Raw genomic sequence first — 57000 nt, 5'->3', positions numbered from 1 at the left:
AGAAAGCCTGGTGCGGGCGGGGTTCGCGGACGTGACGTGGGTGGCGCTGCACGTGTCCCCGGAGGGGCTGCGGGAGCACGGCGCGGAGTTCTGGGCGGACTTCCTGGCCAACCCTCCGCTGGTCATGCTGCACTGCACGGCCGTCTGACGGGACGCGTCACGAGAGCCTCGCCCGGTTTGCCGTACCGGGCGAGGCTCTCTGCGTGCCGCCGGGGTGTCCGGCGACGGCGGGCGCGGACGGGGGAACGGACACGCGCGCCGTACGCCGGGGCGGTCCCCGGCGGCACGTCCCGGCCGGGCTGCGACCCGGCCGGGATCCTGTGTCACCCGGCGGTGGCCGGGGCCCGCAGGCGGCGGGCGAGGAGCAGGCCGAACAGGGCGAGCAGGGCGGTGAGGCCGAACAGGGAGCCGAGGGCGACCCGGGTGCCGGCGTCGTAGTGCTCGCTGATGGCGAGGGCCGCGCCGCCGAGACCCGCGATGACGCCGGTGGCGAGGGTCTGCGCGAGCTGGAGGGCCCCGCTCAGCTCGCCCTGGCGCTCGGCCGGGGTCTGTTCCATCGTGTCGGTGGTGGAGGCGTTGAACGCCACGCCCATGCCGATACCGCCGATCGCCCAGCCCAGGACCGCGATCCAGCCCGGGACGGCGTCGGTGAGGATCGCCAGGGTGATCACGCCGACGCCGGCCAGCAGGACGGCGAAGCCGAGGGCGACGCTGGTGGCCCGCCCGCCGGGGGTGGCGTCCCGTTTGGCCTGCCAGGCCGAGCCGAGCACCCAGGTGATGGCGCCCGCGGACAGCCCGAGCCCCGCCTCCCAGGCGCTCTGTCCCCGCAGTTCCTGGAGGCCCAGCGGGAGGTACGCCTCGCTGCCGAAGTACACCCCGCACAGCAGCCCGCGGATGACGACGCCGGCGCCGAGGCCGGGGCGTGCGGTGAGGGTGCCTTCGGGGGTGACGCGGCGCAGGGCGGGCAGGGCGATGGCGCAGCCGGCGACCGCGAGGACGCCGAGCAGGACCAGGTTCTCCAGCAGGAGGGCCTGGAGCAGGATGCCGGTGCCGACGGTCAGCAGGACGGAGTTGGCCAGGGGGCCCTTCCACCAAGGGTCGGCGGGGGTCGCCGTGCGGTCGGCCCGCGGGCGTTCCAGGCGGCGCAGCGCGGGCAGGCTGAGGAACGCGGCGACGGCCACGATCGGCAGCATGAGCAGGAACACCGCGCGCCAGGTGGTGCTGTCGGCGAGGGTGCCCGCGAGGACCGGGCCGACCAGGGAGGGGATCGTCCAGGCCGAGGAGAGCAGGGCGAACATGCGGGCCCGCAGATGCTCCGGGTAGGCGAGGCCGATCACCGTGTAGGCCATGGCCATGACGGCTCCGACGCCGAGGCCCTGGAGGAAGCGCCCGGCCAGGAACAGGGGCCAGGAGCCCGCGACGCCGGCCAGGGCGCAGCCGAGGGCGAACACGGTCATGCCGATGGCGGCGGGGGCCCACGGTCCGTGCAGGTCGGCGGTGCGGCCGGCGAGGACGGTGCCGATGATGTTGGCGAGCATCAGCGCGGACAGGCCCCAGCCGTAGGCGCCGAGGCCGTCGAGGTCGCGGGCGATGTCGGGCAGGACCGTGGCGACGCCGAGGGATTCGAAGGCGACCATGCCCACGGACAGGATGACGCCGAGGCTGAGTGCCCGGTAGGGGCCGGAGAAGACGCTCTCCGCCCGGTTCGGCGTGTCCTTCGGCTCGGGCGCGGGTCCGCCGATGCCTTCTGGTAACTCGTCGACATGCTGGGACATGACGTCACCTCGTGTGAGAGAATTACTTTCCGATGCGGAACGGAATCATAAACGTAAGGGATCGCCGGTGAACACACCACAGGGCGCGGACAGCTCCGCCGCACTCACGGCACAGCGTTCGAGAGGCCGCCCGCGCGACGAGCGCATCGACACCGCCGTCCGGAAAGCGGTGATGGAGATCCTCAACGAGGTCGGCTACGGCCGGCTGACCATGGAGGCGGTCGCCGCCCGGGCCGGGACGACCAAGCCGACGCTGCGCCGGCGCTGGCGCTCCCGGCAGCATCTGGTGGTCAGCGCGCTCGTGCAGACGATGGGGTCCTCCCCCACACCCGACACGGGCTGCACGCACTGCGACCTGATCGTCGGCATCCGCACCCTGAGCCACGCCTTCACCACCACGATCGGGCGCCGGGCGCTGCCCGCGCTGATCGCGGACCTCGCCGACGACCCGGAGCTGGAGTCGGAGTTCCTCGGCGAGCTGTTCCATCCGCGCCGGGCCGCCACCGCGGCCGCCCTGCGCCGGGGCATCAGGCGCGGCGACATCCGGGCCGACGCCGACATCGACCTGCTGCTCGACATGCTGGCCTCCACCGCCTACTACCGGGTGCTGTTCGGCCACCTGCCGCTCACCCCGACCCTCGCCGAGGACGTGGTGGAGGTCGTCCTCAAGGGGGTGGCCACCCCGCAGTGGCACGTCAGCCACGGGAGCGTCCACACCCTGTGAGGCGGGGGCACGCGGGGCTCGGGAGCCGCCGCACGTTCGCAAGGCAACGGGACGAGAAAGGGATTCGTGTGCTCAGCCGCGACTGTGAGATGTCCGATGTGCAGAAGACCCTGGCCTCCGCCGCGTCCGGCGCGGGGGCCAGTCTGCTGATCGAAGGGGGGATCGGGTCCGGGAAGTCGTACCTGCTGCGGGCCGCGGTCAGGACCGCCCGCGCCCACGGGTTCGAGTCGATACCCGTGCGGGCCCGTTCCTCCTCCTGCGTGGTGCACGACGTGCTGTGCCACCTGGACCCCGCAGCGGGGTCGGACGCCGGGAACGCCGAGGAGACGGAGGCCCGTTTCGAACGGTTCGCGTTCTCGTTCGGCCGACGAGGGCCGCTGCTGCTCGCGGTGGACGACCTGCACTGGGCCGACCCGCGCTCGCTCCAGTGGCTCGACCGGCTGACGGCCCGCCTCGAAGGGCTGCCCGTCGCCCTGATCGCCACGCTCACCCCGGGGCTGGCCGCGCCCCAGGAGGAGTCCGCGAAGGAGGGTCTGGGCACGCTCGCGCGGGTCGTCTCCGACTTCCACCAGCGCACCGTGCTGTCCGGCCTCGACCCGGACGCGGTGGGCTATCTGCTGACCTCGTGCTTCGACCGCCCCGTGACGGAGGCCGTGGTGCACGCCTGCCACCGGGCGACCGGCGGCAACCCGCTCCTGGTCCACGCCCTGCTGCGCGAGCTGCGCCGGGCCGGCACCGGCCGCGAACCCAGCGCCGAGCAGATCGCCGTCCTCGGCTCGGTGGACGTCGCCGAGACCGTCGTCGCCCGGTTCGAGGAGCGCTCCCCCGGGATCGGCCGGGTCCTGGACGCGATCGCCGTCACCGGCCGTACCGCGACGCCCGCCCTGGTCGCGTCCCTCGTCGGGATCCCCGTCGCCGAGGCCGCCGACATGCTGCACGTCCTGACCCGCTGCGGCGTCCTGCACGGCGGGCCCGAGGGCGGGGTCTTCGCCCAGTCGCTGGTGCGCACCTCCCTGCTGGCCGCGCTGCCGCCGAGCGAGCAGGTCCGGCTGCACGCGGCGGCGGCCCGCGCCCTGCACTCCCTGGGCGCCCCCGCGCACGAGGTCGTCCACCACCTGCGCCGCGCCCCCCGCATCGGCGAACGCTGGGCGTACACGCTGCTGTTCGACTCCGCCCGCGCCGCGCTGGCCCGCAACGACGTGGCCGAGGCGCGCGTCCTTCAGGAGCGGTGCGCGCTGGAGGACGGGCCCGGCGACCCGGCCGACCTGCTGCGGCGCCTGGGCCGGGTCGAGCTCGTCGCCGACGCGCCCGCCGTCGCGGCCGGCCGGCTGCGCGCGCTGGCCGGTCCCGAGGCCGGGGATGCCGGAGACGACACGGCCGCCGTCTCCCTCGTCGACCTCGCCCTGGCCACCACCCTCGCCGGGGACCTCACCGGCGCCCGGCACGTGCTGCGCACCGGGCTCGCCGCCCGCGGCCCCCTGGACCCCGCCAGTGAGCCGCTCGCCGGGGCCTACGCGGTCCTCGGGGTGCTCGCCCTGTTCGGCGGCGAGGAGCGGCCGGCCCCGCCCCTGCTGCCCGCCCCCGTCGCCGCCCGCACGCCGTGGGTGCGCTGCGCCCAGACGACGCTGGCCGCGCTCCACGCCCGGCAGTACGGCGGGCAGCGCGAGGAGGTCGTCCGGCACGCCCGCGCGGGGCTCGCCGAACCCTTCGGCCCGGCCGAGCTGCCCACCGTCCCGCTGCGGCTGCTGCTCACCCAGGTGCTGTGCGGCGCCGGGGAGCACGACGAGGCGATCGCCGTGTGCCGCGCGCTCGCCGCCACCGCCCGCGAGGAGGGCGCCCACACCATGGCCGCGCTCGCCGAGACCGCGCTCGCCGCCTGCTGCCACCGGGCGGGACGGCTGCGCGAGGCGGTGCGCGCCGCCCGTACCGCCCTCACCGACGGGCCCGCCGAACCCTGGCTCGGCAGCGCCCTGGCCCGCTGCCGGCTCGGCGGGATCCTCGTGCACACCGGCGACCTCGCCGGGGCCCGCCGGCTGCTCCTCGACGACCACGCCCTGGCCGGGCTGCCCGACAGCGCCCTGCCCGGGCTGCTGCTGCACCGCGGGCAGCTGCACGCGGCGCTCGGCCACCGGCAGGCCGCCCTCGCCGACCTGGAGGAGTGCGGACGTTCCCTGCGCGGCGCCTACCAGCACGACCACGTCCCCTGGCGGGGCGCCGCCGCGATCCTGCACGCCGAGGCGGGCGACCTCACGACCGCCGACCGCCTCGCCCGCGAGGAGCTGGAGGCGGCCCGCGCCTGGGGCGCCCCGCACACCGTCGCCGCCGCCCTGCGCACCCTCGCCCAGGTCACCCGCAGCGGACAGCAGCTCGCCCTGCTGTACGAGGCGGCCGACCTGCTCCGGGGTTCCGGGGCCCGCCTGGAGCGCGCCCTCGTGCTGCGGGGCCTGGGCCACGAGTTACGCAGGCTCCACAAGGTCCGTGACGCCCGCGAGCAGCTGCGCGCGGCCCTCGCCCTGGCCGAGGAGTGCGGGGACCGCAGCCTGGTCGACGCGCTGCGCGAGGACCTCGCCTCGGCGGGCGCCCGGCTGCGGCGCGGCACGGAGACCGGCCTCGACGCCCTCACCCCGGCGGAGTACCGCACGGCCCTGCTGGCCGCCGAGGGCCTGACGAACCGTGAGATAGCCGACCGGGCCTACGTCACGCGGCGCACCGTCGAACTGCACCTCAGCCGCGTCTACCGCAAGCTGTCGGTCTCCGGGCGCAGCGACCTGCCCGGTGTCTTCGGCGGCGCACCCCGCCTGCTGGCCCTGCGGCCGGCGTCGTGACCGTGGCTCCGTCCGGCGGTCAGCGCGGCGTCGCGGGCGGGGTCAGGAAGGCCAGCACCAGGTCGACGCTCTGCCCGGTCACGTCCGGCGTGACCGGGCCGTGCCCGAACAGGGCCCGGTAGTAGAGCGGGGCGGCGAGGGCGTCCAGCACGAATTCCATGTCGAAGTCGGGGCGGATGTCGCCCCGCTCCGCGGCTGTCCGCAGCCGGCGTGCGGTGGAGGCGCGGCGCGGCTGGAACACGGAGTCGAGGAACTCGCGGCGCAGTTCGGGGTGGCCGGCGAGGTCGGCGACCAGGGCGGGCAGCACGCGGCTCAGGGTCGTCGAGGTGAAGGCGGCGCCGAGGGTGCCGATCCCGGTGAGGAGGTCGGCCCGCAGGTCGCCGGTGTCGGGGGTGGGCTCCTGGCCCAGCGCCGAGGCGACCGCCTCCGCGACGAGGTGCTGTTTCGAGGGCCAGCGCCGGTAGATCGCGGGCCGGTAGACGCCCACCCGGGAGGCGACCTGGCTGATCGTGATCGCCGCGTACCCGGTCTCCTCCAGCAGGTCGAGGGTGGCGCTCAGCACGGCCCGGTCGATCTCCGGGTCCTTCTTGCGGCCCGCCGTGCGGGGTGTGGGGCTGGGGGACACGGGGCTTGCCTTCCGGTGATGCGCGGGGCGGACCGGTCCGCCCCGCCTGTCCCGGGCGGACCGCCCCGCCAAAATGATTCAGTACGACTTGTATCGTAATCCCGTTGCCGATGATCCTCCGCAGACGGGACCCGTGACATGCCTCTCGAATCGCCCTCCGCCACCCGTGAGACCGACAGCGCGGGCGCACCCCGCTCGCCGTCCCTGGGCAAGCCGTTACTCCTCGCCGCCCTCATCCTGCTCGCCCTCAACCTGCGCTCCCCCATCACCTCGATCGCTCCGCTGCTCAACCCCCTCCAGGCCGACCTGCACCTCAGCGAGACGACGGTCGGGGTCCTCACCTCGCTGCCGGTGCTGTGTCTGGGCCTGTTCGCGTTCGTCGCCCCCGGGCTCGGCCGCCGCTGGTCCCTGCGCACGCTGCTCACGCTGTCCCTGGTCGTGCTGACCGTCGGCGCGATCGTGCGCGGCGGGACCTCGCCCGTCGCGCTGTTCGCCGGGACCGTGCTCGTCGCCGCGCCCATCGGCATCGCCAACGTCCTCATACCCGGCCTCATCAAACGCCGCTTCCCGCACTCCGTGCCGCGGGTCTCCGCCTTCTACTCCAGCGCCCTCACCTTCGGGGCGGCGGCCGGTCCCGCGGTGGCGGTGCCGCTGGCCGACGCGACCGGGTCGTCCTGGCGGACGCCGCTGTTCGTCCTCGTCGTGCCGCTCTCCGTGGTGACGGCCGTGGTCGTGCTGCTCGCCCTGCGCAAGGAGCCGCCCGCAGCGCCGCCCGCCCAGCCCGCGCCGGCCACCGGTGCCGGGCGCCCCTCGGGGCTGTGGCGCAGCGCGCTCGCCTGGCAGGTGACCGTGTTCTTCGGGGTGCAGGCGCTCCTGTCGTACACCGTCTTCGGCTGGCTGCCGACCATCTGGCAGGACCACGGGCTGAGCGCCACCTCCGCCGGGCTCGCGCTGTCGCTGTGCAACGCGGTGGGGGTGGTGGGCGCGTGGATCCTGGCCGCCGCCGGTAAGCGGCTGCCCGACCAGCGTCCTGCGGGGGTGACGGTCGCCTGTCTGACCGCGTGCGGGCTCCTGGGCGTCGTCCTCGGCCCCCGGGCCCTGCTGTGGCCGTCCGTCGCCGTCCTCGGTCTCGGTCTCGGCGCCGGGTTCGCGCTCGCCCTCAGCCTCTTCGCGCTGCGCTCCCCCGACGCGCCGACCACCGCCGCGCTCTCGGCGATGGGCCAGGGCATCGGCTACCTGATCGGCGTCCTCGGCCCGCTGGGCGCGGGCGCCCTGCACGACGTCACCGACACCTGGACCTGGCCCCTGACCGTCCTGCTGCTGGCCTGCGCCGTCCAGGTCACGGTCGCTCTCGCGGCGGGGAAGGCGCGCACGGTCGACGCGGTGACACGCTGAGGAACGGCCGCGTGGACGGCGGTCTCAGGAGCCGTCCACGCGGCCTCGGCCGGTCAGGCCGGGTCGATGCGCTGGACGCCGCCCGCGAGGTCGAGGACGTACAGTTCGCCGTCGCCGCGCTGGACGAACGACACGACGCTGCCGCCGTCGACGCCGAGGGTGTCGACCCCGGTCACCTGGCCGCCCGCCAGCCGCAGGGTGCGTACGGTGCCGTCGCAGAAGTCGCTGAACACGTACTGGCCCTGGAGGGCCGGGATCGCCTTGCCCCGGTAGACGTAGCCGCCGGTGACCGAGCAGCCGCCTCCGGTGCGGCCGTACTCGTGGATCGGCCGGACGTGGTTCGCGGGCTCGACGCCGCCCCGGAAGGGGTGGTTGCCCTCCATCTGGGACCAGCCGTAGTTCTCGCCGCCCCGGCTGCTCGCGGACGCCCAGTCGATCTCCTCCCAGGCGTTCTGGCCGACGTCCGCGATCAGCACGTCCTTGGTGGCCTTGTCGAAGGAGAACCGCCAGGGGTTGCGCAGCCCGTACGACCAGATCTCGCCCCTGGCGCCGGGGGTGTTGACGAAGGGGTTGTCGCGCGGGATCGCGTACGGCTTCGCGCCCTTCGGGTCGATCCGCAGGAGCTTGCCGAGCAGGGTGTTCAGCTTCTGCCCGTTGCCCTGCGGGTCGCCGGCCGAGCCGCCGTCGCCGAGCGCGATGTACAGGTAGCCGTCGGGGCCGAACGCGATGTCGCCGCCGTTGTGGTTCGCGAAGGGCTGGGTCTGGGTGAGGACGGTGCGCCGGGTGCTCGGCTGGATCCTGCCGTCCTGTACGCCGAACTCGTCGATGGTGCTGGTGCCCTGGCGGTTGGTGTACGAGATGTAGAAGTGCGTGAAGTCGTTGTCGAACGCGATGCCCAGCAGGCCGCGTTCGCCGTCGGTGGTGGTGTCGCCGGAGATGTCGAGGACGGGGGCGCCGAGGCCGCTGTCGGTCAACACCCGTACTTTTCCGGCGCGTTCGGCGATCCAGACGGTGCCGCCGGGACCGGCGGTGCCCGCGACCGGGCTCTGGGCCGTGGCCACCGTCGTGAGCACGACCTGCGGCGCCTCGCGTTCGCCGGCGGACGCCGTGGTCAGGGCGAGGGAGGCGACGAGGCCCAGGGTGCCGATGATCGCCGAGCTTCTGGTGGGAACTTTCACCGTGATCCTCCTGGAGGCGGCGCACGGGGGAGGTCACCCGGGGGGAGAGTGAAGCGGGTGCCGTCCGCGCCGGTACGCAACCTGAGTGGGGGGTGTGCGCTACTGGCCACGGATGAGGCTACCGGGACTCAAGGGGCGTATGTAGAGCGGCAGTTCGGCCAACCGGTTCCGGCCCGTGTTCCCCATCGGCGGGCAGTTACTCCTCCCGTGACGCGGTCAGCCTCCGCGCCGTACCCGGGCCGCCTCACGGGCCTCGGCGAGCTTGCGCGCCTCACTGCTCTTGCGGGACGGCCGGCCGCCCTTCGTGTCCTTGGTGGTGCCGAGGCCGCGGAAGGGGGCGTTCTGGTTCTTGGGGCGCGGTCCGCCGTCCAGGGGCTTCCCGGAGGGGGCCTTCGCGCCGGTGATCCGGCTCAGCTGGGCCTCGCCCGAGCGGACATGGGTGACCTTGGCGATGATGCCGGCGTCCGTCATGACCTGGGCCGTCTCGCGGCGCTGGCCCGACAGGGCGAGGGTGACGACGGTGCCGGAGCGGCCGGCGCGGGCGGTGCGGCCCGCGCGGTGCAGGTAGTCCTTCGGGTCGGTGGCCGGGTCGACGTTGACGACGAGGTCGAGGTCGTCGACGTGCAGGCCGCGCGCGGCGACGTTCGTCGCGACCAGCACGGTGACCTCGCCGTTCTTGAACTGGGCCAGGGTCCTGGTGCGCTGCGGTTGGGCCTTGCCGCTGTGCAGGGCGGCGGCGGGCACGCCGTGGGCCCGCAGGTGCTTGGTGAGGAGGTCGACGCCGTGCTTGGTGTCCAGGAAGAGCAGGACGCGGCCGTCCCGGGCGGCGATCTCCGTGATCACCGCGTACCGGTCGGGGCCGTGCACGACCAGGACGTGGTGCTCGATCGCGGGGACCGCGCTCGACGCGGGGTCCACGGAGTGCTCGGCGGGCTCGCGCAGGTAGTCGCGCACCAGCTGGTCGACGTCCCGGTCGAGGGTGGCGGAGAACAGCATCCGCTGCCCGTCGGGGCGTACCTGGTCGAGGACTTCGGTGACCTGCGGCAGGAAGCCCAGGTCGCACATCTGGTCGGCCTCGTCCAGGACGGTGATCCGGACCCGGCCCAGCCGGCAGCCCTTGCGTTCGACGAGGTCGTGCAGCCGTCCCGGGGTGGCGACGACGATCTCGGCGCCGTCCCGCAGCTCGGCCACTTGCCGCCCCATCGACACGCCGCCGACCACGGTCGTGAGCCGCAGCCCCAGCGCCTGCGCGTACGGGGTGAGCGCCTCGCCGACCTGCTGCGCCAGCTCCCTGGTCGGCACCAGGACGAGGCCCAGCGGCTCCTTGGGCTGCGCGCGCCGGCCCGCCGTGCGGGCGAGCATCCCGAGGCCGAACGCGAGCGTCTTCCCGGAGCCCGTACGTCCCCGGCCCAGTACGTCCCGTCCCGCGAGCGCGTCCGGGAGGGCCGCCGCCTGGATGGGGAAGGGCACGGTCACCCCGCGCTCCCCGAGCACCCGCAGGATGTCGTCCGGCAGGCCGAGGTCCGCGAAGGACACGGGGGTACGTACTGCTTCGCTCACGAAAGAGCCTTCCTCCGAAGGGACCGTACCGAGGAAGGCGCGGCGGGGGCACAGCAAACGTCCGACGGTAGCACAGGGCCGGCCTACGGCCGGAACCGTACCGGCGCGCTGAACCGGGCCTTGCGGGCAGCGCGCCGGAACGTCGTGAGGACCGCCGGCCCCGCGAGCAGCACGCACACGAAGGTGGTGACCGCCCGCCCGGTGTCCCAGCCGAGGGACGTCGCGATGTCGAAGGCGAGGTAGCGCCGCCACTGCTCGGTGAAGGGGAGGCCGGGGAGGTAGGCGATGGAGCTGCCGGGGTCGAGGGAGAAGGGCCAGAAGGAGAGGTTGAGGAGGAAGCCGAAGAGGTAGCCGGAGAGCGAGCCGTACAGGGCGAGCAGCAGGATCTCGCGGCGGCCCCGGGCGCGCGGCAGGAACCCGGCGAGCATCCCGACGAACGCGCAGCCGAACATCTGGTACGGCATCCAGGGCCCGACCCCGCCGGTGAGCAGCGCGGACGCGAACAGGGACGTACAGCCGAGGACGAACCCGAACCCGGGCCCGTACACGCGCCCGGCGAGGACGAGGACGAAGAACACGGTCTCCACGCCCGCGGTCCCGGCGCCCAGCGGACGCAGCGCGGCGTTGACGGCGGACAGCACCCCGAGCATGGCGAGCGCCTTGGAGTCGATGCCGCCCTCGGCGATCTCCGACAGCACCACGCACAGGACGAGGACGAGCAGCACCCCGAAGATGAGCGGGGGCGCGTAGGCCGAGCCGAACTTGCCCGGCGCGACGACGAACGGCCAGCAGAACGCGACCAGTCCGAGGAACGCGGCGAGGCACATGACGATCCCGGCACGGCCGGTGAGCCGGATCACCGCCGGGCCGCCTCGACCTGATCGACCGTCAAGTACGGGAGCGGCGCGAGGATCTTCGCGGTCTGCGGGGCGAACACCGGTGAGGCGACGACGACTTCGGCACTCGGCCCGTCCGCGACGACCTCCCCCTCGGCCATGACGACGACACGGTCGGCGGCGCGGGCGGCGAACTCGACGTCGTGCGTGGAGATCACGACGGCCGCCCCACCCGCGGCGAGGGCGTCGGTGATGGCGGTGAGCGCGGTCTTGGCGCGGTAGTCGAGGCCCCGGGTGGGTTCGTCGAGGAGGACGACGCGGGGTGCGGCGGAGAGCTGGATCGCGAGGACGAGGGCGAGCCGCTGGCCCTCGGAGAGGTCGCGGGGGTGGGTGGCGCCGTCGATGCCGGGGGCGAGGCGGTCGAGGATGGCGCGGGCGCGCTCGCGGGTGCCCGACTCCCGGTCGGCCTGGTCGAGTTCCTGGCGCACGCTCTCCAGGTAGAGGAGGTCGGCGGGGGTCTGCGGGACGAGTCCGACGAGCCTGCGGGCCTCGGCGGACGGCAGGTCGTGCGGATCGCCTCCGTCGGCCACCCGGACGGTTCCGGCGCGGCGCGGTCCCGAGCCTTGCAGCGCCCACAGCAGGGAGGACTTCCCGGAGCCGTTGCGGCCCATCAGGGCGGTCACCTCGCCTGCGTGCAGGTCGAGGTCGACCTTGCGGACGGCGGGGGTGGACCGGTAGGTGACGGTGACGCCGCGAGCGGTGAGCAGCCGCTCGGGTTCCCCGGTCGACTCCCGTCGCGCCGGGGGGACTTCGCGGTCGGCGAGGTGGGTGCGCAGAGGTCCGGCGGCGCGGCGGGCGTCGCGGACGGACAGGGGCAGCGGGAACCAGCCCTGGGTACGGCCGAGTTCGACGATCGGGGGCGCGATGGACGTCGTGCGCAGGATGTCGGCCGGGGCGCCGAGGTGGGCGCGGCCGTCGCCGGGGAGGTGCAGGACGCGGTCGGCGTACTGGACGACGCGCTCCAGACGGTGTTCGGCCATGAGGACGGTGACGCCGAGGTCGTGGACGAGGCGGGTGACGGCGGCGAGGACCTCTTCGGCGGCCGTCGGGTCGAGGGCGGAGGTGGGTTCGTCGAGGACGAGGACGCGGGGGTGGGCGGTGAGGACGGAGCCGATGGCGACGCGTTGCTGCTGGCCGCCGGAGAGTTCGTACAGGGCGCGGTGGCGCAGGTCGGCGAGGCCGAGGAGGTCGAGGGTCTCCTCGACGCGTTTGCGCATGGTCGCGGGCGCGATCGCCAGCTGTTCCATGGCGTAGGCGAGTTCCTCCTCGACGGTGTCGGTGACGAACCCGTCGGCCGGGTCCTGGCCCACCACCCCCACGACGTCGGCGAGTTCGCGGGGCGGGTGGTGGGCGGTGTCGCGGCCGTCGACCAGGACGCGGCCGTACAGGGTGCCGCCCGTGAAGTGCGGGACGAGGCCGTTGACGGTGCCCAGAAGGGTGGACTTGCCGACGCCCGTGTGCCCGACGACCAGGCAGAGTTCACCCTCGTCGATCGTCAGGTCTATGTCTTTCAGGGCCGGTTCGTGGGTGTCGTCGTAGTGGACGGTGACCTGGTCGAAGGTGATCACGGTGCTCCGGGCGGGGGCGAGAGGAAACCGGCGGTGGCGGCGAGGAGGATCGCGGCGGTCGGAACCAGCGGCAGCGTGGGCCGGCTCAAGGGGTAGTAGGAGGGGTTGAGCTGGGCGGGGTCGTAGCCGAGACCGGCAAGAAGCAGGACGGCGGCGAGGACGCCGCTGCCCGCGACCGCCCATTCCGGGAACCGCCAGGGGTCGGGGCGGTACGTCGTCCGGGTGACGCGCCGGCCGCCGAGGCGCAGCCCCGCGACGCACAGGGCGGCGCCGGCCCCCAGGGCGGGCAGGCCCAGGAAGGCGGGGGCGGTCGCGTCGAGGAGGCCGTACGCTCCGGCACACAGTCCGCACATGCCCGAAAGCATCAACACCCCGGTGATGCGGCGGGAGTTGCGGGTTGCCGTGCCGCAACGGCCGTAGCCTCGCGAGTCCATGGCGGCGGCCAGGCGCAGGGAGCGTTCGAGGGCGTCCTCCAGGACGGGGACGGCGACCCCGCGCAGGGCACGTGGCCCTCGGGTGCGGCCCGCTCTCAGCTTGCGGGCCCGTGCGACGCGTTGGACGCTCTGGACGAGCTGCGGGGCGACGCTGACGGCGACGGTCACCGCGACGCCCAGCTCGTACAGGGCGCCCGGCAGGACGCGCAGGGCGCGTTTCGGGTTGGCGAGGGTGTTCGCGGCGCCGACGCAGCACAGCATGCACGCGAGGCGCAGCCCGTCCGTCGCCGCCGACAGGAGCGCCTCCAGGGAGACCGGGCCGCCGATCTCGATGCCCGCGTACCAGTCGGGGGTCGGGATCCGCGGCAGGGAGAACAGGAAGTGGTCGCGCGGGGTGACGCCGGTCGCGAAGACCGCGCGGAAGACGACGCGGATCGCGACGACCGTGAGGGCCAGGTAGAGGTAGTAGGGGAAGCCGCGCGCCCAGGGCGCCTCGGTGCGCCGGGCGCTGACGACGTACCCGAGGACCGCGAGCACCAGGAACAGCAGCAGCGGATTGTTCGTGCGGCTGACCGCCGTGGCCAGCGCGAGCGCCCAGATCCACCACGCCATCGGGTGCAGGGTGCGGGGCAGCCGGGCCGAGGCGGTCATCCGGTACGGCGCCGGCGGCGGGCCGTGAAGAGGGCCGCGCCCGCGAGGAGGGCGACGAGGGCGCCACCCACGGCTGCGGGGAGCAGCGAGCCGGAGTCGCCGCGGGGGGTGTCGGCGGCGGGGGTGGCGTCGACGACGCTCGGGGTGGTTGGCGAGGGGGTCGCGGAAGGGGTGCTCGACGAGGGGGCCACCGAAGGGGACGGGGACGGCGGGGCGCTCGAACTCGCCGCCGTCGAAGGCGCTTTGGGAGTCGGCGTCCCGGTGTCCGGGGCGGGCGGTGGTACGGGAGCCTCGGGCGTCGGGGCGGGCGTGCTCGGCTGTCCCTCGGGGCTGGTGTTGTGGGCGCGGAGCTGGTCCGGGGTGACCTTGGGACGGCCCTCGGTGCCGCCGATGTTCGTGCCGCCGAAGGTCCACAGGTCGACACTGCCCGGTTTCGGCTTGTAGAGCATCGCCCCGAGCTGGCTGTACGACCAGTCCGTGGCGCCGGGGTCGGCGTGCCAGTAGGACCAGTAGGCGGAGGCGGGCGGGGTGAGGACGCAGTCGTCGTCGGCCGGGGTCGGGTAGGGCCGGCCGCCGTCGTGGCCGCTGTAGGCGATGCGGCAGATGAACGCCGGTCCGTCGTGTCCGGTGCCGGTGGTGTGCCAGCCGCCCTGGTTGAGGAGTTCGTGTCCGGTGGTGGGGGTCGTGCCGCAGGAGCGGTAGACGGGGCCGCCCCAGTGGCCGAAGTCGACGGCGAGGACGACGCCGGAGGTGGTGGTGCACCGGCCGATCGGCTGGGGTGCGGCCGCCGCCGGGGTGCCGAGCGCGCCGACGGCCAGGGCGAGCGCCGCCGCGCCCCGCAGGCGGGTCATCGGCGGACCCGCCTGCGGGCGAGGACGGTCACGCGCCATCCGGTGAGGACGAGGAGGAGGGCGATGGCGGCGAGGGCTCCGGCCTGGACGCCGGTGGAGGCGAGGGAACCTCCCCCGCCACCGGATCCGTCCGGCGTGATGACCGGAGGAACGCTCCCGCTCGGGCTCGGGCTCGGTGAAGCTGTGGGAACGGGCGTCGGGCTCGACGATGCGCTGTCAGTGGGGGTCGGCTGCGGTGACGTCCCGTCCAGGCTCCGTGCCAGCTCCGCGAACGACACCCCGGTCGCCCCGCCCACCGCCTGCGTCGACGCCCGCAGGTCGGACCCCCGCTGGCCCTCCTTCGCGACGTTGAACCCGCCGTCGGCGTTCTGCTGCGCGGCGAGGAACTTCCGTGCCCGGGCGATCTGTTCGCCGTACGTCACCGCGTCCAGCGAGAGTCCCTGCACGGCGAGCGCCGTCGAGTTCACGGAGGTGCCCGCCGCCCCCGGGAACCCGCCGTCGGACACCTGTCTCCCGGCGATCCAGGCGAGCGCCTTGTCGACGGCCCGCTTCTCGCCCGCGAGGTCGAGTGCCATGGCGGCGACGGCGGTCGAGTCCACGTCCGCGTCCCCGGTGGCCGGGATCAGGCTGGGCCACGCACCGCCGCGCTGCTGGAGGCTCTTGAGGTAGGCGACGGGTTCCGTGGCCTTCTCCCCCGCCCTCAACTGGGCGATGACGGCGAGGGCTTGGGAGAACACGGACGGCGCGTACGTGTACGCCCCCTTCGCCGCGCACGACCGGTCGGGCGCCGGACTCGGCTTGGTGCAGACGGCTTTGCCGAGCGCGGCGACGAGGTCGTGTCCGGCGAAGTCGCGGGGGTCGCGGCCGACCGCCTCGGCGAGCAGCGCGGTCTTGCCGATCGAGCCGCCTGCCGCGTACCGGGTGCCGACTCCCGTCCAGTCGTTGACCGTTCGGCCCTCGCCGTCCTTGCCGAGGCCGTCCAGGAAGTCGACGATGCCCCGCAGGCGGGCGTTGTCGAGGCCGGTCGCCGCGAGGGCGTAGGCGCCGTCGACGGTGAGCCCGAAGTCGGCGCGGGCCGTGCCGGGTCCGGCGCGGTAGTAGCGGCCCTGGGCGAGGTTGGCGGCGCTGGTCAGGTAGGCGACGCCCTTCTTGAGGTCGGGTCCCTGGTAGGGGGCCTGCCAGGTCAGGGTGGCGAGGCTGGTGCCGGCGCCCGCGAGGACCGCCGAGGCCGTGGGCAGCGCGGCCGGTTCGCTCGCGCCCTCCTCGAACCCGAAGCCTCCGCCGTCGAGTTGCTCCCGGGACAGCCAGCCCACGGCCGCGTCGGCGCGTGTCTTCTCGCCGAGGGCGCGCAGGGCCTGGGCGGCGTAGGCGGTGGCGTACACGCTGCCGGTCGGGGAGCCGGTGTAGCCGGGGAAGGCGCCGTCGGCGCGCTGGGTCCTGGTCAGGTGGGTGCGGGCCTTCGTGACGGCGGTGTCGTGTCCGCCCGCCTGGTGCAGGACGAGGGCGGCGAGGCCGGTGGTGGCGGGGTCGCCGTCGCAGTTCTCGCCGGGGCGGATCAGGACGCTGGTGAACCCGCCGTCGGCGCACTGGAGTTGCGTGAGGCGGGTGACGGCGGTGGCCGGGGGTTTCACATCGGCTCGCACCAGGGCGAGGACGGCGAGGGCCTGCCCGTCGGTGTATCCGGCGCCCCGGAAGTCGCCCTCGGCGGTGCAGCCGGGGGCCGGGCCGCTCGCGCAGACGTTCTTCGCGAGGTCGCCGACGAGGTCGTGGCCGCCGAAGGCGCGCGGATCCTGCCCCGCGCTCTCGGCGAGGAGCGCGAGGCGGGCGGCGGCCGTGGCGTCGAGGGCGCCGTTCGGGTAGGCGTAGGCGCCGGTGCGGGCGGCGAGGCCGCTGGTGAGGGCGCCGAGGGCGGTGTCTCCGGTGGCGGCGAGGGCGTACGCGGTCTCGGTGGCGAGCGTCGGGTCGTCGGTGGGGGCGCTCTTCAGCCAGGCGGTGGCCTTCGTGAGGGCGATGTCGCCGGGGGCTCCGGTGGGCGGGGTGCCGGGGTCGGGGGTGCCGGGGCCGCTCGCGCGGACGTCGGCGGGGGTGAAGGAGGGGCGGGTGGTGCCGCCGAACACCCAGGCGTCGACGTCGCCGTCCTTGAGTCTGCGGTCCATCGCGCCGAACCGGCTGTAGGTCCAGTCCTGTTGGCCGGGTGCGGCCGTCCAGTAGGACCAGTAGGCGGAGGCGGGCGGGGTGAGAACGCAGCTCTCCTGCGCGGGAGTCGGGTACTGGGTGCCGGAAGGGCCTTTGCCGATGCGGCAGATGAAGCCGGGGCCGTCGTGCTGGGTGCCGGTGGTGGTGAAGCCGGCGTCGTGCAGGAGGTCGTAGCCGGTGGTCGGGGTGGGGTCGCAGCCGCGTTCCAGGGTGCCGCCGAAGGGGGCGAAGTCGACGGCCACGAGGGCGCCTCGGGTCGCCGTACAGCCGGCGGGCGCATCGACGGCAGACGCGTTCACCGGGGTGAACATGAGGCTGAGGGCGAGCAGCGCGCCCCACAGTCCCGGTCTCGTACGCACCGCTTCCGCCCCCTCGTCCACGGCGCGGGCACGGGAGCGCGCACCCCTGGGCGGGGCGGGTCGCACCACGCCGTAGTCCGCGACGGCGTTCGTTGCTCGATCACGCTCCAGGCAATCCGGCTCGCCCGGCGGTGTGCCGGGCCCACGGTTGCGGGTCAGCGCCGGAATTCGACCGGCTTCCCCTGGAACTTCTTGCGTATCAGCCGGATTTGAACACGCTTCACAGGACGCGTCAAGGCTGCCTCCGGGCCGTCCGGAGCCCCTCTGGCGACGGGGGTCGCGGTCGGGTAGCGTCGCGCCCTGCCGAGTGGGGGAACCCGGTGGGAGTCCGGGGCTGACGCGCAGCGGTGTGGGGCGGCCGGCGGCCGTTCCGAGCCCGAATGCCCAGGCGGCGCAGTGCCCTTGGCAGCCCGTCCACGCGTTCAGGAGCAGCCCGTGCCCGTGTCCCGCATCGCCGCGCTCACCGTCGCGGCGTTCGCTCTGACGGCCGTCCCCGCGGCGGCCACCACCACCCCGGCGCAGCTCGCCACGTCGAAGGCCAACGGGGTGGCGTACCTCAAGTCCCTTCAGGCGGCGGACGGTTCGTACGCCGGTCCCGGTCTGTCCAACGAGTGGGCGTTCTCCGCGCTCGCCGCCGCCGGGACGGCCGCCGTGGACGTCGCGCCGGGCGGGGACGCGTCCAAGAACGCCCGCTCCGTGTACCGGACCCTTCTGTCGACGGCGAGTTGGCCGTCCACGACTCCGGTGGTGACCGACTACGAGCGGGCCGCCCTCAACGCGTACGCCGCCGGCGTGGACCCGGCGCGGGTTTCCGCGTCCCGCAATCTGATCGCGGACGTGTACGGCTACTGGCAGTCCGGTGAGCCCGGTTACTTCGGCCCCTCCGCGACGTTCAACGGGACGGTGTTCGCCGCGCTCGCGCTGAGCGGCGCGAAGACGCAGGCCGGTCAGGTCCGGGTCCCGCAGGCCCTGCGCGACGCGCTCGTCACGCGGATCCGCGCCAACCAGCACGACGACGGCGGCTGGAACCACGCGAAGGCCGAGGGCGATCCCGCGAAGCTGGCGGCGGCGAGCGACATCGACATGACCGGGGCCGCGATGGCCGCGCTGTGTGTGTCGGGGGTGGCGAACACCGATCCGGACATCGCGCAGGCCAAGGCGTTCCTGAAGAGCAAGCTCGTCGCGGGCAGCGGGGCGTTCAACGCGGCGTTCGGCGTCAACACCGACTCCAACGGGTGGGCGGTGTCCGGGCTCAACGCCTGCGGGATCAATCCGCAGACCGGGGACTTCCTCACCGCGCAGGGGAAGACGCCGGTGGACTTCCTGGTCGCCCAGCAGTTCAATCCCGGCGGCGGCTTCAAGTACCTGCCCACCGACACGGTTCCCTCGGCGTACGCGTCCATCGACGGGCTGCGCGCGGTCGCGGGCGGCGGCTTCACCGCGCCGCCGCCGGTCCCGGCGTCCGCTCCGCAGTGGGAGGGCGCGGCCTCCTTCACCTCCGGGACCCCGGCGCGGCTCGCGCTCACCGTGGAGGACGGGTCCGGCGCGCTCAAGGTGTGCTCGGTGGCCCTGACCCCGGCCGGGTCCACGACGACGCTGGGCGCGGTCCTCGACGCGGCGATCGGGGCGGGGGTGCCGTCGGGGTGCGTGACGTCGGTGACCCCGGCGTCCGGGACCGGCGCGGTCACCGCGGTCAACGGCGTCGCCGGGAGCGGGAGTTGGCAGGTGAGCGTGGACGGGGCGGCGTTCGGGGCCGCTGCTCGGGGGACGGTGATCGGCGTCGGGGACACGATCGCGGTGCGGCGGGGGGCCTGAGCCGGCCGTGGGTGGGGCAGTGGGGTGCCGGGCGGCGGAGCCTGTCCGTACCGCGCCCGTCGCGGACGTCGCGGGCGCGTGCCGGGCCCTGCTCCCCCGTACCGCGAGGCGTCGGCGGCCGGGCACCGCTGCCCCGTCGCCACGCCGGCCCCCGGCGCGCGGAGACTAGACTGCGAGCCCGAGCAGCCGGTGCACGTCCGCTGCCCTCACACCCCTCTGGAGGGGCGAGCTTGACCGCTTCCACTGCCTCCCATCCGCTCCGCCGGTACGGCTGGAACGACGCGTGGGCCGCCGGCTTCGCCCCCCATGAGGCGGACGGCCTGCGGCCCGGCCGTGTGGTGCGGGTCGACCGCGGGAGCTGCGAGACCGTCACCGTCGCCGAGGACGGGCGGGTGGCGGCCGTCCGGGCGGGGGTGGGGCCCGTGGCCTCCTCGGATCCGCTGCTCGTCCCCTGTACCGGCGACTGGGTGGCGCTCGACCCGGATCAGGGGGTCGTCCGGGTGCTGCTGCCGCGGCGTACGGCGTTCGTCCGTGCCGTCTCCTCGCAGCGCTCCGACGGCCAGGTCCTGGCCGCCAACATCGACCAGGTGCTCATCGCCGTCTCGCTCGCCGACGAGCTGGATCTCGGGCGTGTCGAGCGTTTCCTCGCCCTTGCGTGGGAGAGCGGCGGGCAGCCGGTGGTGGTCCTCACGAAGGCCGATCTGGTGCCCGACCCGGTGACGCTGTCGTATCTCGTCGAGGACACGGAGAGGGTGGCCCCCGGAGCGCGCGTGCTGTCCGTGAGCGCGGCCACGGGGCAGGGCATGGACGCCCTTACGGCCCTCGTCGACGGCACCGCGGTGCTCCTCGGCCGGTCCGGCGCCGGCAAGTCCACTCTGACCAACGCGCTGACGGGAGGGGACGCGCAGCGGGTCGACGCCACGCGTGACAGTGACGGCAAGGGGCGGCACACGACGACGACCCGCGACCTTCTGCCGTTGCCGGGCGGCGGTGTCCTGATCGACACCCCGGGGCTGCGCGGGGTGGGGCTGTGGGAGGCCGACAACGGCGTCGCCCAGGCGTTCACCGACGTGGAGTCCCTCGCCCGGGACTGCCGTTTCCCCGACTGCTCGCACGGTGAGGAGCCCGGGTGCGCGGTGCTCGCGGCCGTCGAGGAGGGCGAGTTGTCGCCGCGGCGGCTGGAGAACTACCACAAGCTGCTGCGCGAGAACCAGCGGATCGCCGCCCGCAGCGACGCGCGGCTGAGCGCGGAGATCCTGCGGAGCTGGAAGCGGAAGAAGGCGCTGGGCCGCCACATGATGGAACGCAAGCGCGGCCCGCAGCAGTGAGGGCGGCCGGCCGGCTGCCGTCAGCCGGCCGGGTCGAGGTGGCGCGCGTCGTCGAACCGGAGCAGGCGCCACCGCGATCCGTCGTGGACGAACTCGTTGACCGAGGTCGCGGCGGGTGTCGAGTCGGTGAACAGGACGGGCGGGACGGTGTCCAGCAGGGCGGACATCGCCGCGACGATGAACCCGGCGTGGCACACCACGAGGACGGTTTCGCCCCGGTGGCGGGAGAGCAGGTCTTCGGCGACCTGGCCGGCCCGGGTCCGGAACCGGTTCCAGGTCTCGCCGTCGGGGGCGAACGGGCGGTCGGGGTGGGCGGTCATGTCGAACGCCCCGTACTTGCGCTCGTACTCGTCGATGGAGAGACCGTCCGCCGCCCCGAAGTCGAGTTCCCGCGCCTGTGTCTCGACGACCGGTGCCCCGAGTTGCAGGCCGCTCGCCAGGATCTCGGCGGTCTCGCGGGCTCTGAGCACCGGACTGGTCAGCAGCGTGGCCGGCCGCGGTGGTTCGGCCGCCAGCCGGGCCGAGAGCCGGGCGGCCTGGTCCCGCCCGTGCTCCGTGAGTCCGAGACAGGTGCGGGACCCGGCGATCAGCTTCTTCACGCTGGCGTGCGACTGGCCGTGCCGCACCAGCAGTACGCGAGTGACGGCTTGCTGTTCCTGTTCCTGTTCGTGCGTCATTCGCGTCATGGTTCCACGGATCTGCCGCACCGGCAGGTCAGTGGAGGTCCCAGCCGCCGTCGACGGTCAGGCTCTGGCCTGTGATGAAACCGGCCGCGGGAGATGTCAGAAAGGCGACGGCCTCGGCCACGTCATCGGGGCGCCCATGCCGTTTGATGCATTGCCGGGCGAATTCCCGTTCCCGCCAGGAACGGTAATCCGGATGGGATCTCTGATCGGTATTCAGTTCGATCGGACCCGGTCTGACGGAATTCACGGTGATGCCGTGCGGGCCGAGTTCGCGGGCCAGGGCGCGGACGAATGCCTCCAAGCCCCCTTTCGCCGCGATGTACGGGGCGAGTTCCACGCGCCCGAGCCGCGTGAGGACGGTGGAGACGGCCACGATCCGGCCGGTTCCGCGCGCCACGAGGTGGGGTGTGGCGGCGCGGACGCAGGCGATGTGCGCCAGCAGATTGACGTCCACGGCCGAGCGCACGTCGTCCCACGTGGTGTCCTGCCAGGGGGTGTACGTGTACGCCCCGGCGTTGCAGACCAGGACGTCGAGCCTCGGCCCGCAGGCGTCCATGGCCTGCCCGAGGCGGTCCACGGTCTCCTCGTGGGTGAGGTCCCCGACCACGGTGGCGACGACGTCCGCGCCGGCCGCCGACGCCTGCCCGGCGGTGCCGGCGAGCCCGCTGTCCCGGGTCAGATGCGTCAGCACCAGGTCGTGGGTGGCGGCCAGCCGTACGGCGATGGCGGCCCCGAGGCCGGATCCCGCCCCCGTGACCACGGCGACGGCCCGAGACGACATCACATTCCCCCTCCGCCACGCACGCAGGTCAGCCCGTCCGATACTGCCACCCAAGACAGGCCGACCACCCCCGCGATCCAGCCATTCCGGCAACAACCGGTGTCGGGCCGGAAATACCTGGGGCATTCTGTGATGCCGGGATCAGGCCGACGAACCTGGAGGATTTCCGTGGGTGCCATGGACGCCGAACGTCGGACGAATGCCGATTGTCTGGAGGACATCAAAGAGGTCATCGCCGGCGGTGTCAGCAGCAGCATGCGTGCGGCGGCCGTCCCCGTGCCCCTGGTCGTACGCCGTGCCGAAGGCTGCCTGCTCCACGACGTCGAGGACGGCGAGATCGTCGACCTCAACATGGGTTATGGCCCGCATCTCTTCGGTTACGCCGACCCCGACGTGGCCGGTGCCGTGGCCGACCAGTTCACCAAGGGCCATATGACCGGTCTGCCGCACGAGCTGGACGCCGAGGCCGGGGCCCTGGTGGCCGAACTGGTGCCGGGTGTGGAACAGGTCAGGTTCGCCAACTCCGGCACGGAAGCGGTCACCTCCGCCCTGCGCCTCGCGCGCGCCACCACGGGCCGTTCCCTGGTGGTCACCTTCGAGGGCCACTACCACGGCTGGAGCGAGACCGTCCTGCGCGCGGGCAAGAACACGCTCCAGATCCAGGGCACCCGGCCGACGGACGTCGTTCCGGGCGCTCCCGGGATGATCCCCGAGGCCCTCGCCCACACCGCGCAGCTGCCGTGGAACGACGCCGCGGCCGTCGAGGAGCTCTTCGCGCGGGACGGTGACCGGATCGCGGCCGTCATCCTGGAACCGGTCCTGGTCAACGCCGGGGTGATCGCCCCGGCCCCCGGCTTCCTCCAGCTGCTGCGCGATCTGACCGAGCGCAGCGGCGCGATGCTGATCTTCGACGAGGTGATCACCGGTTTCCGGGTCGCCCGGGGAGGGGCGCAGGAGCTGTACGGCGTCGAGCCCGACCTCACGGTCCTGTCGAAGGTCATGGGCGGGGGGTTCCCGGTCGCCGCCTTCGGCGGGCGCAGGACCTCGATGCGGATGCTCGCCACGAACGAGGCGCACCACGCGGGCGTCTACGCCGGGAACCACGCGGCGTTACGGGCGGTCGTCACCGTCCTGACCAAGATCCGTGCGCTGTCCGGTCTCTACAAGGAGCTTGAGGTCCTCGGTGCCGGTGCGGAGGACGCCGTGCGCGAGGTCTTCGCCGAGGGGAAGCGGCCCGTGCACATCAGCCGGGTCGGCACCCTGATGAACGTGGCCCTGCTCAGGAAGCCGCTGGAGCGGGCCGACAGCCTGCGCTCCCTCGCCGAGGCCGTGGACTTCTCCCGGCACCGCCGCTTCCAGGCGCTCGCCCAGCGGGAGGGCGTCTACTTCCATCCGAACGCGCTGGAGCCGTGGTTCCTGAGCACCGCGCACACCGGGGACGTCCTCGACAAGGCGGTGGGGGCGCTGCGCCGCGCGCTGACCGATCTCGGATGACGGGCGCGCGTGCGGAGCTGCTCTCCCTGCTGCGCGCCCAGGGGGCCCGCGGCGGGGACGCGCCGCTGATCGGCGACGACTCCGGGACCATCGGTGCGGCGCGGTTGGCCGAGCGCGTCGACGCCGGGGCCCGTGCCCTGCGGGAGGCCGGCGTCGGCCCTGGGACCCTGGTGGGGACCGTGGCCTGGCCGGCGGCGGAGTTCGTCGCCGACGTGTTCGCCATCATCTCCACCGGCGCGGTCGCGGTGCCGCTCTCGCGCCGGCTGACGCCGTGGGAGCTCCAGCGGATCCAGGAGCGCTGCCCGCTCGACCTCCTGTCGGCCCCGAGGTCGTCGCCCGCCTTCCCGGTCACGGCCGTGGAGCGGGGGGAGCGGATCCTGAGCGTCGGCCGGGAGGGACCCCGCAGGCCCGCCTTCGAGGAGGCGGCGACGGCGCAGATCACGTCGGGCACCACCGGGTACCCCCGGGTCGCGCTGCGCTCCGCCGCAGCTCTGCTGGCGGAGGCCGAGCACTACCGTACGGCTCTGGGGCTGGGTCCCGAGAGCCGGTTGCTGTGCCCGGTGCCCCTCCAGCACGCGTACGGCTTCGGCCTGTGCGCCGTCGCCGCGGTCCTGGCGGGCGCGCACGTGCGCTGTACGACACCGGACAAGCCGCGCGTGCTGTTGCGTGAACTCGCCGCCGGGGACGTGACGTTGTTCGTCGGGGTGCCCCCCATGCTGCGGCTGCTCGCCAAGGCCGCCCGGACCCGGCCGCACGACGGCCCCGCGACCGGTTTCCTGTCCGCCGGCATGGCGCTGGACGCGCACACCGCCGAACTGGTCGCGACCCGGCTCGGCGGGCACGTCGGCCAGGTCTACGGCACCACGGAGACCGGGCCGATCTGTGTGAGCCGCCCGGGCCCGTGGCGGCCCGGCGTCCAGGGGCCCGGCGCTCCCCTGCCCGGGGTGCGGGTCGAGCTCTCCCCGGCCTCGGGGGACGGTGCCGACGACGCCGGGACGGGGCTGGTGACGGTCCGTTCGCCGTCGATGATGCTCGGGTACGCCGAGGGCGGGTCGGTCGACGCGGCCCCGCTGCACGGCGGGTTCACCACCGGCGACCTGGCACGCCTGGAGGGACAGAACCTCGTCCTCGTCGGGCGCCTGTCCACCGCGATCAACGTCGCGGGCGCCAAGGTGAGTCCCGAGGAGATCGAAGCCGTTCTGCTCGCCTTCCCGGATGTCGCCGCCTGTCTGGTGTCCGGCAGGGACGATCCTGTCCTGGGGCAGCGGATCAGTGCGACGGTGACGCCCGGCACGGTCGACCTGGACAAGCTGGAGCGCTTCTGCCGGGAGCGCCTGTCGCCCTCCTGGGTCCCCCACGTCTTCGCCTCCAGGGCGGAACTGCCGACCACCGAGACCGGGAAGGTCATCAGGCCCCGGACCGGTCAGTAAAGGACATGTGAGAGTGAGAACAGAGAACATCTTCCTGGCAGGGACCGGGGCGTTCGTCCCGCCCCGGGTGAGCGTGGCGGAAGCGGTCCGGCGCGGCGCGTACGACCGGGAGCGGATGGAGTCCTGCGGGTGGCGCAACATCGCCGTGGCCGACGGCGTCTCCGCGCCGGACATGGCGGTGGCGGCCGTCCGGCAGGCGGTGGACCGCTCGGGCCTCGGCCCTGAGGACATCGACATCCTCGTCCACTCCTGTGCCTACCATCAGGGCCCCGACGGCTGGTCGGCACCGCACTACATCCTGCGCTCCACCCTCGGCTCCCCCGTCCCGGCGCTGACGGTGGAGCAGGGGTGCAACGCGTTCCTCGCCGCCCTGGAGATGGCCACCCAGTACCTGCTGTGCGCGCCGTCGCGCACCGGCGCCGTGGTGTGCGCCGCGGACAACTTCGGCGCCCCCTCGGTCGACCGGTGGTACGCCCACCGTGACGCGGTGCTCGCCGACGCGGCGACGGCGGTCGTCCTGTCGAAGCAGCCCGGCTGGGCCGCGCTGCGCTCCGTCGAGTCGGTGTCGCTGCCCCAGTACGAGATCCTCAACCGCGGGCACGAGCCGATCTTCCCGCCGGCGGTCACCACGGGGCGCGCGCTCGACATGAACGAGCACCTGGAGGCGATGGTCGAGGAACTGGGCCCGAAAGCGTCCGAGATCGGCCAGGAGTACGGCGCGAGCAGCGCCAAGCTGGTCGAGCAGGTGACGGGCGAGGCGGGGATCACCGTCGCGGACCTGTCGAAGGTGCTCCATCTCGGGGCGGGCACCACGGACTTCCTGGACAGCCATCTGCGGCCGATGGGTCTGGACGCGTCGCTGGGCGCGGTCGACTTCTTCCGCGACCTCGGCCACGCGGGCGCCGCCGACGTCGGGCTGCAGCTCAACCACCTCGTCGAGGACGGGCAGGTGGACGCCGGTGACCACCTCCTGCTGCTGAGCGCGGGACCCGGACTCATGATCACCGCGGCCGTGGTCACGGTGCTGGAAGCGCCCGCCTGGGGCGCCACCGGCACTGAGGGGAGCCTCGTGTGACGCGGGGGCAAGGAGACGGGGAGACCGTCGCGGTCGTCGGTCTGAGCTGCCGGTTCCCCGGTGACGCCGGCTCCCCCGACGCCTTCTGGGACCTCCTGGTCCAGGGCCGGGACGGCATCGGCGACGGGGCGGAGCGCTGGGCTCCGTACGCGGACACCGGGGACGGGCACGCGGCCGTCGTCCGGGAGACCCCGACGCGGGGCGGCTTCCTCGCCGACATCGCCGGTTTCGACGCGGAGTTCTTCGGGATCGCGCCGCGCGAGGCGGAACTGATGGACCCTCAGCAGCGGCTGCTGCTGGAGCTGGCGTGGGAGGCCCTGGAGCACGCGGGGCTCCCGCCGCTCGGTCTGGGCGGCACGGGCTGCGGAGTCTTCGTGGGCGTGGGTTCGGACGACTACGGGCGGCGGCTGCTGGAGGATCTCGCCCGGATCGAGCCCTGGACCGGGATCGGCGCGGCCCTGTGCGCCACGGCCAACCGCATCTCCCACAGCCTCGACCTGCGCGGCCCCAGTCTCGCCGTGGACACCGCGTGCTCCGCCTCCCTGGTCGGCGTCCACCTCGCGCGCCGGAGCCTGCTCGCCGGGGAGTGCGACGTGGCGCTCGCCGGAGGCGTGAACCTCATGGTCGCGCCCGGCCTGTCGGTCACCCTGGCCCGGGCGGGCGCCACCTCGCCGGACGGCCACAGCAAACCGTTCGACGCCTCGGCGGACGGCTACGGACGGGGCGAGGGGGCGGGCGTCCTCGTCCTGAAGCGCCTCTCGGACGCCGAGCGGGCCGGGGACCGGGTCCTGGCGGTGATCCGGGGCAGCGGGGTGAGCCAGGACGGCCGGACCGCGGGCATCATGGCGCCCAACGGCGAGGCGCAGGCGGACCTGATGCGCTCGACGTACGCGCGGTGCGGTATCGCCCCGGAGAGCGTCGACTACGTCGAGGCCCACGGCACCGGGACCGTCGCGGGCGACCCGCTGGAGGCCGGTGCGCTCGCCGCGGTCTTCGGCGCGGGCCGGCCGGCGGACAGCCCGTGCCTGATCGGCTCGGTGAAGGGCAACATCGGGCATCTGGAGGCCGGTTCGGGGATCGCCGGGATGATCAAGACGATCCTCGCGCTCGTCCATGAGGAGATCCCGCCCAGCGTGCACTTCTCCTCGCCCAACCCGCGCATTCCCTGGGAGCGGGCACGGCTGCGGGTGGCGCGGGAGCGCACCCCGTGGCCCCGGGGGGAGCGTCCCCGCCGGGCGGGTGTCTCCAGCTTCGGGTACGGCGGGACCATCGCCCACGTGGTCCTGGAGGAGGCGCCGGCGGTTCCCGAGGAGGCGGCGGCCCCGGCCTCGACCTGTCTGTTCCCGCTCTCCGGCCGCTCCGTGGAAGCCGTCCGGGAGGACGCCGCCCGGCTCGCCGACTGGCTTCAGGGGCCGGGCTCCGGCGCCGCGCTCGCCTCGGTCGCGCAGGATCTGGGAACCCGGCGCAGCCACCTGGAGCACCGGGTCGCCGTCGTCGCCGCCGACCGCGCGGAGCTGGCGGGCAGGCTGCGCGGCTTCGCCGCCGGTGACGCGGTGCCCGGCGTCGCCGACGGGGCGGTGACGGGCGAGGGCCTCGACGACGTGGTGTGGGTGTTCTCCGGGACCGGCGCCCAGTGGCCGGGCATGGGCCGCGAGCTGCTGGCCACGGACGCCGTGTTCGCCGAGGTGATCGACAGGATCGGGCCGGTCTTCGCCGAGGAGTTCGGCGCGACGGCCCGGGAGCTGATCGAGGCCGGCGACGTCGGCCGGGTGGACGTGGCCCAGACGATGATCTACGCGGTGCAGATGGGCCTGGTCGCCGTCTGGCGCTCGCTCGGGGTCCGGCCCGCGGCGGTCATCGGCCACTCCATGGGGGAGATCGCCGCCGCCGCGACGGCGGGAGTGCTGTCGCTGGAGGACGGCGCCCGGCTGGTGTGCCGGCGCAGTGTCCTGCTGCGGCGGGTGGCCGGCGCGGGCGGCATGCTGATGATCGGCCTGCCCGCCGACGAGGCCGCGGCGCGGCTCGGCGGCGCCGACGGCGTGGTGCCGGCGGTCCTCGCCTCGCCCACGACGACCGTGGTGGCCGGCGCGGTCGCGGAGATCGACGCCCTCGCCCGGGAGCTGGCCGCGGACGCGTCCTTGCTGGTGCGCCGCGTCGACTGTGACGTGGCCTTCCACAGCCCGCAGATGGAGCCCCTGATGAAGGAGCTCGCCGAGGCCGCGGCCGACCTCACCGTGCACTCCCCCGGCATCCCCGTCTACAGCACCGCGCTGGACGACCCGCGCGACACGGCCGTCCGCGACGGCGCCTACTGGGCGGCCAATCTGCGCAGCCCGGTCCGGCTGTCCGGCGCCGTGGCCGCGGCGGCCGAGGACGGGTTCCGTACGTTCCTTGAGGTGTCGGCCCACCCGGTGGTCCGGCACTCGGTGCAGGAGACGCTGGACACGGTCGGGGCCGACCGGCACTGCCTCGCCGCGTCCCTGCGCCGCGATGCCGGGGAGCGGGAGCACCTGCTGCTGAACGCGGGGCTGCTGTACTGCCACGGCGTCCCCCTCGACTGGCCCTCCGCCCCGGGCACCCGGCCCCTGCCGTTGCCGGTCCGCAGCTGGCGGCGCCAGCGGTACTGGCGCGACCTGCCGGTCCACCGGGCCGACCGGGGGCGGCACGACCCGGCGAGCCGCACCCTGCTGGGGCCGCGTACGACGCTGGCCGGGACCACGCCGCTGGACCTCTGGCGCACCCGCGTCGATCTGGGGTCCCGGCCGTATCCGGGCAGCCACACCATCCACGGCGCGGAGATCGTCCCGGCGGCCGTGGTCGTCCAGACCTTCCTGGACGCGGCCGGGGGGAGCCCGGGGGCGGGCGGTCTGCGCGACGTGTCGTTCGACCTGCCGCTGGCCCTGTCCACGGCCCAGGACGTCGACGTGATCGCGCAGGACGGCGTGATCCGCCTGCTATCGCGGACCGCCGACCCCCAGGAGGACGACGGACCGTCGCTGACCCACTCGGTGGCGTCCGTGTCCGGCGACGACTCGCCGCCGCCGCTGCGTCCGGCCACGGCCGGAGCGGGGACGGCGCTTCCCCGCAACGGGATCGCCACCGCCCTCGCCTCGGTCGGCGTGCCGAGCATGGCCTTCCCCTGGCGCGTGGAGCGGCTGGAACAGGTCCCGGACGGGCTGCGCGCGGACATCGCCACGCCCGACGAACCGGCGTCCTGGGCCCCCCTGCTCGACGCCGCGCTGTCCATGGCGGCCGTCGCCTTCCCCGGACCCGCCGAACTGCGGGTGGTGGCCGGCGTCGCCCGCGTGTGGACCACGGGCGAGCCCCCGTCCCGCGCCCGCCTGGAGGCGTACGTCGACGGCGGTGGCTCGGCGCATGTGCGGATCACCGCGCGGGACGGGCGGACCGTGGCCGTGCTGGCCGGGGTCCGGTACGCGGGCGGCGAGGCCGGGGCGCGTTCGGCGCAGCCCGGGGAACTGCTGTTCCGCACGGACTGGAAACCCCTCCCCCTCGACGGCTCCGCCCCGTCCCGGACCCTGGTGCTGGCCGGCCCGGACGGGCAGCTGACGGCAGCGCTCAGGGCCACGGCCGACGAGCACGGTGTCCCCTGCCTGGCGGCGGAGTCCCCGGAAGGGCTCGACGGGCTGCGCGGGCAGGTCTCCGGTCCGGTGGACGTGCTCCTGCTGCCCCTGACGGACCTGACGGACCGTCCGGCCGAGGAGTGCGAGGCCGCGGACCTGGCCGTGCGCGAGGCGTGGCAGCTCGCGTCGGCGGCGCGGCGGCTGGGCACGTGGCCGCCCGGCACGGCGCGGCTGTGGTCACTGACCCTCGGTGTCCGCGAGGCGGACCGGCCGGAGGCGGTGGCCCAGGCGGCCCGGTGGGGTCTCGGCCGGGTCGTCGGGGGCGAGCACCCCGAACTGTGGGGCGGCACGGTCGATCTCGGCCCGCACCCCACCGGGGACGACCTGACCGCCGCGCTGCGCGTGGTCGCCGCGAACCCGGGCGAGGACGTCGTCGCCGTCCGTGCGGGCGAGGCGTGGGCGAACCGGCTGGTCCGCTCCGAGGACGCGGGCGAGCAGCGCGCCCCGCTGCGGTGCCGGCCTGACGGCACGTATCTCGTCACGGGCGGTCTGGGCAGCCTGGGCGGGGAGATCGCCCGGTGGCTGGTGGAGCGGGGCGCGCGCCGTCTCGTGCTCGCCGGACGCGCCGGCCTGCCGCCCCGGTCGGAGTGGGACGCGGTCACCGACGAGGTCCAGGCACGCCGGGTCGCGACCGTCCGCGGGCTCGAAGCTCTCGGGGCGAGCGTACGGGTGCTGTCCCTGGACCTGTCCGACGCCAAGGCGGCCGCCGCCGCCCTGACCCCGGACGCGCTGGGCATGCCCCCGGTGCGCGGGGTGGTGCACGCGGCCGGTGTGCTCCAGGACCAGCTGGTCGACCGGCTCGACGCCGACGCCCTGGCGGCGGTGATGCGGCCGAAGGCCGGCGGCGCGCTGACCCTGCACCGGCTGTTCCCGCCGGGGACCCTGGACTTCCTGGTCCACTTCTCGTCGTGCGGCCAGTACCTGGGCCTCACCGGCCAGGCCGCCTACGCGTCGGCCAACGCCTTCCTCGACGCCATGGCCGGGTACGACCACACCCTCGGTGCCGACGGCAGCATGAGCCTGGCGTGGACGTCGTGGCGGGGCATGGGCATGGCGGCCAACGCGGCGGTGGACGCCGAGCTCCAGGCGCACGGTGTCGGCGACATCACGGCGTCCGACGCCTTCGCCGCCTGGGACCTCGCCGCCCGGACCGGCGCCGCGTCCCTCGCGGTGCTGCGCACGGTGCCGCTCCCGGACGGGGTCCGCCGTACGGGTCTGCTGCGCGACCTCGCCGACGGGGCCCCGGCGCGGGAGGGGGCGGTGGCCGGGGCACGGCCGGCCGAGGAACTGCCGGAGGAGGAACTGCGGGCTCTGCTGCACGAGCAGACGGTCTCCGTCATCGTCGGCGAGATGAAGCTGGACCCGGCGCAGCTCGATCCGGACCGGTCTCTGCTGAAGTCGGGGCTGGACTCGGTGATGGCGATCGTCATCCGGCGCCGTCTGGAACGGGTGCTGGAGCGCAAGCTGCCGGCCAACCTGGTCTGGCACCAGCAGACGGTCACGGCCATCGTGGACTACCTCGTGACCAGTGCGCGCTCCTGAGGGACGGAGCGAGGCGCCGCTGACGCTGAACTGCCGGGTCACCGGTGACCCGGCGGGGAGGCCGGCGGTGCTGCTCCACGCGCTGGGGAACACCGGACAAAGCTGGGACCGGCTCGTCGCCGCGCTGCTGCCCCGGGGCCGCCGGTTGTTCGTGCCGGATCTGCGCGGACACGGGCGCAGCCCCCGGGCGGACGCGTACACCTTCGAGCTGATGTACCGGGACGTGCTGTGCCTGCTGGACCGGCACGGTCTGGACGAGGTGGATCTCGTGGGCCACTCCATGGGCGGTCATGTGGCCTGGCTCATCGCCCAGCGCCATCCCGCGCGGGTGCGCAGGCTGGTGATCGAGGACACGCCTCCGCCGCCACGGGACGCGGCGGCGGAGGCGGAGCTGCGGGCGCGGTCCGGGCCGGCCGGCGGCCCCGCGCGCGTCATCTCGCTGTACCAGGAGTTCCGCGAACTGCGCCGGGCCGGGGAGCTGGACAGCGCCGCGGTACGCCCCGTCATCGACGGCCTCCAGAGGGCGGATCCGGTGTGGTGGCGGCGGCTCGCCGACGTGACCGCCGAGACGCTGGTGATCAGCGGTGGCCTGTCCAGCCCGGTCCCCCGCTCCCTGCTCGCCGAGGTCGCCGGGGCGGTGCCCCGGGGACGGCTGCTGGCCATCGACGCGGGCCACTACGTGCACCGCACCGAACCGGAGTGCTTCTGCGCCGAGGTGGCCCGCTTCCTGCGGTGACCGTCCGTCACCCGCCCTGCGGCAGGGGCTCCGTCACGGTCTCGGCGCTCCGGTAGGCGGCCTCCACGACGAGCTGGACGTCCAGGGCGTCCTGGGCGGTCACCCTCGGGTGCGGGGTGGGGGCGCCCGTCGCCAGGTCGAAACAGGCCGAGATCGCGGCGAGTTCGGGCCGTCCGCCGGCCGTTTCGACCGTGCCGTCCGCCCGGCGCAGTTCACCTCGGCGCAGGTCCAGGACGTGGTCGCCGTCCGCGGTGGTGACGGTGACCGAGGTCTCCAGTCGGCGCGCGGCCCGGTCGATGCGCAGGGTCGCCGGCAGGCCCTGGAACGACAGGTCGAGCCGGACCCGTTCCTCCACGCCGGGCCGGTCGACTTCGCACGCCTCCACGTCCGGCGCTCCGAACACCGTCATGAGGAGGTCGAGGGCGTGCGGCCCGAGGTCCAGGAGCGCGCCGCCGCCGGCCCGTCGCGCGTCGCCGTACCAGGGGGTGAAGGCCCGCCACACCCGGTTGCCGGGGGTGGCGAAGGAGAAGTCGACGCGCTGGGCGCCGGGCCGGGCCGCGTCGGCGAACGCCGTCAGCAGCGGATGGAAGCGGAAGGGCATGTTCACGCCCAGCAGCTTCCCGGCCGCCGGATGGGCCGCCATCCGGCGTGCCTCGTCCACCGTGGCGGCGAGGGGCTTCTCGCACAGCACCGCGATGCCGGCGTCCAGCGCGGCGAGGACCGGCTCGGCGTGGGCGTCGTTGGGTGTGCAGACGCTGATCAGGTCCGGTCGTGTCTCGTGGATGAGGCGCTCGACGGAGGTGCCGGTCCATACCTGCGGGCGGTCCGCCGTCAGTGAGCGGGCCCGTTCGACGTCGGTGTCGACCAGGCCCACCAGTTCCATGGCGTCCCGCTCGTCGGCGCAGGGCAGGTGGTAGCGCTGGAAGACCCTGCCGCAGCCGGTGGCCGCGTAGCGGATGCGCTGAGGGGTCATCGCCTCAGCCCCTCACCTGGGCGAGGGCGTGCTCGCCGCACGCCTTCGCCGTCTCGACGACGAAGTCCGGGAAGGTGTGGCCGAGGTGTTCGCGGTCGTACGCGGTGATCATGGCGCGCAGTTCGGCCTCCAGCCGGTCGGCGAGTCCGGGCGGGTTCTCGTCCGCGAGGAGCAGCCCCGCGTTGAGGAAGGCGACCAGCAGCCCGGCGAGCCCCTGGTCCCAGCTGCGCAGCCGGCCCAGCAGGGGGCGCAGGGACGCGGCGCCGGTGCCGCGGCGGGCCCGGACGGCGTCCGCGATGCTCTGCGCGAGGAACGGGACCTCGTTCTCCTTGCGGTCGTTGATCTCGGAGGAGACCCGGCTCCAGGCGGTCCACAGGTGTTCGACCCGCTCGTCCTCGACGCGGTAGTCGCGGCGGGCGTGCCGCAGCACTTCCCAGGCGGCGCCTTCGACGCCGGGGATGTCGGGCTCCTCGTACCGGGTGGCCTTGTCGTAGATCTCGGTTCCGCGCAGGGCGATGGCCCGGTTGATCAGGAAGAACGGGTTCTCGCTCTCGTGCACCCGGGCGGCCACGATGAACTTGAGGTTCTCCCAGAGCTCGTCGAGGGTCGTGCCCGGTTCGATCATGATCCAGCCGGGTTCGAGTTCGATGCCCTCCTGTTTGAAGAGGCGGGCGGCGTCGAAGTTGTACTCGGCGGTGGTCCCCTTGCGGAACCGCTTCATCATTCCGGGCGAGCCGCTCTCCATGCCGAGGAGTGCCAGGTCCATGCCGGCCCGGCGCAGGGTGCGCAGGGCCTCGCGGTCGATGAGGCCGGTGTCGACGCGGAACTCGCAGTGGAAGGTGAGTTTCAGGCCGCGGCGCAGGATCTCCTCGGCGAAGCCGACGGCGTGGTGGTAGCCGGCCTGGAAGGCGCCGCCGAAGTTGTCGTCGTTGAACCACAGGAACCGGGTGCCGAACTCCCGTTGCAGGTACTCGATCTCGTCGACCGCGTCCCCCACGGGCCGTACCCGCCAGGGCCCGTCCACGACTCCAGGCTGCCTCGGCGCGTAGCAGAAGGTGCACTTGGCGTGGCAGCCCCGGCTGGTGTAGGTGGAGGCGCGCGGTGTGGGGATGCCGTTCTTGCGGTGGTGGATGAGCAGGTCCCGGGCCGGCCAGGGCTCGCGGGCGAGGTCGGGGAGCTTCGGCGGACCACTGCTGCGCACCCGGCCCTCCTGCCAGAACCACAGCCCCGGCACACCGTGCCAGTCACGCCCCGCCGCCAGACACTCCATCAAACCTTCGACCGTCAGCTCGCCCTCCCCGAAGGCCACACAGTCCGCCTCCGGGATCCGCTCCGCGATCAGCTTCGCGTTGTACGTGCAGAACGCCCCGCCGATCGCCACGAACACCGACGGATCGGCCTCGCGGACACAGCGCAGCAACCGCACCGCGTCGACGATGTGCAGGTCGTACATGATGCTGATCCCGACGAACTTCGGCCGCTCACGCCGGATCAGGTCGATGATGACCTCGTCGCTGGGGTTGCGCCCGTGCAGGTTCAGCGCCCGTACCGAGTAACCGCACCCCCTCAGGTGACCGGCGATGCAGGCCACCCCCAGGTTCTCCCGGACCCGCTTGTAGAACAGGCGCATCGCCGGGTCGAGGGACAGGTACTCCTCGTCGTTGATCAGGACGTTCTGGTTGTTCAGGCTCGCGGCGCCGGTGGGGATCTCCCGAGGCGTCAGCAGGACCACATCCGCCATGACCGGTCTCCTCTCTCGTCTTCACGTGCGCGTCCCGGCACCGGCCGGGTCAGCCGGCCATGGCCTGCTCTCCGCACAGCCTCTTGGTCTCTTCGACGAACACCTGGTAGGGCTCGCCCAGGACCCTGCGGTCGTAGGCGTCGACCAGGGTGCGCAGCTCGGCTTCGAGCCGTTCGGCGAGCCGCGGCGGGTTCTCGTCCGCGAGGAGCAGCCCGACGTTGAGGAAGGCCACCAGCAGGTCGGGCAGGCCGTCGGCCCAGCCGCGCAGCCGGCTCAGGAGCGGGCGCAGTCCCTGTTCCCCGCGGGCCCTGCGCGCCCTGGTGGCGTCGACGATGTTCTGGGCGACGAAGGGCAGTTCCTCCTTGCGGTCGGCGACCTCCGCGCTCACCGTGCTCCAGGCCGCCCACACGTCCTCGACCCGCGGATCGGGGATGCGGTACTCCCGGCGGGCCTCCAGCAGGACGTCCCTGGCGGGCCCCTCGACGCCCGGGAGTTCCGGCGGGGTCGGGTCGGCGATCTTGTCGTACATCTCGGTGCCACGCAGGGCGATGGCGCGGCTGATGAAGGAGAACGGGTTCTCGCTGACGGCGATGTCGGCGGCCACGATGAACTTGAGGTTCTCCCAGAGTTCGTCGAGGGTCGTGCCCGGCTCGACCATGATCCAGCCGGGTTCGAGTTCGATGCCCTCCTTCTTGAACAGGCGGGCCGCGTCGAAGTTGTACTCCACCATGGTTCCCTTGCGGAACCGTTTCGCCATCGTCGGGGCCCCGGTCTCCATGCCGAGCAGCGCGGAGGCCATGCCGGCCCGGCGCAGGGTGTTCAGTGCTTCCCGGTCGATGAGGCCGGTGTCGACGCGGAACTCGGAGTGGAAGGAGATGTCCAGGCCCCGGCGGATGATCTCCTCGGCGAAGCCGACGGCGTGGTGGTAGCCGTCCTGGAAGGCGCCGCCGAAGTTGTCGTCGTTGAACCACAGGAACCGGGTGCCGAACTCCCGTTGCAGGAACTCGATCTCGTCCACGACGTCGACCGGCGAACGGACCCGCCAGGCGTTCCCGGTCGTGACGCCCGGCGCCCGGGGCACGTAGCAGAAGGTGCACTTGGCGTGGCAGCCCCGGCTGGTGTAGGTCGACGCCACGGGGGTCGGGATGCCGTTCTTGCGGTGGTGCACGAGCAGGTCCCGGGCCGGCCAGGGCTCCCGGGTGAGATCGGGGAGCTTGGGCGGGCCACTGCTGCGCACCCGGCCCTCCTGCCAGAACCACAGCCCCGGCACACCGTGCCAGTCACGCCCCGCCGCCAGACACTCCATCAAACCTTCGACCGTCAGCTCGCCCTCCCCGAAGGCCACGCAGTCGGCTTCGGGGATGCGTTCGGCGATGAGTTTGGCGTTGTACGTGCAGAACGCCCCGCCGATCGCGACGAACACCGAGGGGTCGGCCTCGCGGACGCAGCGCAGCAGCCGTACGGCGTCGACGATGTGCAGGTCGTACATGATGCTGATCCCGACGAACTTCGGCCGTTCACGCCGGATCAGGTCGGTGATGACCTCGTCGCTGGGGTTGCGTCCGTGCAGGTTCAGCGCCCGTACCGAGTAGCCGCACCCCCTCAGGTGGCCCGCGATGCAGGCCACGCCCAGGTTCTCCCGGACCTTCTCGTAGAAGAGGCGCATCGCCGGGTCCAGGCGGAGGTACTCCTCGTCGTTGATCAGGACGTTCTGGTTGTTGACACTGGAGAATCCGGTGAGGATCTCCCGTGGTGTCATCAGCACCGCGTCAGCCATCCGTACTCCACTCCCTGCGCCCGGCCGCGCCCCCTGTCAGGAGGAACGCGGCGTTGTTGCCGCCGAACCCGAAGTTGTTCACCAGTACGGAACGAATCCCGTCGCAGGGCTCCGGATCGCGCAGCACCCGCACATGCCGCGCGTCGAGGGGCTTGCGCAGCCCGGGGGTTCCCGGAAGCACCTGATGGCGCAGGGCCCGGACCGCCGCCACGACACCGGGGAACACCGAGGCGTGCAGCAGATGGCCGGCCGCCCCTTTGTACGAGCTGACCGGGACGCCCCGCCAGTCGTGCTCGGCGCCGATCTGGTCCAGCGCCAGCAGTTCGGCTTCGTCGCCCTGCCGGGTGCCGGGGGCGTGGGCGTGGACGTAGTCGACGGTGGTGAGGCCGGCCATGGCGAGCGCGTCGCGTATGCACGCGGCGCCGATGTGCGCGTTGAGCCGGCTGATGCCCTGGCCTGCCACCCGGCAGGAGATGCCGCTGAGCGTCGCCAGGGGCGGGTGTCCCCGGGCCGTGGCGCGCTCGGCGGTCTCCAGGACGATCACCCCGGCGCCCTCGCCGACGGTGACGCCGGAGCGGTTCTCGTCGAACGGGCGGGCGGCGGTCGTGCTGGTCGCGCGCAGCACGTCGAGGCAGGCGTAGTCGTAGGCGTTGAGGGAGGACACGCCGGTGACGAGGGCCGTGTCCGCCAGGCCGCAGAGCAGCCATTCGCGGGCCATGGCCAGGCCGAAGGCGCCCGAGGCGCAGGCGTGGGCCATCAGTACCGCGTCCGGTGGGGCGACGCCCGAGCCGTCGGCGTCCCAGTCGGGTTCCACGGCGATCTCGTCGATCCGGGGGGCGTCGGCGGCCTGCGGGAGGTGCGGGACCACTCCCGCCGACACCAGCAGGGTGCGGCCCGGTAATTCGTCGAGTCCGGCTTCCCGCAGTGCCTCCGCGCGTGCCCGGTGCAGCAGCGCGCGGCGGGTCGGGCTTCCGGGTGGCGCTTGCGTCGGTGTCTGGCACACCGTGCGGCTGCGGAAGCGGGAGGCGTCGAACCGGGTCAGTTCGGACAGTTCCCGCCGGCCGTCCAGCAGGCCCTGCCAGAACGCGGTCCCCCCGTCGCCGAAGGCGGTGACCAGGCCGGTGCCGGAGACGACGACGGACGGTACTCCGGGTCCGGCGGGCCGGGGGGCGCGGGCGCCGTCGGCGGTCACCGGGACGGCCGTGACCCGGTAGCCGTCCTCGTGCGGGGCCTGCGCGACCTCGCACACGACCATCGCCTCGTGCAGCCCCGCCGCCACGGCGCCCCACGCCCAGCGCACCGCCTGGAGGGTGGCCGCGCGCGGGCTGATCAGCACATGGCCCGCGCCGTTCCAGCCGCCGGCCTGCGCCAGTTCCTGGAGCAGTTGCGCCGGCTCGGGGGTCATGGCCTCGGAGGGGCGCAGTCTGCGGCCCCCCGCCTCGGCCTCCACGCACCGGCCGACGTACTGGGAGGTCGCCGACACGCAGTAGTCCGTGGCGGCCATGATGACGGGTACATCGCCGCGCAGGTGCTCCAGCGCCGCCGACAGCACCTCGGTGAAGGCGGTGGACAGGGACTCCCGGGCAGGGAGGACGGACAGGTCCCGCCGGGCGCGCAGGCCCTCCAGCGACCGTGGCGCCGTACCGCCCACGGTGACCGTGCCTGCCTTCGGGCGCGTCATGACGCCGCCGTTCCGGGGGCCAGGGCGGGGTCCGCGGGGCCGAGCCGGGCGGCCAGTTCATCGAGGGGGAGCCGGCCGGCGAGGAAGGGGCCGACGTCCGCGAGGCGCGGGTCCCCGTGCCGGTCGGCGACCTGCCGCCAGAACCTCGGCAGGAGGTCGCCGGTGTCCCGGCGGGCCGTCGGCAGGTGGTAGGCGGTCGTGTCGATCAGGTCGAAGGAGGCGCCCGCGGCGGCGAGCCGCAGTCCCAGTTCGAGGTCCTCGCCGCCCCACAGCTGTCCGTAGTGCTCGTCGAAGCCGCCGGCCTCGTCGAACGCCGTGCGCCGGACGCTGGTGCTGGTGCCGATGCAGCTCAGCCAGCGCAGCGGGGCGTACTCGGGCGAGCGGGTCACCTGCCGGGCGGTCCGCTCGATGAACGAGCGGCGCAGCCCGAACAGGGCGACGGCCGTGTCGAGGCGGGCGACGGTGGCGGGCTCGATCGTGCGGCCGCGGGCGCCGGTGAGGGCCGTGTGCAGGGGCCGGGGTTCGGGGGTCAGCGCGAACGCGGACAGGTCGGTGACGGCGCCGTGCACCACGGTGGCACCGGCCCCCCGGTGGGCGGCGAGATGCGCCTCCAGGAGCTCCGGCGCGGCCAGGGTGTCGTCGTCGAGGAAGAGCAGGAGGTCCCCGCGGGCCAGCCGGGCCCCGGTGTTGCGCGCGCAGGCCACCCCGCGTCCGCCCGTGACGGCCTGCCGCAGCGGCAGGTCCGCGGGAAGGGCGGACAGCACTTCTTGCACCGCGCCGCGCTCCGGTGCGTCGTCGACCAGGACGACTTCGAACCGCTCACGGTCCAGGGTCTGGTGGCCCAGGGCCGTCAGGGTGAGCAGGAGTCGGGTGGTCCGGTCGCGGGTCGGGACGACCACGCTGACCGCCACCTGCCCGGGCGTTCCGCCCGGACGCGCGGCTGCCGGTGTCATGGCGGTCACGTCAAGGTGCGGCTCTCGCCGACCTTCTGCTGGAGGATGTAGGTGGCGAGGCCCTCGATGGAGAAGAGCGTCTCCTCCGTCAGGTCCTCGTCCTCGAAGACGACGTCGAACTTCTCCTCAAGGATGAGCAGGTACTCCAGGGCGTCGAGGGAGCTGAACCCGTACTGGTCCACGAGGCTGGCGTCACCCTCCTGGGGTGCCGGCCGGTGCTCGCCCTTGGTCATGCCCGCCGCTATCTCGTGGAGGTCCCGTATCAGCCCGGCGCGGTCCATCGTCTCTCGTCTCCCGTGATGAAGGATCTCGGTCAAACCTTGGTGAACTGCTGGTCGAGCTGCTGCTCGGTCAGCGCGCGGAAGCGGTCCATGCGGAAGTAGTGCTGGAGGTCACCGCCGAACTCGGTCCGGTAGTAGAAGTCCTCGGTGTGGCGTTCGGGCTCCGTGCTCACCGTCTCGCCGCGCCGCAGGGCGGCGATCAGCCGGGGCACGGGGTGGGTGAACTCCGTGTCGCTGCGCAGGTACCAGTTCTCGCCGTGCCGGGTGACGACCGAGAGGTCCTCCTCGGGACCCGACCCGTCGGGCAGCATGCGGACCGGCTGGCACAGCAGGTCGTAGCGGAACACCTCGTCGAGGACCGGCAGCAGGTGATCGGGCAGCGCGGGGCGCATGGCCTCCTCCCACCACTGGCGCAGCAGCCGCTTGGTGAGCAGCCGCCAGACGTTGGGGTCGACGAGTTCGCTGGCGGAGCTCGCGGGCCTGGCCACCGCGTGCAGTTCCCTGGCCTCGGGGTCCTCGCTCTTGTCGATCCAGTCGGAGAAGCTGAGCAGCACCTGTGACTGGGGGACGTCGGCGAGGGAGCGCAGGGCGACCCAGATGTTGTGCAGGAACAGGCTCCGGGCCAGGACCCGGTTCCAGCAGATGAAGCGGAGCATGCGCTCGTTGTCGGCGAGTGTCATCGTCCGGTGGGAGAGCACGTAGTCGAAGTCGTCCTGCTCGCCGCGCACGGTCACCAGTCCGTGGACCTCGCGCTTGTCGTGGTACTCGGTGTTCGGCAGCAGCATCAGGGGGTGGACCGCGATGAACGGTGTGTGCTGTGCCGCCCGGTCATAACCGTCCAGGAACGAGGCGACCGTTTCGCCCGGCGCCCCCCAGATCAACTCCAGATAGGGGGTGATGCCGTGGTCGGTGAGCCAGGCGACGAGGCTTTCCCAGTCGTTCAGCTTCATGTTCCGCCGGCGCATGAGGTCCAGCACGGAATCGTCCATCGTCTGGAGGGCGAGGATGAACGCGCTGTGCATCCCTGAATCTTTCATCTTCTCCATGATGCGGTAGAAGCCGGGAGACTTGTTCTTCGCCCAGGAGGTTTCCAGCCGCTTCGGGAACCCGTACTTTCGGCGTACCCGGAGCATGTCGTCCAGGAATTCCTCGTCCTGGCGCAGGAGCCCGAAATTGGAGTCTGCGAGCATCAGGATTTCCGCGCCGTGCCGTCCCAGGAGTTCGAGTTCCTCGCGCAGCCGCTCCCGGGAGAACGCCCTGATCTTCTGCCCGGTGGCGCCGCCCCAATAGCAGAAGGAGCACTTGTACGGGCAGCCGCGGTTGGTTTCCATCAGCGCGTAGTCGTAGCGGAAACCGCCCTTGTCGCCGGCCAGCGGAATCGCTCCGGTCAGAATGGGGGACGGCAGGATCTCCAGGTCCTGGATGCGCTCGCGTTCGGGGGTGGTGACCAGGTTGCCGTCGGCCTCGCGGAAGGAGATGCCGCCGACCTCGTGGAGTTCGTCGCGCCGGGCGCCGTCGAGGTGGGCGTTCATCAGGTCCCGGAAGATCAGCTCGCCCTCGCCGTTGACCACCACGTCGACCTGGGGGTACATGCGCAGGACGCGTTCGGCCTGGTAGGCGACGTGGTTGCCGCCGAAGACGACCCAGCCCTGCGGGTTCATCTGCTTGAAGGTCTCCGCGAGGGTCCCGAAGGCGCGGAAGTTCCAGCCCAGGACGGAGAAGCAGAGGATGTCGGGACAGCCGTCCCGGATCAGGTCCCGGGCCATCGCGTTCAGTCCGGCGTCGCCCGGATAGTTCCTGATGGAGATGTCCATACGGCGCCGAATGCGGTCGTCCGCTTCGGCGTACGCCTTGAGGTAGCCGATCGCCAGGGGCATGGAGGCGGCGGAATTCCCCCAGACTCCTTGCTGAACAAGCAGTACGCGAGTCTCCATTCCCTTGCCTCGTCCCCTAATCGCCCGACAGGCCAAATCGCACTTTGAGGCTACAGCAGAAGATCCCCGGCGCAATGGGGCGTCCGGAACCGGCCCGTCGGCATGGCCAATTCCCTGTCACTCACACGTGTTCGGCCATGCCGACGGCCCGATGAAGGTCACCGTCCGGGCCGGATCACGCCGCTCGCCGAACCTCCGGGGACAGGGGTGCTGACATGGGAGATTCACCGTGCCCGCACAGGAACGGACCCGGCCACCACCGGGGCCCGGGGAGAGGTTCCGAAAATGATCTATGCAGCGAAATGAATGACCTGAAATCTATCGTCCCGATGGTTACCGAAGGCGAATATGATCATCTTAGAACGGTATTTTCAGCCACCTGTTACCCCATTTTCTGCCGCTTCGGATCAGGCTCTGGGCGCGCGGGAAGACGATCTGTATGCTCCGGCCGTACGGAGTAGCCGGAGTTATCGGAGTCACATGACGGAGATTCCTGACACGTGGTCCCCGACGGCCCTGCCGCATGTGGAAACAGCGGACGGGCAGCTCCGTTTCCTGGGGCGTCAGGTCGAGGGGTGCGGCCCTGTGTCGGACCGTGACGCCGCCCTGCTGTCCCGCTGCGACGGCAGCCGGCCCCTCGACGGCTTCTCCCCGGCGGACCGCGAGACCATCGCTCTGTGGCGCCGGCACGGCCTGCTGCTCATGGCGCCCCCGCCCATGCCCGGCCCTCAGCCCACCGAGCCCGCGGTGATCGTGTCCCCGCATCCGGACGACGCCGCGCTGGCCCTCGGCGGGACGGTGGCCCGCGAGGGCGCCCGGTTCCTCGACGTCTTCAGCGTCGAGACCTGGACCAAGGACCCGTACTACGCCGAACGCCCGGCGTTGACCCGGCGCCTGCTGCTGGACGAGGAGAATGTCGCCGCCCGTGTGCTGCGTGCCCGCGTGGAGCTGCTGGGGTTCGTCGACGCCGCCGACCGCGACCTCAGACGGGACGCGTTCTTCACCGACCCGCCCTGGTCCGACGGGTTCGCGCGGGAGGAACCCCAGCTCTTCGACGCCCTCCTCGAACGGCTCGCCGCCCTGCTGGCCGGCGCCGGCCCGCTCTACGCGCCGCTCGGCGTCGGCGGCCACGTCGACCATGTCGCCTGCCGGGAGGCGGTGCTGGAACTGGCCCGCACCGGCCGGCTCGCCGCGGACCGGGTCGCCTTCTACGAGGACCAGCCCTACTCCCTGTTCTCCCGCGCGGAGGAGACCGCGAAGAACCTCGGCGCGCGCCTGGCCGAGCGGGGACTCGGCGGACTGCGCCCGAAGCTGCTGCCCATGGACGACGAGGCGGCGCTCACCAAGTGCGAGGCGCTGGGCGCCTACCGCATCCAGGTGCGCAAGGGCATCGTCCGGCGCGTCCACCGGCACGGCGTGCGCCTGGCGGAGGGCTCCGGGTTCCCGGCCGCCGAGCGGATCTGGCTGATGCGCCCCTGACCTCCGACAAGCGACCGCTCTGTGAAGGGTTTCCCATGTACGCACTGGCTCAGTCCCTGATACCGGCGGACCTGGAGGTGCTCGCGGAGGCATGTGCCGAGGTGGGTCTCACCCTGCATGTCACGGACCCCGCGACGGGCCACGCCCCACCGCCCGGCGCGCTGCTGGTCTCCTTCCACCGGGTCGCCGCCGCCCGGCCGGACGACCTGTCCGTGGCGGACCTCAAACGCCGGGGCGGGTACCCCGTCGCCGTGCTGGACGGCGTCTCCGCCACCGGGGTCCTGGCGGCGGTGACCGCCGGCTACGGCTTCACGCTGGCCAGCCCGCTGCGGCGGTCCCGGCTCGTGGAGACCCTCAGCTACCTCAAGACGGTCACACCGTCCGAGAACACCCAGGTGCTCACGCTCGCGAACGGCTCGCTGAACTCCGCCGCGAAGTCGCTGCCCGTGACGGACGCCGAGGCCGGGCTGCTGCGCCTGCTGTCCGGGCGGCCGGGCCAGATCGTCTCCCGCGAGGAGCTCACCGAGGCCACGGGCGGGGAGGACGTGAACAAGGTGACCTCGGTCCTCAAACAGAAGTTCCTGGACATCGACTCCGGTGCGAAGCTCCTGAAGATCCCCCACCTGGGCTTCCGCCTGGTCGGCACGGTCCGCGAGGGGGGCGAGTGATGCGCGCCGTGGTGATCACCGGTGCCCCGGGCGTGGGCAAGACCCGCCTGGGCCACCAGCTGGTGACGCGGTACGGCGTCCCGGCCGCCGCGATGGACTGCGATCCCATCGTCCATCCGTGGAACGGCGGCGAGGAGGTGTACGACCTGATGGCCTCGACCGTGCGCGCGGCCCTGCCCGTCTACCGGGAGTGGGGGGCCCGCGTCGTGATCGTCACCGGGGTGGTCCTCGCGGGCCGCGCCTACGAGCGGTTCCAGAAGGTGTTCGAGGAACTCGGTGCCCAGGCAGTCTACTACGGCCTGCGGGCGGACGCGCGGGCGCTGGCCACCCGGATCGAGAACGACGCGGGCGGCCGGCTGTTCGTGGAAGGGCGGCTGGCGGAGCGTCACCTCGACGCGGAGGTGCCCGACGTGCCCGGTGTGCGGCTGGTCGACACCACGCGCCTGACGCTGCTTGAGGCGGCCGACGCGGTCGCGGCCCTGGAGCGCGCCGAGCTCGGGCCGCGCTGGTTCGGGGCGGACGGTGCTGCGCCGGTCACCGGGTGACCCGGGGGTGGAGCCGTGGGCCGGCTCCGCCCCCGGTGCCGGGTCACTGGAAGCGGCCCACCGCCAGGCCCTCGCCGTCGCGTCGCACCGACAGGACGAAGCCGTAGTAGTGGGTGGCGCCGATGCGGGTGACGTACTCCCGGACCTCGTCGCCGAGCGGGCCGGTGAGCTGCTGTTGTTCGTCGCGGGGTGCGAAGGCCGGCCAGCGCGGGGGTGTGGAGGGCCGCAGCAGCAGCCGTCCGAAGACCCCCAGGCGCCGCAGTTCGGCCTCCAGTTCGGGGACGAAGAACGGCCCGTGCTCGTCCCCGTAGGCCGCGGCCTGGAGGAGTGCCTCGCCTTCCCCGGTGAGGAGCCCGGGGGTCCGGCGCAGGAGTTCCCAGAAGAACTCCAGGCCGTCCAGCCCCGCTTCGCCGGCCAGCCAGCCGAGCGCGCCGCGGCGCAGCGGGAGGCAGGGCGGGTTGGAGACGACCAGGTCGAACCGGGAGTCCAGCGTCAGGGACATGATGTCCCCCTCGACGGCGGTCAGCCGGTCGGCGAGCCCGTTGATGTGGGCGTTGACGGTCGCCGCCGCCGTGCACTCCGGGTTGACGTCGACCGACAGCACCTCGGCGCCGTTGCGGGCCGCGGACAGTCCGAGGATGCCGGTGCCGCATCCCAGGTCCAGGGCGGAGCGGGCGCCGCGGCGGGCCGCCACCAGCCGGGAGAGGGTCATGGAGTCGGTGCCGACCCAGGGCGCGTACGAGCCCGTGTCCCGTCCCGCCGCCCGCCAGGCGGCCAGCAGGGACATGCCGTCCCCGCGGACGAGGCAGTAGTCGGCGGACGTCTTCCCGGACTCCTCGGACAGCACCCGGGCGCGGAGCAGGAGGTCGAGCAGGGGGCCGGGGACCTGGGAGCGGACGTCGGACTCGGCCACCTGTTCCCCGAAGACGAACAGGGAGGACAGGACGGACTCGGCGGCCAGGGTGGTGGAGATCGCCGCCAGGGTCTCGGGGTTGCGCCACGGTGCCAGTTCACCGAGCCAGTCCCCGGCGAGGGTGAGCAGATCGTGCTGCGGGAGGGTGAGCAGCCGCTCCAGCCCGGCCCCCGCGAAATCGTCGTCGGAAATCCCGTCCGCGGAAATCATTACGTCTCCTCGTGGCCTCGGTATGCTCTGGTCTTCCGGCATTCCGTCGCCCACGGGATCAGCGGGGTGACGGTTCCTCGGCGGCCGGTTCGAAGATCGGCGTGAACGCCGATTTCAATTCCCGTAGCCGTTCCAGAGCGCGGGGTCCGGCGTACGGGGCGCAGCGCGCTATTTCCTGTTCGGAGATGTTGCCGAACAGATAGAGGTTGACCACGTCGATCGGTCCGGTGCAGCTCTTGCAATACGGGAAGCGCGGCCGGGGCTGCATGAACATATCGTAGTGCTGGTGTTTTCCGAACTGTTCGTGGATGAGTTGGGGATTCTCTTTCGTGTTGCCCATGGGTTTGAGCCAGGCGTACGGGCAGCAGGAGACGTCTCCCTGTCCGAAGAGCTGCACCATGGTGGCCGTCGCGTAACACCGCAGGGTGCGGACGCCGGTGCGCAGCTGGTTGTCGATGTGTTCCACGAAGGCCCGCGGGGGAAGGACCTCGGACAGTTCGTCGTAGCGTTCGAGGAGCGGCGCGAAATGATCGCCCAGGGGCGGTGCGTGGGTGGTCCTGGTCTCGCCGCGCACCGGGAAGAAGTAGAGCATCACGCCGCGCCCGTACCGTTCGAGGAGGAACTCGGCGAACTCCGCCTGGCCTCCGGCGTTGAGGTCGCTGATCACCGACTGGATCTCGATGGGGATGCCCAGTTCCACCGCGTGGTCCAGGTGGCGCATGATGACGTCGAAGAGCTTGTGCTGCTTCGGGGGCAGCCGGTGGCCGTTCATCTCCAGCGTGTGGCCGTCGAGGGACAGGCACAGCTGGACGTTGCCCAGCGCGGCGAGCGCCTCCAGGCGGTGCGGTGTCAGGAAGGCGCCGTTGGTGATGACCTGGACGACCTCGTACTTCTCGCTGCACTCCGCGACGAACTCGGTGGAGCCTTTCAGCCAGAAGAACTCGCCGCCGCTGAGGCGCATGATGGGGCTGTCCACCTGCTGGTGGTAGAGGTCGAGGATCTCGTGCCAGTCCGCTCGCCGGTCGGTGGTCAGGCGCAGCCGGGCGTCCGGGACCGCCATGAGAAGGTTGAAGTCCTCGGTGAGGCAGTAGGAGCACCGCATCTGGCACAGCTGCTCCTCGATGACCATGTCGTTCATCAGGAGTTTCAGACGGTCCTGCCCATCGCGATGCGCGAACATCGCATCGCGATATTGACTTTTCAGGGCCATGCCTATCACCGCACCCAGGTCGTATTCGCGCACGACTCTTCTGTTGGGCGACGATCCTAACTTCACGTTCAAGACAGGGGCAATGAGGGCAACCGAGGGCACTGCCGTTCGGCCGGAACTCGACTTGATCCGGCCCGAGGATGGCTCATATGCGACTGCTGACTGACCCGTTGCCACCGGGTACCGTTACGCACCACGTACTCGCCAAATCCGCAGACCTGCAACGGGAGTAAGGACGGCAGTATGCTCGCTCTGGGGCTCGGCGGTTCCAACCATGATTTCTCGGCCTGTCTCGTCGAGAACGGCGAGATCGCCGTCGGTATCGAAGAGGAGCGGCTGACCCGCCGCAAATACGCCGTCAATGTGAATTCCCTGGCGAACACGTGCTGGCGGTACTGCCTGACGACGCACGGAGTGCGGCTCGCCGCGGTGGACGCGATCGTCGCGGACGACACCCTGCTGCCCAGCTGTTATTTCCCGTTCCGCAGCCGGACGACGCTCATCCGCCATCACCTGGCGCACGCCGCCAGCGCCTTCCTCCCCTCGCCCTTCCCCGAGGCCGCGGTCCTCGTGGTCGACGGGGCCGGCAGCCTGTTCGAGGGCCAGGGCGTCGAGACCATGACCCTGTCGGTCGGCAACGGCACGGAGATCACCGAGATCTCCAAGGTGTACGGGACCAACTGGAGCACGGACGGTCTGCGGGACACCCGGGTCTACCAGGCCGGTGACAGCGACCACTCGCTGGGCTTCATGTACAAGGCGGTCAGCAGGGCCATCGGCTTCACCCTCTACGAGGAGGGCCCCTGGTACCTGACCGAGGACGGCAAGACCATGGGGCTGGCCCCCTACGGGACCGACCGCTACCGGGCGGAGTTCCGGCGCCATCTCGACCTGCTGCCAGAAGGCCGGTTCACGCTGCACCTCAAGGACGGCGGGCTGCTGGACTTCGTCGAACACGCCCTGGACGGGCGGGAGGGGGACGAGCGTTTCGCGCTCGGCGCCGATCTCGCGTGGGCCGCCCAGGACCTGCTGGAGACCGCCGTCCTGCACGCCGCCGACTGGCTGCACCGGGAGACGGGCCTGACCCGTCTGTGCCTGGCCGGCGGTGTCGTCCTCAACTCGGTCGCCAACGGCAAGATCCTGCGGAACACGCCGTTCACCGAGATCTTCGCGCAGCCCGCCGCGGGCGACAACGGCTGCGCGGTCGGCTGCGCCTACTACGGCTACCACGTCCTCGGCGAGCGGCCGCGGCCCCGTGGTCCGAAGGCCCCGCGCACGGCCCCCCGGCCGCAGGCCCACACCTACCTGGGCCGCCGGTACTCCACCGAGGAGATCCAGCGCGCCCTCGACGCCTCGGGCCTGCCCCACCGGCGTGTGGAGCGGCCGGCCCGGCTGGCCGCGGGGCTGCTGCCGCAGGGCGCGCTCATCGGCTGGTTCACCGGAGGCTCGGAGTTCGGGCCGCGCGCCCTCGGCCACCGCAGCATCCTCGCCGACCCCCGCCGCGCGGAGATGAAGGACATCCTCAACAGCAAGGTCAAGCACCGCGAGGCGTTCCGTCCGTTCGCCCCCGCCGTCCTGGCGCACCGGGCCGCCGAGTACTTCGAGCTCGACATCGAGTCGCCGTACATGCTGATCGTGGCGCCGGTGCGCGGCGACAAGCGCCAGGAGGTGCCGGCCATCACCCACGTGGACGGGACGGCGCGGGTGCAGACGCTGACGCCGGAGGCGAACGGCACGTTCTACGAGCTGGTGGAGCGGTTCGGGGAGCTCACCTCCGTGCCCGTGGTGCTCAACACCTCCTTCAACGACCGCGGTGAGCCGATCGTGGAGACCCCCGAACAGGCGCTGGCCTTCTTCGGGCCGAGCAAGCTCGACTACCTCTTCCTGGAGGACTTCGTGGTGGCGCACAGCGCGACGGACCTCGACACGGTGACGGAGACGGGCGCGTGACGGACGCCCCGGGGATGCGGTACGAGACCTGGCGGGCCCTCGCCCTGTGGGGCGCCGAGGAGGAGACCGCCGCCCTGGAGGTGATCCGGTCCCGGTCGCTGTTCCGTTACTACGGGCCGGACCTGGGCCACCGGACCGACCTGTTCGAGTCCGCGTTCAGCGAGGTCGCCGGGGTCGCGCACACCGTCGCCGTGTCGTCCGGCACGGCCGCGCTCACCGCCGCGATGATCGGCCTCGGGATACCGGCCGGGGCCGAGGTGATCGTGCCCGCCGTGACGTTCGTCGGCAGTGTCGGCGCCGTCGTCGCCGCCCGGGGCGTCCCCGTCTTCGCCGAGGTCGACGACTCCCTGACCCTGGACCCCGCGCTGCTGGAGGAGCGGATCACCGAGCGGACCTGGGGTGTCATGCCGGTGCACCTCAACAACGCCGCCGCCGACATGGGGCCGGTCCTGGAGGTCGCGCGACGGCACGGACTGCGGGTGATCGAGGACGCGGCCCAGGCCGCCGGCGTCCGATACGAGGGGCGGCCCGTCGGCGGCCTCGGCGACGCGGGCGCGTTCAGCTTCCAGCTCGACAAAAACATCACCGCCGGCGAGGGCGGCGCGGTCACCACGACCGATGCCGACGTGTACGACCGGGTGGCCCGGTACCAGGACCAGGGCGGCCAGTTCACCACCTCCAAGGGCGCGACACGTGGCAGCGGCGACGGCCCGCCGTTCGTCGGCGTCAACCTGCGGATGACCGAGCTGACCGCGGCCGTCCTGTCGGCTCAGCTCCCCCGCCTGGCCCCCATGTGCCGGCGGCTGCGGGACGTGGCACGCCAGGTGCGCGGCGAGCTCGCCGATCTGCCGGTGCGCTGGCGGAGGCTGCCGGACGAGGAGGGTTCGGGCGGCGACCTCACGCTGTTCCTCGACTCCCGGCTCCAGGCGCGTGCCTTCGTCGCCGGTCTGAACGCCGCCGGAATCCCGGCCCACACCCTCTACCAGGGGCAGCCGGTGACGGCCAACCGGGCCGTACGGGAGGGGCGGACCCCGTGGGGTGTGGAGTGGGAGCGCCCGCCGCGCCTGCGGATCAGTGAGGGGCTCCTCGGCCGCTCCGTCACCGTCGGTCTGGGCGCCGCCATGACCGACGAGGACGTCGACGCCGTCGTCACCGCCGTCCGCAAGAGCTACCAGGACGTCACCGGCTGAACCATCCCGGCCGGCCCGTCACCGACACAAGGGGAGCGACGCACCGACATGTCCCTGTACGAGATCCCCGTCCGCACCCTCGCCGGGGAGCCCGGTGACCTGAGCCCCTACCGGGGCAAGGCCCTCCTCGTGGTCAACGTGGCCTCGCGGTGCGGGCGTACACCGCAGTACGCGGCGCTGGAGGAACTGCACCGGCGTTACGGACCCCGCGGGTTCGCCGTCCTGGGCTTTCCCTGCAACCAGTTCGGGGAGCAGGAGCCGGGGACCTCCGAGGAGATCCAGGAGTTCTGCTCGACGACGTACGGCGTCACGTTCCCCCTCTTCGAGAAGGTGGACGTGAACGGGGCGCGACGGCACCCGGTCTACGAGATCCTCACCGCCGCCCCCGACGAGCGCGGAGTGGCCGGTGACATCGAGTGGAACTTCGAGAAGTTCCTCGTCTCGCCCGACGGTTCGGTGATCCATCGCATCGGGTCACGCGTGAAGCCGGACGCCCCCGAGGTCGTCGCCAGGATCGAGGCGCTGCTGCCGTCCTGATCCCGGCGCCGGAGCCGTCGGCCGGGAAGGCCGGGCTCCGGCGCCGGGGGTCAGGGCCGGTGGGTCAGTGCTGGCGCAGGGCGTGGCGGATCGCCCGCTCCACGTGGACCGCGGTGTTGGCGTGTCCCGCGGCGTTGGGGTGGATCATCGTGGCGTGCTTGCCGATGGGCGCGCACTCGACCCCGGTGCCGGGGAACGTGGTGGGCCAGTAGTCCGCGGCGTCGCCGCAGATCCCCTCCATCCACTTGGTGCCCTCGGGCTGACAGACGTCGTGGCCCGCGCTGGAGGAGAAGACGTCGACGTAGCGGTCGCCGAAGGACGACGAGGCCCGCTGGAGCGTCTTGTTCAGCGGCTTGAGGACGTCGTCACGCAGCCAGTCGACGTCGGCGTGGGTGGTCGTGTCGAGTTCGGTGAGGGAGCCCCGGTCACAGGCGCTGCCCCGGGTCGGCATGATGGTCGGGTAGCCGATGTTGATGACCTTGGCGTTGGGCGCGGCCCGGTGCACCGCGGCCAGCATCTCGGTGTACTCGTTCTGGACGCGGGCGAGCCTCTCCCGGACGCTCTCCACCCCGGCGGGCGGGTTGGTGAAGTACGCGCGGCAGGACTGGTCGCTCGCGCCCAGTTCGAGGCACTTGGGGAAGATGTCACCGAAGGGCAGGCTGTTGCCGCCGATGGCGATGGTGACGACGTCGGTCCCGGCGTCGAGGCCGGCCCGCTCGATCTGCGTGTCCACCGCGGGCCAGCCGCCGGGCGGGGTCTCGACCGGGCTGATCGGCGTCTGCTTGACCTTGGCGACGTTCGCGATGACGGCGCTGCTGCACGCGACGTTGGTCAGGCGGACGGGCTTGCCCGGCGGGGACGCGGCGAGTTCCCGGGCGACCAGGCTGGGGTAGGAGCCGCTGGTGCGGGCGCAGCCGTCCTGCGAGGGATCGCCCAGCGGGGGCTGCGGGTCGCCGACGAAGACGCCGGCGGTGAACGAGTCGCCGAGCGCGGCCCACTCGTACTCGTCGGCCGCACCGGCGGAACCTGCCGGTAACAGCGTGGCCGCCGCGAGCGCGAGACCGGCGGCCAGGACTCGCGGGCGCGGGCGGGAGACAGCGTGTCGCATACATACTCCAGGATCGATGGAAGACGTCCGGACGGCCGGAACACGACGCACGAGGCGGAACGCGCCTCGTCCGTGATGATCCGCACCGTCCGTCCACCCTGTCCGGCGAAACGGCCCGCCGCCATCCGTTCGGACCAATAAGCCGGATCTTTCACACCGCCTCCCGGAACGGTCTGATCACTTCCGCGCGAGACAGGGTGGGCGTCCCGTTCAGCGGAGCACGAACGTCATCGCGCTGCGTGCGGGCAGCGTCACGGTGAAGGCGCCGTTCGACACCCCGGCCGTCCCCTGGGACACGACAGTGCGGCTCGCGTCCGTCAGCCACGAGGCGACGGTCGACGGCGCGCTGTTCACCAGCGTGAACGGCTGGCTCACGGCGCCGGTCCCCTTGTTGACGGCGACGACGACCGTGGAGCCGCCGCCCCGGTACGCCGAGACCCAGACGTTCGTCGCGGGGTTCGCCGTCGCCTGGACGCGTACGTGTCCGGGCCGCACGAACCTCGCGAAGTGGGCCATGGCCGCGCCGCGCTTGCTGATCTGGCCGTCCTCGCGCATCGGGCCGTAGCCGCGCCGGATGTACCACCAGATGTACGCCTGGAACTCGGCGTCCACCAGGGCGTGGTGGATGTGTTCCGCGACGTCGAGGGCCTGGGGCCAGAGGTCCGCCGAGTCGGAGCTGTTGGGGTAGTAGACCTCGGTCATCCACAGCTCCTTGCCCGCGCCCTTCTGTTTGAAGAGGGGGTAGGGGAAGTTGGCGAGGGCGGTGCCGTAGAGGTGGGCGCCGACGATGTCCACGTTCGCGAGGGCCACCGGGTCGTTGAGGATCGGGTCCGACATGTTCTTCAGGTACTGGAAGGACTCCGGCGCGATCACGCGGGTGCTGATCGCGCCCGCGTTCTCGCGCAGGAAGCGGACCATCTCGGCGGGGGTCCACCAGGTCCAGGTGTGCGCGTAGTCGGGTTCGTTCTGGACGGAGATCCCGTACAAATTCACGCCGTTGTTGCGCAGGTGGACGGTGAAGTCGTTCAGGTGCTGGGCGTAGGCGGCGTAACTGTCGTGGCGCAGCCGCCTGGCGTCGGTCTGGGTGCCTCTGACGAAGGTCTCGACCATCGAGGCGGGGGGATTCCACGGGGAGGCGATGACGGAGGCGCCGAGGGCGGTCGCGCGCTGCGCCGTCGCCAGGTCGCGGCTCCAGGCCGCGCGGTCCTCGGGGACGGGGATCCTCAGCAGGGAGAAGCCGAGGCGGCCGTCGCCGGTTCCGAAGGCGGTGTCCCGCTGGGCCGCCGTGAGGTCGCCGATCCAGGCGGTGTGGGTCATGCCGCCGAAGCCGCGGATCGTCTGGCGGGTCGCGGCCGGGTCGATGACGGCGGTGGCGGCGATCGCCGGGGCGGCCGGCTGCGAGGCGCGCGCGGCCGGTGCCGTGGCGGCGAGGACGGGCAGGGCGGCCGTCGTCGCGAGGACGGCCCGGCGGCTCGGTGCCGCGCGCCAGTCGCCTGCTGGGGTGTGCCGGGTGTGTGCCATGACGTCTCCTCCGGGAGGTCTGGACTTGCCTGGCGGATCGACTGGGAGCGCTCCCAGCTTCGGAGGGCGCCCGTGTTCGCTCTTCATGACGAGAGGTGCTGCCGGATGACGGGACACCGGCGTTGTTCGACATCGTGAACGGTGTCCATGTGGCGGATCTGTCGCAAGGTAACGACGCCGCCCGGCAGGGTCAAGCCTCCCGGCAACGCCCGGCTCGCTCCCCGGGTCAGCGGGTCCGGCACAGTTCCTGGCCCACGAGCGTCGTCATCGCCCGCTCGGTGTCCCGGCCGACCTCGCTGGTGACGTACACCGCGGCGGTCCGGGTCCCGTCCCGGGTGGCGCCGCTCCAGGCGACGTAGCCGAGGAGTTCGCCCCGGTGGCCGAAGTAGCTGCCGCCGCAGGGCAACGGGAGTTCGGCGAGGCCGAGTCCGTATCCCGCTCCCAGTTCGGGGACGGGCATCGTGGTCGTCATCGCGTCGAGCTGCGCCGGAGCCAGCAGACGGCCGCCGAGCAGCGCGGCGTGGAAGCGGTTCAGGTCGTACGCGGTGCTGATGATCGAGCCGGAGCCGACGGCCATGCTCGCGTCGAGGTCCGTCACGTCGGTGCGGGTGCCGGTGCCGAACGTGGCGTAGCCCCGGGCGTGCGGCCTCGGGAGGAACGGGAAGGTGCCGGGGGTGCTGGTGCCCCTCAGGTCCAGGGGGCGGATGATCCGGTCGGTCACCTCCCGCGCCCAGCTCCGGCCGGTGACCTTGTGGATGATCATCGCGGCGAGGAGGTAGTTGGTGTTGGAGTACGACCAGCGGGCGTCCGAGTGCGGGTGCCGCAGCGCGAGCCTCACCACCTCCTCGGGGGTGTAGGTGCGCAGGCGTTCGGCCCGGTAGCCGGCCGCGCTGTTCAACGCGGGGATGTCCGGCCCGGCGTCGGGAATGCCGCTGGTGTGCTGGAGCAGCTGCCGTACGGTGATCCGGCCGCCGTCGTTCCCGTTGCCCCGGACCACTCCCGGCAGCCACCGCTCCACGGTGTCCTCCAGGGACAGGCGCCCCTCGCCGACGAGTTGCAGCACGACCGTGGCGGTGAACGTCTTGGTGGCGCTGCCGATCCGGAACCTGCCGTCCCTGGGCATGGGCCTGCCGGTGTTCAGCGCGGCCGTCCCGGCGGACGCGCTGTCGCGGGCGCCCGGTGACACCACCTCGGCGTGCACACCGACGGCCCCGGTGGCGTGGATCGCCTCCACCTGCCGCTGGAGGGGATCGGCCGGTTGCGCCGTCGCCGCGGGCGCGGCGAGGGCGGCTGTTGTCACGGCGGCCAGGACGGGCAGACCTCTCCGACGCCTTCTCGATCCGTGCATGGCGGCTCCTCCCGGTCCGGGCCGCCCCCGGATCCGACGGCCGGTCACCATCCCATCAGCGGAGGGGAGTTCGGCCCATCCGGCTGTCCCCCGACGGGCCGGCGCGCTGTCCTCAGGGCGGCGCCGGGGGCTGGCCCCCTTGAAACGCCGTCCACCCCCGCCTCAGCGCAGGGCGCTCGCCCGTTTGGTGGCGAGGTTGAGGAGGTGTTCCAGCGGGCCCCGGCGGAAGAACCGCGACCACAGCCCGGCGAACAGGACGGCCCCCGCGATGAAGGAGAGCAGCAGACCGGTGGACGCCGACTCCGGCGGGGCCGCGGACTCGCCCGGCAGCGCGAGGATCACCAGGATGTGCCCGACGTACAGGGTCAGCGACATGGTGCCGACGGCGATGACCGGGGCCGCGAGCTTGCGCAGCCAGTCCAGGCGCTCCACCGCCAGCGTCGCGCACAGGATCACGGTGATGGCGATGCCGAGGCTGCCGATGAGGTCGAGGGTGGAGCCGCTGTGCGGTTCGGCCGCGATCAGCCCCCAGGCGTCGTTCCACAGGCCGCTGCCGACGGGCATGTCGAAGGAGACCGGCCCCGACTCCGTCATCTTGGCCAGGTCCTCGGCGGACGGCCGCCCGCTCGCGAGGTGCCGGTCACCGCCGGTCACCCGCAGCAGCAGCCGGGCGACGCCGTACCCGAAGGCGATCATCGCGGCGCCGACGGCGGCGAGCCGGCGCCGTACCGTGCCGGAGGCCAGGTCGAGGCGGCCGAGGGTCATGCCGGTGACGACGAACGTCATCCAGGTGATCGCCGGGTAGAGGCCGGTGAGCACGAGGTCGAGGACGCCGACGCCACTGATGCGCGCGAGGGGGTCGTAGGTGTCGATGGTGCGGACGGCCGACTCGGTGAGCAGGGCCCGCAGGGCGAACGCGAGTTGGGGGGTGACGACCGCGAGGGTGACGGCGATCGTGGCGAGGGTGCGGGCGCGCAGCTTCAGCAGGGGCAGGGACAGCAGGAAGTACAGGGCGTAGAAGTTGAGGATGCCGGCGCCGCCGAAGTTGGTCATGGCGAGCGCGCTGCCGACGACGAGCAGGATCGCGGCGCGGATGACGATCCGGGCTCTGGCCTGCCGTCCGGCCGCGCCGGTCTTCGGTTCCCGGCGGCCCGCGATGAGCATCAGCGAGAACCCGGCGAGGGTCGCGAACAGGGCGGAGGCCCGGCCGCTGGCCAGCTCCAGGACCCAGTCGCCGACGCCGCCACCGGGTGTGGGGAAGGGGCCGACATGCACGGCGAACATTCCGAACACGGCCAGGGCCCGGGCGAGGTCCACCCCGACGAGCCGCGCGGTCGACGCCGCGGGGGGCGTCGAAGTGGCGGAGTCGGAGGTGCGTGGGGGGTGTAAGGGCGTCTTGTCGGCGCTGTCGATCTCGGTCACGGGTCCAACCTCGCGCGGACGCCGGATGAGCGGCCATCCGCCGATCGGCGGCAGACACCCCGCCGACCGGCGGGGACGGCCCCGAACCGTCCCGGCATGCCGCCTTTTGACCGGAGGTTTTCCCTCGCTTCATGCGTGGTCGTGTTCTGTCCCGCGGAGTGGGACCGGCCTCTCCGCTCCCCTCGGTACCGGGGTGCGGAGTGCGGTGCGGACAGGTCGATCCGCGCAAGACGCGGAGCATGGAGATGACGACTGTGCGCGCGGTGGGACTCCCCCTCGTGGGCCGGGAGCAGGCTCTCGCGGACGGCCGTACGCACCCTTGCCGATGTGGATCTGCCGCCGGACGAGCTGCTGACCCATCTCGACGATCTCGTCCTGTGTCTCGGGGACGATCTCCACTCGGCGGGCGAGTCGGGGGCGACCTGTCTGTACACCGTGTACGACCCGGTGTCGCGGCGGTTCACGGTGGCGCGCGCGGGGCATCCGCTGCCGTTGGCCGTCGGCCCGGACGGCAGGGCGGTGCCGCTGGACGCGCGGCCCGGTCCGCCGCTCGGGGTGGGCGGGCTGCCGTTCGAGTCGGCCGAGGTGGAGCTTGCCGAGGGCAGTCTCCTCGCGCTCTACACGGACGGGCTGGTGGAGAGCCGTGAGCGGGACCTCGACCAGGGGGCGGCGGCGCTCGGGCGGCTCCTGGATCCGGCGGCCGGTTCGCTGGAGGCCCTGTGCGACACGGTCACCGCCGCTCTGCTGCTCGCCCGGACGCGGGCGCCGGCCCGGCACCATGTCGCCGACCTGGACGTCGAGCCGGATCCCGCGCAGGTGCCGCTGGCGCGGCGGTTCGCCGTCGAGCGGGTGGAGTCGTGGGGGCTGGCGGAGGCCGCGTTCGTCACGGAGCTGGTCGTCAGCGAGCTGGTCACCAACGCGATCCGGTACGGGACGCCGCCGATCAGGCTGCGGCTGGTCCGGGACGCCTCGCTGATCTGCGAGGTGTCCGACGCCAGCGGCACCGCTCCGCACCTGCGCCGGGCGCGCGCCTTCGACGAAGGGGGGCGGGGTCTGCTGCTCGTCGCCCGGCTCACCCAGGGCTGGGGCACCCGGCACAGCGCCGAGGGCAAGACGATCTGGTGCGCGCAGACCCTGCCGTAGGACCTGCTGTCAGTCGAGCTTCTCGAAGAAGAACTCGTGCTTCAGGAAGGAGACGTCGTACTCGTGTCCTGCCTGGGGCGGCAGGAGCTGGGACGTCTGGAAGAGGCGCCAGCCGTCGTGGAGGGCGGCGAGTCCGGTGGGGTAGGGGGGTTCGTCGCTGTCGCCGGTCGTGGGGTGGGTGGCGGCGGTGCCGTCGTAGCGGGACCAGCCGACGACGTGGGAGTCGAGGGCGGACGTCGCGAGGTAGAGGACGAGGACGTGCTGTCTCATGCGTGGCTCCTGAGGGCGGGGCGGTTGGTGACGCGGGTGACCCAGTACTCGATGTCGAAGGAGTCGTCGCCGGTCAGGGCCCGCCACAGGAGGACCCGGTTGTAGATCTCCAGGCGGGCCGTGGCCTGCTCGTACCAGGGCAGGTGGACGCCGAGTTCCTCGGTGACCGCCGGGTCGTGGAGGTCGGTGGTGTCCCACAGCCGCACCTGCGGCACGGTCGGGTTGAGGCGGAGCTTGTACATGTAGCGCCGGGTCGCGGTGTCGTTGCGCCGGCCGCTGTGCCAGATGCCGTGGTGCAGGAGGACGACCGTGCCGGCCGGGCAGGTCAGCCGGCTCTGGCCCCTGAGGTTCTGGACGCGGCCGACGTCCGTCTCGTTGATCCGGCGCAGATGGCTGCCGGGGACGCTGAGGGTGCCGCCCATCTCGGCGGTCACCTCGTGCGGGTAGTACATGAGCTGGATGTCGAAGGCGTCGGGGCGTACGTCGATGATCGCGTCGCCGTGGAGGGGCTGGGCCTGTCCCTCGTGCGGCTCGCGGACGTGGACCGCGTGGTGGTCGACGGTCGGCCCGGGTCCGACGAG

Annotated in this window: 44 protein-coding genes and 2 riboswitches (2 of these 46 cut by a window edge); of the genes, 18 read left to right on the top strand and 26 right to left on the bottom strand. The window is 72.9% G+C overall.

Annotation, left to right across the window (positions count from 1 at the left end; translation table 11 throughout):
• A protein-coding gene (locus ACLZOT_RS38360) for a class I SAM-dependent methyltransferase (RefSeq protein ID WP_416973778.1) crosses the window boundary here: on the top strand, positions 1 to 148 show its 3' portion. 599 nt of this gene lie to the left of the window's left edge; only the last 148 of its 747 coding nucleotides appear in the window; the start codon falls outside the window, past its left edge; the stop codon is at positions 146 to 148.
• A 175-nt stretch (positions 149 to 323) separates the two neighbouring features.
• Here the strand turns inward: ACLZOT_RS38360 and ACLZOT_RS38355 are convergent, their stop codons facing one another.
• Positions 324 to 1775 carry an MFS transporter gene (locus ACLZOT_RS38355; RefSeq protein WP_416973777.1) on the bottom strand — a complete coding sequence of 484 codons (1452 nt, stop codon included), beginning with the start codon at positions 1773 to 1775 and terminating at the stop codon, positions 324 to 326.
• Between the two features lie 67 nt (positions 1776 to 1842).
• On the opposite strand from ACLZOT_RS38355, the gene ACLZOT_RS38350 reads away from it, so the two are divergent.
• The gene (locus tag ACLZOT_RS38350; protein WP_416973776.1) at positions 1843 to 2499 is read left to right on the top strand and encodes a TetR/AcrR family transcriptional regulator; all 657 of its coding nucleotides are present in this window, start codon (positions 1843 to 1845) and stop codon (positions 2497 to 2499) included.
• Positions 2463 to 5324 carry an AAA family ATPase gene (locus tag ACLZOT_RS38345; protein WP_416973775.1) on the top strand — a complete coding sequence of 954 codons (2862 nt, stop codon included), beginning with the start codon at positions 2463 to 2465 and terminating at the stop codon, positions 5322 to 5324. The genes ACLZOT_RS38350 and ACLZOT_RS38345 overlap by 37 nt, the downstream gene beginning before the upstream one ends.
• Before the next feature lie 19 nt (positions 5325 to 5343).
• Here ACLZOT_RS38345 and ACLZOT_RS38340 read toward each other — a convergent pair whose 3' ends face one another.
• Positions 5344 to 5949, bottom strand: a complete 606-nt coding sequence (locus ACLZOT_RS38340; protein WP_416973774.1) for a TetR/AcrR family transcriptional regulator — start codon at positions 5947 to 5949, stop codon at positions 5344 to 5346.
• Positions 5950 to 6087: 138 nt separating this feature from the next.
• On the opposite strand from ACLZOT_RS38340, the gene ACLZOT_RS38335 reads away from it, so the two are divergent.
• Positions 6088 to 7344, top strand: coding sequence for an MFS transporter (locus ACLZOT_RS38335; RefSeq protein WP_416973773.1), 1257 nt, complete (start codon positions 6088 to 6090; stop codon positions 7342 to 7344).
• Between the two features lie 53 nt (positions 7345 to 7397).
• On the opposite strand, the gene ACLZOT_RS38330 is transcribed toward ACLZOT_RS38335, so the two are convergent.
• The 7 genes from ACLZOT_RS38330 to ACLZOT_RS38300 form a co-directional block, all read right to left on the bottom strand.
• Complete coding sequence (locus tag ACLZOT_RS38330) at positions 7398 to 8522, bottom strand: PQQ-dependent sugar dehydrogenase (RefSeq protein WP_416973772.1); 1125 nt, start codon at positions 8520 to 8522, stop codon at positions 7398 to 7400.
• A gap of 216 nt (positions 8523 to 8738) precedes the next feature.
• The gene (locus ACLZOT_RS38325; protein WP_416973771.1) at positions 8739 to 10082 is read right to left on the bottom strand and encodes a DEAD/DEAH box helicase; all 1344 of its coding nucleotides are present in this window, start codon (positions 10080 to 10082) and stop codon (positions 8739 to 8741) included.
• Between the two features lie 83 nt (positions 10083 to 10165).
• The gene (locus ACLZOT_RS38320; RefSeq protein ID WP_416973821.1) at positions 10166 to 10909 is read right to left on the bottom strand and encodes an ECF transporter S component; all 744 of its coding nucleotides are present in this window, start codon (positions 10907 to 10909) and stop codon (positions 10166 to 10168) included.
• A gap of 29 nt (positions 10910 to 10938) precedes the next feature.
• Positions 10939 to 12546, bottom strand: a complete 1608-nt coding sequence (locus tag ACLZOT_RS38315) for an ABC transporter ATP-binding protein (protein ID WP_416973770.1) — start codon at positions 12544 to 12546, stop codon at positions 10939 to 10941.
• Entirely contained in the window at positions 12543 to 13631 is a 1089-nt protein-coding gene (locus tag ACLZOT_RS38310) for an energy-coupling factor transporter transmembrane component T (RefSeq protein ID WP_416973769.1), read from the bottom strand. Before ACLZOT_RS38310 ends, ACLZOT_RS38315 begins: the two co-directional genes overlap by 4 nt.
• Positions 13628 to 14482, bottom strand: a complete 855-nt coding sequence (locus tag ACLZOT_RS38305) for an LPXTG cell wall anchor domain-containing protein (RefSeq protein WP_416973768.1) — start codon at positions 14480 to 14482, stop codon at positions 13628 to 13630. The genes ACLZOT_RS38310 and ACLZOT_RS38305 overlap by 4 nt, the downstream gene beginning before the upstream one ends.
• Positions 14479 to 16989 (bottom strand): prenyltransferase/squalene oxidase repeat-containing protein, encoded by a 2511-nt coding sequence (locus ACLZOT_RS38300; protein ID WP_416973820.1) that lies wholly within the window; start codon positions 16987 to 16989, stop codon positions 14479 to 14481. Before ACLZOT_RS38300 ends, ACLZOT_RS38305 begins: the two co-directional genes overlap by 4 nt.
• 157 nt (positions 16990 to 17146) lie before the next feature.
• Positions 17147 to 17260, bottom strand: a riboswitch (cobalamin riboswitch).
• An 87-nt stretch (positions 17261 to 17347) separates the two neighbouring features.
• Positions 17348 to 17423: riboswitch (cobalamin riboswitch) on the top strand.
• Between the two features lie 49 nt (positions 17424 to 17472).
• Here ACLZOT_RS38300 and ACLZOT_RS38295 point away from each other — a divergent pair.
• Together ACLZOT_RS38295 and rsgA are read left to right on the top strand one after the other, a co-directional pair.
• A complete protein-coding gene (locus ACLZOT_RS38295) occupies positions 17473 to 18852 on the top strand; it encodes a hypothetical protein (protein ID WP_416973767.1) in 1380 nt (459 codons plus the stop codon).
• A 230-nt stretch (positions 18853 to 19082) separates the two neighbouring features.
• A complete protein-coding gene (gene rsgA, locus ACLZOT_RS38290) occupies positions 19083 to 20180 on the top strand; it encodes a ribosome small subunit-dependent GTPase A (RefSeq protein WP_416973766.1) in 1098 nt (365 codons plus the stop codon).
• Positions 20181 to 20200: 20 nt separating this feature from the next.
• Here rsgA and ACLZOT_RS38285 read toward each other — a convergent pair whose 3' ends face one another.
• Together ACLZOT_RS38285 and ACLZOT_RS38280 are read right to left on the bottom strand one after the other, a co-directional pair.
• Complete coding sequence (locus ACLZOT_RS38285; RefSeq protein WP_416973765.1) at positions 20201 to 20857, bottom strand: histidine phosphatase family protein; 657 nt, start codon at positions 20855 to 20857, stop codon at positions 20201 to 20203.
• A 37-nt stretch (positions 20858 to 20894) separates the two neighbouring features.
• On the bottom strand, positions 20895 to 21647 hold the full coding sequence (locus ACLZOT_RS38280; RefSeq protein WP_416973764.1) for an SDR family NAD(P)-dependent oxidoreductase: 753 nt from the start codon (positions 21645 to 21647) through the stop codon (positions 20895 to 20897).
• A gap of 177 nt (positions 21648 to 21824) precedes the next feature.
• Between ACLZOT_RS38280 and ACLZOT_RS38275 the strand changes: the two genes are divergently transcribed.
• The 5 genes from ACLZOT_RS38275 to ACLZOT_RS38255 are packed head-to-tail and all read left to right on the top strand — an operon-like array spanning position 21825 to position 31565.
• Positions 21825 to 23141: an aspartate aminotransferase family protein gene (locus tag ACLZOT_RS38275; protein ID WP_416973763.1), complete on the top strand. Its 1317-nt coding sequence runs from the start codon at positions 21825 to 21827 to the stop codon at positions 23139 to 23141.
• Positions 23138 to 24571, top strand: coding sequence for a class I adenylate-forming enzyme family protein (locus tag ACLZOT_RS38270; protein WP_416973762.1), 1434 nt, complete (start codon positions 23138 to 23140; stop codon positions 24569 to 24571). The genes ACLZOT_RS38275 and ACLZOT_RS38270 overlap by 4 nt, the downstream gene beginning before the upstream one ends.
• A 13-nt stretch (positions 24572 to 24584) precedes the next feature.
• A complete protein-coding gene (locus ACLZOT_RS38265; RefSeq protein WP_416973761.1) occupies positions 24585 to 25646 on the top strand; it encodes a ketoacyl-ACP synthase III family protein in 1062 nt (353 codons plus the stop codon).
• A complete protein-coding gene (locus tag ACLZOT_RS38260; protein ID WP_416973760.1) occupies positions 25643 to 30829 on the top strand; it encodes a beta-ketoacyl synthase N-terminal-like domain-containing protein in 5187 nt (1728 codons plus the stop codon). Before ACLZOT_RS38265 ends, ACLZOT_RS38260 begins: the two co-directional genes overlap by 4 nt.
• Positions 30816 to 31565, top strand: coding sequence for an alpha/beta fold hydrolase (locus ACLZOT_RS38255; RefSeq protein ID WP_416973759.1), 750 nt, complete (start codon positions 30816 to 30818; stop codon positions 31563 to 31565). Before ACLZOT_RS38260 ends, ACLZOT_RS38255 begins: the two co-directional genes overlap by 14 nt.
• A gap of 7 nt (positions 31566 to 31572) precedes the next feature.
• Here the strand turns inward: ACLZOT_RS38255 and ACLZOT_RS38250 are convergent, their stop codons facing one another.
• From ACLZOT_RS38250 to ACLZOT_RS38220, 7 genes are read right to left on the bottom strand one after another with little or no spacing between them, the layout of a single operon-like run.
• Complete coding sequence (locus ACLZOT_RS38250) at positions 31573 to 32538, bottom strand: Gfo/Idh/MocA family protein (RefSeq protein ID WP_416973758.1); 966 nt, start codon at positions 32536 to 32538, stop codon at positions 31573 to 31575.
• Between the two features lie 4 nt (positions 32539 to 32542).
• On the bottom strand, positions 32543 to 34279 hold the full coding sequence (locus tag ACLZOT_RS38245; RefSeq protein WP_416973757.1) for a B12-binding domain-containing radical SAM protein: 1737 nt from the start codon (positions 34277 to 34279) through the stop codon (positions 32543 to 32545).
• 49 nt (positions 34280 to 34328) lie between these two features.
• A complete protein-coding gene (locus ACLZOT_RS38240) occupies positions 34329 to 36056 on the bottom strand; it encodes a B12-binding domain-containing radical SAM protein (protein WP_416973756.1) in 1728 nt (575 codons plus the stop codon).
• The gene (locus ACLZOT_RS38235; RefSeq protein WP_416973755.1) at positions 36049 to 37737 is read right to left on the bottom strand and encodes a beta-ketoacyl synthase N-terminal-like domain-containing protein; all 1689 of its coding nucleotides are present in this window, start codon (positions 37735 to 37737) and stop codon (positions 36049 to 36051) included. The genes ACLZOT_RS38240 and ACLZOT_RS38235 overlap by 8 nt, the downstream gene beginning before the upstream one ends.
• The gene (locus tag ACLZOT_RS38230) at positions 37734 to 38690 is read right to left on the bottom strand and encodes a glycosyltransferase (RefSeq protein ID WP_416973754.1); all 957 of its coding nucleotides are present in this window, start codon (positions 38688 to 38690) and stop codon (positions 37734 to 37736) included. Before ACLZOT_RS38230 ends, ACLZOT_RS38235 begins: the two co-directional genes overlap by 4 nt.
• A 5-nt stretch (positions 38691 to 38695) precedes the next feature.
• Entirely contained in the window at positions 38696 to 38971 is a 276-nt protein-coding gene (locus ACLZOT_RS38225) for an acyl carrier protein (protein ID WP_055724057.1), read from the bottom strand.
• A gap of 32 nt (positions 38972 to 39003) precedes the next feature.
• A complete protein-coding gene (locus ACLZOT_RS38220) occupies positions 39004 to 40905 on the bottom strand; it encodes a KedN5 family methylcobalamin-dependent radical SAM C-methyltransferase (RefSeq protein ID WP_416973753.1) in 1902 nt (633 codons plus the stop codon).
• Between the two features lie 480 nt (positions 40906 to 41385).
• Between ACLZOT_RS38220 and ACLZOT_RS38215 the strand changes: the two genes are divergently transcribed.
• From ACLZOT_RS38215 to ACLZOT_RS38205, 3 genes are read left to right on the top strand one after another with little or no spacing between them, the layout of a single operon-like run.
• Positions 41386 to 42384 carry a PIG-L deacetylase family protein gene (locus ACLZOT_RS38215; protein WP_416973752.1) on the top strand — a complete coding sequence of 333 codons (999 nt, stop codon included), beginning with the start codon at positions 41386 to 41388 and terminating at the stop codon, positions 42382 to 42384.
• Positions 42385 to 42419: 35 nt separating this feature from the next.
• Positions 42420 to 43052: a hypothetical protein gene (locus ACLZOT_RS38210; RefSeq protein ID WP_416973751.1), complete on the top strand. Its 633-nt coding sequence runs from the start codon at positions 42420 to 42422 to the stop codon at positions 43050 to 43052.
• Positions 43052 to 43597: a hypothetical protein gene (locus tag ACLZOT_RS38205; protein WP_416973750.1), complete on the top strand. Its 546-nt coding sequence runs from the start codon at positions 43052 to 43054 to the stop codon at positions 43595 to 43597. Before ACLZOT_RS38210 ends, ACLZOT_RS38205 begins: the two co-directional genes overlap by 1 nt.
• A 43-nt stretch (positions 43598 to 43640) precedes the next feature.
• On the opposite strand, the gene ACLZOT_RS38200 is transcribed toward ACLZOT_RS38205, so the two are convergent.
• Positions 43641 to 44720: a methyltransferase gene (locus ACLZOT_RS38200; protein WP_416973749.1), complete on the bottom strand. Its 1080-nt coding sequence runs from the start codon at positions 44718 to 44720 to the stop codon at positions 43641 to 43643.
• 58 nt (positions 44721 to 44778) lie between these two features.
• The gene (locus ACLZOT_RS38195; protein ID WP_416973748.1) at positions 44779 to 45900 is read right to left on the bottom strand and encodes a radical SAM protein; all 1122 of its coding nucleotides are present in this window, start codon (positions 45898 to 45900) and stop codon (positions 44779 to 44781) included.
• A gap of 273 nt (positions 45901 to 46173) precedes the next feature.
• Between ACLZOT_RS38195 and ACLZOT_RS38190 the strand changes: the two genes are divergently transcribed.
• Genes ACLZOT_RS38190 through ACLZOT_RS38180 form a run of 3 tightly spaced genes read left to right on the top strand, consistent with a single transcriptional unit; the run spans position 46174 to position 49607 of the window.
• Positions 46174 to 47880 (top strand): carbamoyltransferase, encoded by a 1707-nt coding sequence (locus ACLZOT_RS38190; protein ID WP_416973747.1) that lies wholly within the window; start codon positions 46174 to 46176, stop codon positions 47878 to 47880.
• On the top strand, positions 47877 to 49070 hold the full coding sequence (locus ACLZOT_RS38185; RefSeq protein WP_416973746.1) for a DegT/DnrJ/EryC1/StrS family aminotransferase: 1194 nt from the start codon (positions 47877 to 47879) through the stop codon (positions 49068 to 49070). Before ACLZOT_RS38190 ends, ACLZOT_RS38185 begins: the two co-directional genes overlap by 4 nt.
• Before the next feature lie 48 nt (positions 49071 to 49118).
• Entirely contained in the window at positions 49119 to 49607 is a 489-nt protein-coding gene (locus tag ACLZOT_RS38180; RefSeq protein ID WP_416973745.1) for a glutathione peroxidase, read from the top strand.
• 64 nt (positions 49608 to 49671) lie between these two features.
• Here ACLZOT_RS38180 and ACLZOT_RS38175 read toward each other — a convergent pair whose 3' ends face one another.
• The 4 genes from ACLZOT_RS38175 to ACLZOT_RS38160 form a co-directional block, all read right to left on the bottom strand.
• The gene (locus ACLZOT_RS38175; protein ID WP_416973744.1) at positions 49672 to 50715 is read right to left on the bottom strand and encodes an SGNH/GDSL hydrolase family protein; all 1044 of its coding nucleotides are present in this window, start codon (positions 50713 to 50715) and stop codon (positions 49672 to 49674) included.
• 210 nt (positions 50716 to 50925) lie between these two features.
• Positions 50926 to 52236 (bottom strand): glucuronoxylanase, encoded by a 1311-nt coding sequence (locus tag ACLZOT_RS38170; protein ID WP_416973743.1) that lies wholly within the window; start codon positions 52234 to 52236, stop codon positions 50926 to 50928.
• 226 nt (positions 52237 to 52462) lie between these two features.
• Positions 52463 to 53584: a serine hydrolase domain-containing protein gene (locus tag ACLZOT_RS38165; RefSeq protein WP_416973742.1), complete on the bottom strand. Its 1122-nt coding sequence runs from the start codon at positions 53582 to 53584 to the stop codon at positions 52463 to 52465.
• Positions 53585 to 53746: 162 nt separating this feature from the next.
• Positions 53747 to 55006 (bottom strand): DUF418 domain-containing protein, encoded by a 1260-nt coding sequence (locus tag ACLZOT_RS38160; protein WP_416973741.1) that lies wholly within the window; start codon positions 55004 to 55006, stop codon positions 53747 to 53749.
• A gap of 252 nt (positions 55007 to 55258) precedes the next feature.
• On the opposite strand from ACLZOT_RS38160, the gene ACLZOT_RS38155 reads away from it, so the two are divergent.
• Positions 55259 to 56149 carry a SpoIIE family protein phosphatase gene (locus ACLZOT_RS38155; RefSeq protein ID WP_416973819.1) on the top strand — a complete coding sequence of 297 codons (891 nt, stop codon included), beginning with the start codon at positions 55259 to 55261 and terminating at the stop codon, positions 56147 to 56149.
• 9 nt (positions 56150 to 56158) lie between these two features.
• Here ACLZOT_RS38155 and ACLZOT_RS38150 read toward each other — a convergent pair whose 3' ends face one another.
• The gene (locus ACLZOT_RS38150; protein WP_416973740.1) at positions 56159 to 56419 is read right to left on the bottom strand and encodes a hypothetical protein; all 261 of its coding nucleotides are present in this window, start codon (positions 56417 to 56419) and stop codon (positions 56159 to 56161) included.
• Positions 56416 to 57000: the 3' portion of a phytanoyl-CoA dioxygenase family protein gene (locus tag ACLZOT_RS38145; RefSeq protein WP_416973739.1), read on the bottom strand. 234 nt of this gene lie beyond the right edge of the window; only the last 585 of its 819 coding nucleotides appear in the window; its start codon lies beyond the right edge, outside the window; the stop codon is at positions 56416 to 56418. Before ACLZOT_RS38145 ends, ACLZOT_RS38150 begins: the two co-directional genes overlap by 4 nt.

The sequence above is a fragment of the Streptomyces sp. 4F14 genome (assembly GCF_048159485.1).
GTDB lineage: Bacteria > Actinomycetota > Actinomycetes > Streptomycetales > Streptomycetaceae > Streptomyces.
The sequence above is the reverse complement of the archived record's forward strand: the minus strand, read 5'-3'. Positions and strand labels throughout refer to the sequence as shown.

Excerpts from the sequence above, each read along its gene's own strand:
- ACLZOT_RS38195 (WP_416973748.1), bottom strand. The coding sequence starts at position 45,900 with ATGTTCGCGCATCGCGATGGGCAGGACCGTCTGAAACTCCTGATGAAC.
- ACLZOT_RS38245 (WP_416973757.1), bottom strand. The coding sequence starts at position 34,279 with ATGGCGGATGTGGTCCTGCTGACGCCTCGGGAGATCCCCACCGGCGCC.
- ACLZOT_RS38190 (WP_416973747.1), top strand. The coding sequence starts at position 46,174 with ATGCTCGCTCTGGGGCTCGGCGGTTCCAACCATGATTTCTCGGCCTGT.
- ACLZOT_RS38170 (WP_416973743.1), bottom strand. The coding sequence starts at position 52,236 with ATGGCACACACCCGGCACACCCCAGCAGGCGACTGGCGCGCGGCACCG.
- ACLZOT_RS38165 (WP_416973742.1), bottom strand. The coding sequence starts at position 53,584 with ATGCACGGATCGAGAAGGCGTCGGAGAGGTCTGCCCGTCCTGGCCGCC.
- ACLZOT_RS38280 (WP_416973764.1), bottom strand. The coding sequence starts at position 21,647 with ATGTCGTCTCGGGCCGTCGCCGTGGTCACGGGGGCGGGATCCGGCCTC.
- ACLZOT_RS38285 (WP_416973765.1), bottom strand. The coding sequence starts at position 20,857 with ATGACGCACGAACAGGAACAGGAACAGCAAGCCGTCACTCGCGTACTG.
- ACLZOT_RS38250 (WP_416973758.1), bottom strand. The coding sequence starts at position 32,538 with ATGACCCCTCAGCGCATCCGCTACGCGGCCACCGGCTGCGGCAGGGTC.
- ACLZOT_RS38240 (WP_416973756.1), bottom strand. The coding sequence starts at position 36,056 with ATGGCTGACGCGGTGCTGATGACACCACGGGAGATCCTCACCGGATTC.
- ACLZOT_RS38305 (WP_416973768.1), bottom strand. The coding sequence starts at position 14,482 with ATGACCCGCCTGCGGGGCGCGGCGGCGCTCGCCCTGGCCGTCGGCGCG.
- ACLZOT_RS38235 (WP_416973755.1), bottom strand. The coding sequence starts at position 37,737 with ATGACGCGCCCGAAGGCAGGCACGGTCACCGTGGGCGGTACGGCGCCA.
- ACLZOT_RS38300 (WP_416973820.1), bottom strand. The coding sequence starts at position 16,989 with ATGTTCACCCCGGTGAACGCGTCTGCCGTCGATGCGCCCGCCGGCTGT.
- ACLZOT_RS38310 (WP_416973769.1), bottom strand. The coding sequence starts at position 13,631 with ATGACCGCCTCGGCCCGGCTGCCCCGCACCCTGCACCCGATGGCGTGG.
- ACLZOT_RS38335 (WP_416973773.1), top strand. The coding sequence starts at position 6,088 with ATGCCTCTCGAATCGCCCTCCGCCACCCGTGAGACCGACAGCGCGGGC.
- ACLZOT_RS38355 (WP_416973777.1), bottom strand. The coding sequence starts at position 1,775 with ATGTCCCAGCATGTCGACGAGTTACCAGAAGGCATCGGCGGACCCGCG.
- ACLZOT_RS38320 (WP_416973821.1), bottom strand. The coding sequence starts at position 10,909 with ATGTGCCTCGCCGCGTTCCTCGGACTGGTCGCGTTCTGCTGGCCGTTC.
- ACLZOT_RS38210 (WP_416973751.1), top strand. The coding sequence starts at position 42,420 with ATGTACGCACTGGCTCAGTCCCTGATACCGGCGGACCTGGAGGTGCTC.
- ACLZOT_RS38180 (WP_416973745.1), top strand. The coding sequence starts at position 49,119 with ATGTCCCTGTACGAGATCCCCGTCCGCACCCTCGCCGGGGAGCCCGGT.
- ACLZOT_RS38175 (WP_416973744.1), bottom strand. The coding sequence starts at position 50,715 with ATGCGACACGCTGTCTCCCGCCCGCGCCCGCGAGTCCTGGCCGCCGGT.
- ACLZOT_RS38230 (WP_416973754.1), bottom strand. The coding sequence starts at position 38,690 with ATGACACCGGCAGCCGCGCGTCCGGGCGGAACGCCCGGGCAGGTGGCG.
- ACLZOT_RS38270 (WP_416973762.1), top strand. The coding sequence starts at position 23,138 with ATGACGGGCGCGCGTGCGGAGCTGCTCTCCCTGCTGCGCGCCCAGGGG.
- ACLZOT_RS38205 (WP_416973750.1), top strand. The coding sequence starts at position 43,052 with ATGCGCGCCGTGGTGATCACCGGTGCCCCGGGCGTGGGCAAGACCCGC.
- ACLZOT_RS38150 (WP_416973740.1), bottom strand. The coding sequence starts at position 56,419 with ATGAGACAGCACGTCCTCGTCCTCTACCTCGCGACGTCCGCCCTCGAC.
- ACLZOT_RS38200 (WP_416973749.1), bottom strand. The coding sequence starts at position 44,720 with ATGATTTCCGCGGACGGGATTTCCGACGACGATTTCGCGGGGGCCGGG.
- ACLZOT_RS38225 (WP_055724057.1), bottom strand. The coding sequence starts at position 38,971 with ATGGACCGCGCCGGGCTGATACGGGACCTCCACGAGATAGCGGCGGGC.
- ACLZOT_RS38215 (WP_416973752.1), top strand. The coding sequence starts at position 41,386 with ATGACGGAGATTCCTGACACGTGGTCCCCGACGGCCCTGCCGCATGTG.
- ACLZOT_RS38275 (WP_416973763.1), top strand. The coding sequence starts at position 21,825 with ATGGACGCCGAACGTCGGACGAATGCCGATTGTCTGGAGGACATCAAA.
- ACLZOT_RS38220 (WP_416973753.1), bottom strand. The coding sequence starts at position 40,905 with ATGGAGACTCGCGTACTGCTTGTTCAGCAAGGAGTCTGGGGGAATTCC.